Genomic DNA, 55,069 nt, shown 5'->3' with positions numbered 1-55,069 from the left:
GGCCTCCGCGGCGCTGGGCGGATGGGCGCAGACCCTGCCCTGGCCGGGGCCGGCGGGCGAGCCGGGCTGGCTGGAGCGCGGACCCCAGGGCCTGCTCGTGGGTCGCGGCGGCGCGCTGGACCGCCTGCTGCGTGCGCTGGCCATCGAGCTGCGTCCCTCCCGGCCCAGGGGTCCCCGCTGGCTGGGCAAGGCGGGGCGCCGGCATCCCGGGCCGGCCTCGCTGGCGGGAGTGCTGCGCGCGCCGGGCCTGGGTCTCGGCGGGAAGCTGCGGATGCTGGCGGAACCCTTCATCCCGGCAGGATCCAGGCCTGAGGAGACCCTCCACGCGTTCTTCGCCCGGCGGCTGGGGGAGGGCTTCGCCCGGGAGCTGCTGCCGGCCTTGGTGGCCGGGGTGCTGGCGGCTCCGCCGGAGCGCCTGGGCCTGGAGGCCGCGCCGCGCCTGAAGCGCCTGGAGGCGCATGGCGGCCTGGTCCTGGGCGGACTTCGAACGGGCCTCGAGCGCACGCGCCAGCCCGTGGGCGGTACCGGCGCGCTGGCGCAGGCACTGGCGGAGCGGCTTGGCGGGGTGTCCACGGGCCGGGCGGCCATGGCCTTGGAGCCTCTGCCCGACGGCCAGTGGCGGATCCACGGCAACGGCCCCCATGTGGAGGCCGGAGCGGTGGTCCTGGCCCTGCCGGCGCCCGCAGCCGCAGGACTCCTGCGACCCTTCGCCCCCGGAGTGGCCGCGGAGCTGGCGGCCATCCCCCACCTGGATCTCCGCGTCTGGCACAGCCGCCATCCCCTGGTGCGGGGCTGGGAGCGGGGCCTCGGCCTGCTGGTGCATCCGCCGGAGGGCCGGGGGTTGCTGGGCGCCGTGTCCTTCGCGGCGGACGACCCCCGGGGCGTGCCGGGCCTGCTCCAACTGTGCGCCTATGTGGGCGGCGCCTATCCCGTGGACCCGGCGCTGGCGGCCTGGCCGGGCGTCTTCCGGGAACTGCGCCGCTGGCTGCCGGAGCTGGACGAGGCGGTGCAGGTGCGGGAGGAAGCCTGCCCCGGCGCCTTCCCCCTGCTGGAGCCGGGCCACGGCGCCCGGGTGGCGCGGGTGCTCCAGGGGGTTCCGCCGGGCCTCCACTGGCTTGGCGCGGCCCGCTTCGGACCTGGGATCCCTCATCTGGCGGAGGGCGTGGAGGTCTGGGCCAGCGCGCTGCCCAGGGTTGGACTCACTTGAACTCGGTCAGGGGCTCGAGAGCCGGGCCGGCCTCCTTCGCGGGGTCGGTGCAGCCGGCGAGGGTGATGGCGATGGTCAGGAGCTGGACGAGGATGACCAGCGCCACGCAGGCGGACCAGCCGCCGAAGCGCCAGAGGTAGGCCGGCAGCTCGCCGCCGAGGGAGCCGCCGATGTAGTAGCAGGTGACGTAGATCCCCACCGCCAGGGCCTTGTCCTGGCGCGCCGCCACTCCGATGTAGCTGGTGGTGGCCGCCTGGGCCACGAACACGCCCGTGCAGCTGAGGGCCAGGCCCGCCACCACGGCCCAGAGGTTCGGGATCATGGTGAGCAGCATGCCGGCGATGCCCGTGCCCATGGCCAGCACCATGGCCGTCCGGTGGCCGTAGTGGTCGATGATGCGACCCGCGGAAGGCGTGATGACCGCGCCGACGAGGTAGGTGACGAACAGGAGCCCGATGGCCACGGGGCTCAGGTGGAAGGGCGCCCCCGCCAGGTGGAAGGTCACGTAGGAGAAGCAGGCGATGAGCGAGAACAGGACGCCGAAGCCCACGGCGAAGGTCGCCTGGAGGCGGGGGTTGCGGAGGTGCGCGAGCGCGCCCGCCCACGGTGATTCGCCCTGGACCCGGCCGGTGAACCTCCGCTCTTCGGGGAGCCAGGCCTGGAGGAGGAAGGCCGAGACCACGCCCATGATCCCGATGGCGAGGAAGGCCCAGGACCAGTGCCAGCGGGACACGATGAGCCCGGTGGTCATGCGCCCTGTGAAGCCGCCGATGACGGTGCCGGTGACGTAGGTGGCCATGGCCCGTCCCACCCCTCCTCCAGCCCACTCCTCCTGCACGTAGGCCACCGTCACCGCGAAGACGCCCGGCGTGAAGAGCCCCTGCAGGAAGCGCCAGAAGACCAGGGCGGGGAGGCCCGTCGCCGTGGCGTTCAGCAGGGTCACCAGCGCCAGCAGGCTGGCGGAGAAGACGATCACCCGCTTCCGGCCCAGCCGGTCGGCCACGGACCCCACCAGGGGCGCCGCGATCGCCACGCCCAGGGTGGAACTCGTGAGCGTCAGGCCCACGGCCGCCTTGCTGGCGTGGAAGAGCCGCTCCAGCATCGGCAGCAGGGGCTGGGTGGCGTAGAGACCCAGGAAGGCGCAGAAACCCGCGAAGGCCACGGCCAGGGTGCGGCGGCCCTCCGCCCCCCGGGAGTCTGAGCCGGAAACAGGGGTCGGGGATAGATCACCTTCGCGCATGGCTCCATGGTCGGAACCTTCATATCCGATGAAAAATATCTATTGGAGTGCTATCTGATATTCAGGAGATATCAATGGAACTCCGCCTGCTCCGCTACTTCACCCTCGTCGCCGAGGAGCTGCACTTCAGCCGGGCCGCCGCCCGCCTTCACATGGCCCAGCCCCCCCTGAGCCAGCAGATCAAGCAGCTGGAGCAGGAGATCGGCGTCCCGCTGTTCGTCCGAACCCGGCGCCACGTCGAGCTGACCGAGCCCGGCCGGCAGTTCCTGGGCTCGGCGCAGGAGATCCTCGCCCGGGTGGACCACGCCGTGCTCCAGGTCCAGCGCGCCGCCCGGGGCGAGGTGGGCGAGATCGCCATCGGCCTGGTGAGCTCCGCCTCCTACGAGGACACGCTTCCGCGCATCCTCCGGGCCTACCGCGAGCGCCATCCTGACGTGGCCATCACCCTCCACGAGCTGAGCAGCGGCGAGCAGGTGGCGGCGCTTCGGGAGGACCGAATCCGGGTGGGCCTGCTGCGCCCGCCCATCCACGAGCCGGGCCTCGCCACCACCACGGTCCTGCGGGAACCCCTGGTGGCGGTGCTCCCGGCCGACCACCGCCTGGCGGGCCGGCCGCGCATCCCCCTGGCCGCCCTGGCCGGCGATCCGTTCATCATGATCCCCCGCAGCCACGGCCTGGGGATCCTGGACCTGGTGATGGGCGCCTGCCTCGCCGCCGGCTTCACGCCCCACATCGCCCAGGAGGCCAAGGAGATCCAGACCGTGGTGGGCTTCGTGGCCGCCGGCTACGGCGTGTCCCTGATGCCCCGCGCCGTGCGCCGCCTCTCGCACGCGGGCGTGGCCTACGTGCCCCTGGCGCCGCCCCAGGTGCAGATCGAAGTCGCCGCGGCCTACCGGCAGGGCGACGCCTCCCCCCTCCTGGCCGCCTTCCTGGCGGTGCTGAAGGAAGCCACGTCAGGACGGGCCTTGCCGAGATCCGGCCCCTGATGATGGCCGGCGGGCGATAGGCCGATCAGATGCCCAGCTTCTGCACCTTCCGGTAGAGGGTGTTCCGGGCCATCCCCAGCTCCCGGGCCGCCTGGCTCATGTTCCCCTTCCAGGCGCGTAGGCAGGCCTGGATCTGCTCCCGCTCCTCCTCCAGCAGCTGGTCCCGGAGGCTGGCGGAGCCCGAGGCGCGGAACGGGCCCGGCGCCGCGGGGCCTGAGATGGAGGCCGGGGGTTCCGGGGGGCGGAGAATCTCGTCGGGGACGCCCTCCGGGAGGAGTACCGCGCCCCGGACGGCGTGGACCATGCGCTCGACCACGTTCTGGAACTCGCGGATGTTGCCGGGCCAGGCATAGCCCTGGAGGGCGCCGCTCACGCCGGGATCGATGCGGAGGTTGGCGGCCCCTTTGCGGGCGGCGAACTTGTGGAGGAAGGCCTCCAGCAGCTCCGGGATGTCCTCGGGATGCTCCCGCAGAGGCGGGAGCTTGATCATGGAGACGTTGAGCCGGTAGTAGAGGTCCTGGCGGAAGGTCCCCTTGCGGATCTCCTCCCGTAGGTCCTTGTGCGTGGCGCAGATGATCCGCACGTCCACCACGAAGGGCCGGTCGCCGCCCAGGCGGGTGATGGTCCGGTCCTGGAGCACGCGGAGCAGGGCGATCTGCTGCTCCAGGGGCATGTCCCCGATCTCGTCCAGGAAGAGGGTGCCTCCGCTGGCCAGCTCGAACTTCCCCGGGCGCCCGCCCCGGGCCGCGCCCGTGAAGGCCCCGTCCTGGTAGCCGAACAGCTCGCTGGCGATGAGCTCCCGGGGGATGGCGCCGCAGTTGATGGCCACGAAGGGCCCCGTCCGGCGCTCCGACTGGTTGTGGATGGCGTGGGCGAACATCTCCTTGCCCGTGCCGCTCTCCCCGGTCAGCAGCACGTTGCTCTCGTTGGCGGCAGCCAGCTGGCCCAGCTGGACGGCGCGCTGCAGGACCTCCCCCTGCCCCAGGATGTCCTCGAAGCGGAAGGTGGCCTGGGCTCCGCTGAAGCGGTTGATGAGCCCCTTGATCTTGTTGATGGGGTTCACGAACAGCACGGCCCCCTTGACCACGCCGCCCTCGTCCAGGATGGGCTTGCCGCTGGCGACGCACTGGAGGGCGCCCTTTCCGGAGGCGAGCTCCAGCTCCCGGTCCAGGAACTCGCGGCCCCAGGCCAGCAGCTCGCGGATGGGTCCCAGGTCCCGGACCAGGTCTGTGATGCGCTTGCCGGCGGCCTGCTGGCTGGAGACTCCCAGCAGCCGCTCCGCCACGGGGTTGATCTGATCAAGGACGCCGTCGACGTCCAGCACCAGCACCCCGTCGGTGACCGTGAGGATGATGCTGGAGAGCCGGTTGTTCAGCAGCCTCAGCTCCCGGTTCTTCTGGCCCACCTCCAGCTCGTGCTGGATGGCCTCCACCGCGGCCATCACCAGCCCGAGCGTGTGGATGTGCGTCTCGTCCACGGGCCCGGTCATGTCCAGCAGGCCGATGGTCTTCCCCCGGGGATCGAAGATGGGCGCCCCGGAGCAGGTCCACCGGTGGTGCTTCTGGCAGTAGTGCTCGGCGCCCGAGACCTGGAAGGGGCGGCCCAGCACCAGGGGCGTGCCGGCCCCGTTGGTGCCCACCTCGGCCTCGGCCCAGAGCGCCCCCTTGTTCAGGTTCAGGTCCTGGGAGGCGAGGATGCGGTCTGGGTTGCCCACGGCCTCCAGGAGGTAGCCCTGCTCGTCGAAGAGCAGCACCACGAAGCTGGAGCCCGCCACCAGGCTGTACAGGTTCTCCATGAAGGGCTTGGCGACCCGGATCAGGTCCTGCTTCCGCTCCGCCAGCGCCGCGAACTCAGCGGACCCCAGCACCCTCGTGGAGCGCTCCGCCAGCGGGTCCACGCCCGCGGCCTTGCAGCGGCGCCAGGAGGCCTCCAGCTCGGGCCCCAGCGTGCCGGGCTCGAGGACCCCCTCCCGGATGAAGCGATCCCAGACCGCCCAGCGCTCCGTGGCCTCTCCCTCCTTCTGTGCCATGGCCCCTCCAGAGGCCGGTCCCGGAACCGCGCCGAACTGTTCCAGTATCGTAGCAATTCGATACATAAAAGATCAATAAGTAACGTTTCAGCACAAAGGCAGGCGAGGGCCCCAGGGGAACCCGGCTCGTCTTTTTTCCCATCTTCGCCCAGGAGGGCCGAGCTTCGTGGATGTCCATGTCGTGAATGACTTCCGGCCTCGGGCTCCCGGCACACCTCCTGCCTTGGTCGGGAATCAACCCGAACCCTCAAGGGGAATCCACCATGGACAAGATCCTGCGCGTGAACATGACCGACTTGACCACCCGGGTCGAGGAGACGCCCGCCGAGTGGGCCGGCCTGGGGGGCCGGGCCCTCACGTCGACCATCGTGGCGAAGGAGGTCCCGCCCGCCTGCCACGCCCTCGGGCCCCACAACAAGCTGGTCTTCGCGCCCGGCCTGCTGTCGGGCACGGCGGCCTCCAACTCGGGCCGGCTCTCCGCCGGCGCCAAGAGCCCGCTGACGGGGGGCATCAAGGAGAGCAACGTGGGCGGCACGGCGGCCCAGATGTTCGCCCGGCTCGGCATCAAGGCCCTCATCGTCGAAGGCGTGCCCCCGGGCGAGGGCTGGTACGCGCTCAAGGTCGGCAAGGACGGTGTCACCATCGAGGAGGAGCGCGGGCTCCTGGGCCTGGGCAACTTCGCCGTCATCGACGCCCTCCAGGCGCTGCTGGGCAAGAAGACCGGCGTGATCGCCATCGGCCCCGCGGGCGAGATGAAGCTCACCTCGGCGAACATCTCGGTGAAGGATCCCTCGGGCAAGATCCGCAGCCACGGCCGCGGCGGCCTCGGCGCCGTCATGGGCTCCAAGCGCATCAAGTTCATCGCCATCGACGACGAGGGCGCTCCCGGCATCCAGATCGCGGATCCCGAGGCCTTCAAGGCTGCCTCCTGCGTCTTCACGAAGGCCCTCATGGACCATCCCGTGAGCGGCCAGGGCCTCCCCACCTACGGCACGAACGTGCTGGTCAACATCCTCCACGAGGCCGGCGGCCTGCCCACCCGCAACTTCACCCACGGGCAGTTCGACGGGCACGAGCAGATCTGCGGCGAGACCATGCACGACACCATCGTGGCCCGCGGGGGCAAGCCCCGGCACGGCTGCCACGCGGGCTGCGTCATCCAGTGCTCGCAGGTCTACCACGACAAGGAAGGCCAGTACCTGACCTCCGGCTTCGAGTACGAGACCATCTGGGGCCTGGGCGCCAACTGCCTCATCAAGGAGCTGGACGACATCGCCCTGGCGGACAGCGTCATGGACGACCTCGGCCTCGACTCCATCGAGACCGCCGTGGCCTTCGGCGTGGCCATGGAGGCGGGCATCCTCCCCTGGGGCGACGGCAAGGAAGTGGTCCGCATCCTGCGCGAGGAGGTCGGCAAGGGCACGGCCCTGGGCCGCGTGATCGGCTCCGGCGCGGGCGCCGTGGGCCGCACCTACGGCGTCACCCGGGTGCCCGTGGTGAAGAACCAGGCCATCCCGGCCTACGACCCCCGCTCGGTCAAGGGCATCGGCATCACCTACTGCACCAGCCCCATGGGCGCGGACCACACCGCGGGCTACACCATCGCCACCAACATCCTCAACGTGGGCGGCCAGGTGGACCCGCTGAAGAAGGAAGGGCAGGTCGAGCTCTCCCGGAACCTCCAGATCGCCACCGCCGCCGTGGATTCCACGGGCATGTGCATCTTCATCGCCTTCCCGGCCCTGGACATCCCCGAGTGCCTGCCGGCCCTGATCGGCATGATCAACGCCCGCTTCGGCGCGAAGCTGACTGGCGAGGACGTCACGGGCCTGGGCAAGTCCGTGTTGAAGCTCGAGCGCGCCTTCAACCTGGCGGCCGGCCTGACCAGCGCCGATGACCGCCTGCCGGAGTTCTTCTGCTCGGACCCCGTGTCGCCCCACCAGGCCGTGTGGGACTTCACGAACGAGGAGATCGACGCCTTCTGGGATTTCTGAGGTGGCGCCGATCACCGTCACCATCAAGCTCTTCGCCCACTTCCGCCATGGCCGGTTCAAGGAGGCCGACCACCAGTTCCCGCCGGGCACAGCCTGCCGCGACGTCATCCTCGGGCTGGGCTTCCGCCTGGGCGAGATGGGCATCGTCATGGTGAACGGCCAGCACGCGCCCCTGGACCATCCCTTGAGCGAGCGCGACACCCTGGCCCTCTTCCCCCTGGTGGGCGGGGGCTGAGGGCCTAGTCCTCCAGGAACCGCGCGAACTCGGAGACCGGGGCACGCTCGGTCTCCAGGCGGTTCTCCACGGCCTCCGGGTCGGCGTAGCCGAGCGCCATGCCGCAGACCAGCATCTGGTCGGGCCGGAAGGCCAGCTCCTCGGCGATGACGCGGTGGAACTGGGTGAAGGCCGCCTGGGGGCAGGTGTGCAGGCCCCGGGCCCGGGCGGCGACCATCACGCTCTGGAGGAACATGCCGTAGTCCAGCCAGCTGCCCACCTGCATGATCCGGTCGATGCTGAAGATCAGGCCCACGGGCGCGTCGAAGAACCGGTAGTTGCGGCCGTGCTGCTCGTGCATGCGGGCCTTGTCGGTCTTCTCGATGCCGAGGAGGCCATAGAGGTCCCAGCCCACCTTGCGCCGCCGGTCGAGGTAGGGCGAGGCCCACTCCTTCGGGTAGTACTCGTATTCGTGCTCGTGCTTCGCCCGCTCGGCGGGATCCCCGTAGATGGCGAGGATGCGTGCGGAAAGGCGCTGCTTGGCCGCGCCCGTCAGCACGTGGACCTGCCAAGGCTGGATGTTGGTGCCCGAAGGCGCCCGGGACGCCACGCGCAGGATGTCCTCCACCAGGGCCCGGGGCACGGGCGTGGGAAGGAAGGCGCGGATGGAGCGGCGGCTGGTGATGGCGGCATCGACCGCGGCGGTGTGGACCTCACTGGGTTCGTCGAACAGGTTCACGGGATTGATCCTTCTGGGAAGCGTCCGGCGGCGCGGGTGGGGCTCGTGCGGCTCGAACGCCGATCCCTCCACTACATCATCCTCGATCCGATTCCTGGCCAGGCATTCGCCTGTATATACAATCAACATCAATCGGTTCTGTCCGTCCCATCCTCCAGGAGCGTCGATTGGTCCCTCCCAAAGAGCTCGTCCTGTTCGCCGGTGCCGCGCTGCTCATGGTGCTCAGCCCTGGGCCCAACATGATCTACCTGATCTCACGCTCGATCTGCCAGGGCCGCAAGGCGGGGGTCATCTCCCTTCTTGGGGTCATCGCGGGCTTCCTGGTCCACATGTTCTCCGCCGCCGTGGGGCTGACGACGCTCTTCCTGGCCGTCCCGCTGGCCTACGAGGTGCTCAAGTGGGCTGGCGCGGCCTACCTCCTGTGGCTGTCCTGGCAGGCGGTCCGCCCCGGAGCCCGCTCCCCCTTCGAGGCCAAGTCCCTGCCGGCGGATCCACCTTCCCGGCTGTTCGCCATGGGATTCCTCACGAACCTGCTGAACCCCAAAATCGCCATGTTCTATCTCTCGGTGTTCCCCCAGTTCGTCTCTGCGGCGCATGGCTCCATCTTCACGCAGAGCATCACCCTGGGCCTTACACAGATCGCCGTCAGCTTCTCGGTCAACCTCGCCATCGCGCTCTCCGCCGCCCGGCTGGCAGCCTGGTTCGGCCGCAACCCGCTCTGGCTGTCGGCGCAGCGCTACTTCATGGGGTTCGTCCTCACCGGATTGGCCATCCGCCTGGCGGTGGAACGGCGACACGCCGCCTAGCCGCGCCTGCCCTGGCCGGCCTGTCCCTCTCGCCTTGGCCGCTCAGCGCAGCCCGTACATCGCCTTGAAGGCGGGCCACTCCGCCTTGAGGCGGATGAAGGCCACCACGTCGGGGCAGCGGAGGAAGGGGTTGGCCTCGCGCTCCCAGGCCAAGGTGGAGCTGGGCCGGGCGCCGTAGTCGTGGCCAGGCCAGATCGTCGTGTGGGCGGGCCACTCGCGCAGCAGGCGCTGGAGGCTGTCCCACTCGGTGCGGGCGTCCCGGTCGTCCGGTGTGCCGCCCACCTTCCCCACGAAGAGGAGGTCGCCGGTGAGCCCTGCCGCCAGGTCGCCGGGCAGGCCCTCGGTCAGGAAGGCCAGGTGGTCCGGGCAGTGGCCGGGCACGTGCCACACGCCCAGGCGCCAGGCGCCGAAGGGGACGCGCTCGCCGTCCTTCAGCACCCGGTCCAGGGGGCCGGGATGGCCGGGGCCTCCGAGCACGGGGGCCCCGGTGAGCGCCTGGGCCCCGCCGTTGCCGTTGCTGTGGTCCGCGTGCCCGTGGGTGTTGAGGATGGCCGTGATCCGCAGTCCCTGGGCCGTGGCCCGGGCCACCAGGGCGCCGGGGTCGTAGGACGGATCCACCAGGACGCCCTCACCGGCTTCCCGATCGCCCAGGAGATAGCCGAAGTTGCGGTCCCCGCCCACCTTGATCTGCTCGAAGATGAACCGCATGGGCGCCTCCGGCCCCATTGTCCCCCACGCCCTTCGCGGGCGGAACGCCCGGCCCCCCGCCGGCATCCAACTCTGCATCTGGAGGAGCCATCCATGTCGAGCGGGAAGATTTGGCTGGCCATGGCCGGGACGGTGGTGCTTGCCGCTGGGGCGGCGCTGGCTCTTCCCCGCCACGAGCCGGCATTCGGGCAGATGACTCAGATTGATCGCGAGGTGAAGGTGAACGCACCCGAGAAGCCCAGCCAGGACGTGCTCAGGAAGAAGCTCACGCCCATGCAGTACCACGTCACCCAGGAAGCCGGCACCGAGCCGCCCTTCCAGAACGCCTTCTGGAACGACCACCGGGAGGGGGTCTACGTGGACGTGGTGAGCGGCGAGCCGCTCTTCTCCTCCAAGGACAAGTTCGACTCGGCGTGCGGCTGGCCCAGCTTCTCGAAGCCCCTGGCCGCCGATGAGGTGGTGGAGAACCGCGACACCTCCCACGGCATGATCCGCACGGAAGTGCGGTCCAAGGGCGCCGACTCCCACCTGGGCCATGTGTTCGACGACGGTCCCCGCGACAAGGGCGGCCTTCGCTACTGCATCAACTCCGCCTCCCTGCGCTTCGTGCCCGTGGACGACCTGGAGCAGGAGGGCCTCGGCCGCTTCCTGCCCCTATTCGGGCGGACGGCCAAGGCCGCACCCACCCCGAAGACGGGTTCGGCCGAGGAGATCGCCACCCTGGCCGGCGGCTGCTTCTGGGGCATGGAGGACCTGCTGCGGAAGCAGCCCGGCGTCCTCGCCATCGAGGTGGGCTACACCGGCGGAAAGGTGCCCAACGCCACCTACGAGCACCACGAGGGCCACGCCGAAGCCGTCCAGATCCGCTTCGACCCTACGAAGACCACCTTCGAGGCGCTGCTGCGCTTCTTCTTCCGCATGCACGACCCCACCACGCTCAACCGCCAGGGCAACGACGTGGGCACCTCGTACCGCAGCGCGATCTTCTATCACAGCGAGGCCCAGCGGCAGACCGCCGAGCGGGTGAAGGCCGAGGTGGACGCCAGCGGCAAGTGGAAGCGCCCCGTCGTCACGGAGATCACGCCCGCCGGCCCGTGGTGGAAGGCCGAGGAATACCACCAGGACTACCTGATCAAGCACCCGGGCGGCTACACCTGCCACTACGTGCGTGACTAGGCGCATGGCATCCTTATCCAACCGGACCTTCCCGGTCCGGACGGATCCTGGAGAACCCATGCCCGGCACGCGACACCTGGAGAACCGGCCCGACCTCCACGCGGTGGTCGAGGCGCTGGCGGAGGCTTCCTCCGCCCTCACGGAGATGTCCCTGGGCTGTCGGGAGTTCCCGTCGCGCACCGCGCTGGCCGCGCTGGTGGAGGAGATGCGGGCCCTGCTCTTCCCCGGCTACTTCGGCGCCTCGGAACTGAACGCGGAAACCCTGCGCTACCACCTGGGCGCCCGCATGGACCGTGTGCTCCACGGCCTCGCCGACCAGATCCAACGGGGGATGACCGCCTCGGATCCCGCCTGTGGCGACTGCGCCGAACGGGCCCTGACCCTGGCCCGGGCCTTCCTGGCGCGGCTGCCGGAGGTCCGCCGCCTCCTGGCCACGGACATCCAGGCCGGCTTCGAGGGCGATCCGGCCGCCACCAGTCCCGACGAAGTGCTCTTCAGCTACCCGGGCCTGCTGGCCATCACCAACCAGCGCCTGGCCCACGAGCTGCTGAAGCTGAGCGTGCCCCTGCTGCCCCGCATGATCACCGAGCACGCCCACAGCCTCACCGGCATCGACATCCACCCTGGCGCGCAGATCGGCGAGCGGTTCTTCATCGACCACGGCACGGGCGTCGTCATCGGCGAGACCTGCGTCATCGGCCGCAACGTCCGCCTCTACCAGGGCGTGACCCTGGGCGCCAAGAGCTTCCCCCTGGATGCCGGCGGGCACCCCGTGAAGGGCATCCCCCGCCACCCCGTGGTGGAAGACGACGTGATCATCTACTCCAACGCCACGGTCCTGGGCCGCATCACCATCGGCCGGGGTTCTGCCATCGGCGGCAACGTCTGGCTCACCCGCAGCGTGCCCGCCGGCAGCGTCATCACCCAGGCCAACGAGAAGGACGGGATGCCCTGATGACCACCCTGCTGCGCTTCCTCTTCTCCGCCATCGGGCTCCTGGTGGCCAGCGCCGTCGTGCCCGGCCTGGGCCACGGCGCCTTCCTGGACCTGCTCATCGTGGCCGTCATCCTGGCCGCCCTGAACGCCACGGTGGGCAGCCTCCTGAAGGTCATCGCCTTCGTGCCCATGGCCTGCTCCCTCGGCTGCTTCAGCCTGGTCATCAACGGCCTGGTGTTCTGGCTGGCCGGCACGCTCTCCGCGCGGCTGGGCCTCCAGTTCACCGTCAGCGGCTTCTGGGCCGGCTTCTTCGGCGCCCTGGTGACCAGCGTCGTGGCCTCGATCCTCGGCACTCTCTTCATCCCCAAGGACCGCCAGCGCCCCCAGGGGCCGGCCCAGCGCATCAAGATCGTGAACTGAAAAGGCATTCACCGCAGAGATCGCGGAGAGCGCAGAGACAAGCGGGTGATGGCAGGTTAGGTACCGCGTTCGGGTGACCTGATGCCTGAGCCGATCCTGGAAATACGCCCGACTCCGCCCCACTCTGCGCCCTCTGCGTTCTCTGCGGTTAAATGTTTTTCGTCTTTTCCAATAGCCCTTGTACCGCCGATTTCGCGGCTTCCCGCAGGGCGTCGGGATCTGCGTAGGCGCTGGATTCCATGGGAACCCCCACGGTGATGCGGTAGTGGCCGCCCTTCACGCGCCAGGCGCCCTTGGGCAGGATCGCGGGACCACCGTGGATGGCGAAGGGCACCACGGGCACGCCGGCCTCGAAGGCCAGGGCGAAGGCGCCCTTCTTGAAGGGGAGCAGGCTTCCATCGCGGCTGCGGGTGCCCTCGGGGAAGGCCACGATGGCCTGGCCCGCGCGGATGCGCACGGCGGCTTCGGCCAAGCTCGCCATGGCGGCGGCGCGGTCGCGGCGGTCGATGAAGATGAAGTCCGCCAGCCAGATCACCCAGCCCAGGAAGGGCACCCGCGCCAGCTCCCGCTTGGCCACGAAGACGGGGCGGCAGGGCAGCGTGGAGATCATCAGGGGCGGATCGAAGAGCGAGGTGTGATTCCCGATGAACACGCCGGGCCGCCGGCCCGTGCGCAGGTCCTCCGGCAGGCTGTCCCAACCCTCCAACTCGCGCCGGATGCCGAAGGCTTCCGCGGTCCCGCGGATGTACCACGGCGCCACGATCCAGAAGGCGCGCGGGCCGCCGAGGAAGGGCGCCAGGAGGAAGCAGAGGCAGACGGCCAGCGCCAGCATCATGGCGCCGAAGGTCCAGACCAGGAGCGGACGGACGAAGGGCCTTCCCACCGGCGCCTACTGCGGCGGCAGGAGCACGGCGTCCTTGATGCGCACCGCGTACTGGGGCACGCCGCTCTGGCCCTTGCGCCATTCCGTCCGTACCTTCTCGATCTTGTCCACCACGTCCATGCCCGACACCACCCGGCCGAAGGCACAGTACCCGTAGCCGTCCTCGCTCATGTCCCGGTGGTCGAGGGCCTTGTTGTCCACGGTGTTGATGAAGAACTGGGCGGTGGCGCTGTGGGGGGAGCCCGTGCGGGCCATGGCGATGGTGCCGCGGGTGTTCTTCAGGCCTCCGCGGAAGGTCTCGGGCGCCTCATTGAGGATGGCCGGCCGGGTGGGCTTCTCGTCCATGGTCTCCAGCAGGCCGCCGCCCTGGATCATGAAGCCCTCGATGACGCGGTGGAAGATGGTGCCCTTGTAGAACCCGTCCTTCACGTACTGGAGGAAGTTCTCCACCGTCTTGGGCGCCAGCCCCGGTTCCAGCTCCACCACGATGGGCCCATAGCTGGTCATGAGCTGCACGCGGGGTTTCGCCACCGGCGCGGGCGTGGCCACCGGGGCGGGCGCGGGGGCCTGGGCGGGCGGGGCCGGCGCAGGCGCCTGCGCGGACAGGGAGGTGGCAAGGAGGAGGCACGGAAGCAGGCGGGACACGGGAACTCCTGGGGCGTTCCCTTCCATTCTGCCGCGAACCGCCAAGAAGTCCCCGGTATCGTGTCTTATGCCCTTCCTGGACCTGCCGCCCTGGATCCTCAGCCTCTTCCTGGCCCCCTTCGGCCTGATGATCGGCTCCTTCTGCAACGTGCTGATCCACCGGCTGCCCCAGGAGGCGCCCGAGGACCGCAACGTGGTGACGAAGGCCAGCCACTGCCCCTCCTGCAAGGCGAAGATCAGGCCCTGGCACAACGTGCCCCTCTTCGGCTGGCTGTGGCTGCGAGGGAAGTGCGCGGCCTGCGGCTGGCGCATCCCCGTCCGCTACCCGCTGGTGGAGCTGCTGGGGGGCCTGATCCTCGGCGGGGCCCACTGGCTCTTCCCCTTCGGGACGCTCATCTGGGTCAAGGCGGTGATCTGCGCCTACGCGCTGCTGGTGCTGTTCTTCACCGATTTCACGGAGATGATCCTGCCGGACGTCCTGCAGTTTCCCCTCATGGCCCTGGGCGTGCTCTTCGCCCTGCCGCAGCTGGCCTGGTCGGAGGCGCTCCTGAAGGCCTGGGGCCGCGGCGACACGCTCATCCAGGCTCTGGCTTTCCACAACGGCCTCCAGCCCGCCCCGGCCTATCGGGGCTTCGAGCCCACCGTCACCTGGCAGGCCAGCCTCCTGGGCCTGGCCATCGGCTACGGCGCCCCGGCCCTGCTGAACCTGCTCTACAAGGCCATCCGCAAGACCGACGGCCTGGGCATGGGCGACTTCAAGATGCTGGCCTGGCTGGGCGCCTTCTGGGGCTGGGGCCCCATGCTGGGCATCCTCTTCCTGGGCGCGGGCCTGGGGGCCGCCGTGGGCGTGCCGCTCATGCTCACGCGCCGCTCTGGCGGCCAGACCATGCTCCCCTTCGGCTGCTTCCTCGCCCTGGCTACACCCATCGTGGTGTTCTTCGGTCGGGCGTTGTGGCTGGGGTACCTGGGCGTGGTGGGCTAGGGTCGCGGTTCGCATCCACTTTGAAACCGACCCTAGGGCGTCTCCGCGGGCTCGAGGACGATCGTCGCCAGCGTCTCCTGCAGGTCCCGGATACGGCGGGCGCCCACCCGTCGGGCCCAGTCCGCCTCGACGCCGCGGACGAAGGCGCGGACCTCCTTCGTGAAGGCGCGCCCCCGCGCCGTGAGACGCACGCGCGAGGCCCGGCGGTCGTCGGGATCGCCCACGCGCTCCGCATAGCCGGCCCGGCACAGGTGATCCACGAGGGCCCCCATCGACTGCTTGGTGACGTGCGCCGTCTGGGCGAGATCCGTCAAGCGGGCCCCCTCGGGCCGGTTCCACAGCGCCTGGATGGCGGCGCAGTGGGCAGGCTGGATGTCCGCGTGCCCTGAAGCGGCGAGCCATCGGACCAGCTCCTGCCCCATGACCTGGTTGGCCAGCCGGAGCAGCGCTCCGAGAAGCGGGCGCTCAGCTGGGTCCGTGCGGCGGACGGAGGATCGGGGTCTTGACATGAAGTCAGTTTAGCTGACCATATCTAGTCAGGTCAACTGACCATCGGAGCCAGGAATGATCCATCACATCTCGATTCCCGCCCGCGACCCGGAACACGTGGCCAAGGTGCTCGCGGAGCTGATCGGCGGCCACACGGGCGGCTACGCAGGCCCCTTCGTCGGCCCCATCCCCGGCGCCTGGGTCGCGTACGCGGAGGACGCCCACGGCACCGGGATCGAGGTCTACCCCGAGCGGACCACCCTGGTGCCCGGCGAGGCCGGGAGCATGGGCGCCGTCGCGCTGCGCGAGGCCCCCGCTGCCGTCGCCTTCCATGCCCTGATCTCGGTCAAGGCCGGTCGGGCGGAGATCGAGCGGATCGGCGCGCGCGAGGGCTGGCGGACGCTGCACTTCTGGCGGGGGCCCAACCCCCAGACCCGGCTCTTCGAGCTCTACGAGTTCTGGGTGGAGAACCGCGTCATGCTCGAACTCGCCACGGAGGACATGGTCGACGCCTACCGGAAGCTCGCCCAGGGTCCGGCCCAGCGAGAGCTGCTCGCCCGCCTGGGCGGCGGCCGGCCCCGAAGCCGCCTCAGCGCCTGGCCTTGAGGGCGCCTCAACGCCCTTGGCTCAGCTCCATGAGCACGCCGCCGGTCTCCGCGGGGTGGATGAAGGCCACACGGCAACCATGGGCGCCGTCCCTCGGAGCCTGATCGATCATGCGGACGCCCTTGGCGAGCAGCTGAGCCACGGCCGCGTCGATGTCGTCCACCTCGAAGCAGACGTGGTGGATGCCGGGCCCGCGCTTGGCGAGGAACTTCCCGATGGGGCCCTCGGGATCCGTGCTCTCCAGAAACTCCAGGGTGCTCTCGCCCACGGGGAAGAAGGCCGTCGTCACTTTCTGCTCGGGCACGGCCTCCGTGTGGTCGGCCTTCATGTCGAAGAGCCGCGCCATGCGCACCATGGCCTCCTCCAGGCCCGGCGTCGCGATGCCCAGGTGGTTGATCCGAAGCAGCTTCATGCGGGACTCCCGGAACCAGTGTAGGACGAGACTGGAGCCTCGGGCCTAGGCGGAACGACCCTTCCCGGAGTTGGGGAAGACCTCCTTCGCGCAGTCCGGGCAGATGCCATGGGTGAACTCGGCATCGGTGTGCTCATTCAGGTAGGCCTCGAGCTGGTTCCAGTAGCCCTTGTCATCCCGGATCTTCTTGCAGTGGCTGCAGATGGGGAGCATGCCTCCCAGGGTCTTCACTTCGGCGAGGAGGGCCTCCAGACGCGCATGGGCGGCCTGCTGGCGGACCCATATGCGATGCAGCAGCCACGAGGCCGCCAGGGTCAGGCAGGTGAAGAGGACCACCTCCAGCACCTCCTGGGCCATGTCCTGCCGCCACTCCGCCAGGACATCCTGATCGGCCAGGCCCACCACCACATAGAAAGGCTGCCCCTCGACCCGGCGGATGGCGAAGGTGCGCCGAATGCGATCGAAGGGCGTGAGGGCGCGGTAGGTGCCGGCGCCCCGGCCGGATCGTACGAAGGCCTCGAGCTCCGGAGAGACAACGCTCTGTCCAATGGCGGTGCCGGCGCTGACGGGCTCAGGGTGGCGGGCGATCAGCTCCAGATCCAGACCCCGGAGGGCCACGGAGCCGCGGGGCCCCACATCCAGGGCCGAGAAGGTCCGGCTGAACTGGTCCAGTTCGATGACGGCGTGGGCCATGCCGGCGAAGCTGTGGTCCGGACGCTCGATGCGCCGGGCCAGGACGATCACCCAGGTGCCCGTGAGCCGCCCCACCAGAGGCTTGGAGATCACCAGCCCAGCACTGGGATTGTTCCGGAGGCGGAGGAAGTGCGCCCGGTCCGACAGATCCACGGGGGTGGCCATGCCGGCGCCGAGGCCACGCACGACCACGCCTTCGGCGTTGGTCACACGCAGGGCCTTCACCTCCGGCACCCGCGCCTGCTGGCGGCCGATGAAGGCATCCAGGGCCGCGCCGGCCCGGGCGGGGTCCGCGAGCGCGCGCTCGGCCTCGTCCCGCACCGCCTGCAGGGCGAGGTCGGCCTTGCCGAAGGTCCCTCCCACGGAGTCGTCCAGCACCCGGGCCAGGTTCTGGGCCGTGGCCGCGGCCTGGTCCCGGTGGGTCCTCAGGGCCTTTTGGAGGGAGACCCAGGCCATGAGGATGACGAAGAGGTTGAGGACCAGGACGCCCGCCCCCAGCAGGAGCAGGAAGCACTTGGGCGCGAAGATCTGGACAGAGGTGGATCGAGGGGGTGCCATGGAATCCGCTGGAAAGACGTCCTGCAGAGATCCTAGCGGCATCCTCCCGGACGACCTTCAGTGCTGGCAGGCCGGGGCCATGCCCAGGGTCACCGTGCCGTCCGCCACCTGCACCTTGCCCTTGCTGCCCAGGAAGGCGATGACGCCGTCGAAGTCGAACTGGTCGCCGTGGCAGTTGCAGTAGACCGCGGAGACGCCGTGGGCGGCCGCGGAGGCCGCGCGCAGCTCTTCCAGGAGACAGCTCCCGCCCCGTTCCACCAGCAGGGAAAGCAGGTCGTGGCCGTAGAGGGGTTCGGACATGTCGGGCTCCGGTTCAGGAGTCGTGACTCCTGAACCAAGTCTATCGGCCCCGGCGGTGACGGGGGTCACGGCCCCTCAAGTCCCCTGGAGCGCCAGGCCCACCTCCCGCAGCAGGGGCTCGGGGCTGAGGTTCCGCGGCAGGTGCCGGAGCCCTTCGAGGACCGCCTGCTGGGGCGGTCCCAGGTCCCGGTCCCGGGCGGCCAGGAGTTCCAGGGCCTCGCGCCAGGGCTCCAGCGCCGGAGCCTGGCCGGCGCGGAGCCGCGCCAGGTCCGCCAGGAGGCGCAGGAGCAGTTCCAGGGGCTGGCGCAGCTGCTCACCCTGGGCCAGGGTGGACTCCTTGTCGGGCAAAAGGGCCCCGCCGACCTCGCTGAAGGGCTGGCCTCCCAGGAGAGCCAGCCAGGCGTCGACCTGGGCCTCGGCCCGGCGGAAGGCGGCCTCGTCGAGGAGGCGCAGCCCACCTTCCCCCAGGGCGGTCCAGCGGGGGCGGTCGGCCTCGGTCCACCCCTGCTGGAGGGCCACGGCCCAGGCCTCCTCGGGCCCGAGCGGCGCGAAGGGGATGCGCTCGCAGCGGCTGCGGATGGTCTGGAGCAGGGCCTCGGGGCGGTGGGTCACCAGGATGAAGTGGGTGTCCGCGGGCGGCTCCTCGAGGGTCTTCAGCAGGAGGTTGGCGCTGTTCTCGTGGAGGCGGTGGGCCTCCTCCACCAGGACCCAGCGGTGGCAGCCCACGGGCGGCGCCAGGGAGGCCCACTCGATGACGCCCCGGCTGAAGCGCGGCTGGTTGTTCGAATCGAGGCCTTCGCGGATCTGGTCGATGCGGATGACACCCGCCTTGCCCTCGGGCGAGAGGCGCAGAAGGTTCGGAAGCTCGAAGGGCAGGTCCTCGCCCATCACCATGCGGCAGCCTTCGCACTGCCCGCAGGCGTTCCGGCGGAGGCAGATCTCGCGGCGGGCCAGCTCCAGGGCCACGCGGCGCTTGCCGATGCCCTCGGGCCCCGTGAACAGGAGCGAGCCCCGGATCCGCCCGGACCGGAGACGGTCCAGCAGGCGCTGGCGGATGGTGTGGTGGCCGACGATCTCGGGGGCGAACATGCGGTTCCTCAGTCGACCTTGAACCCGGCGCTGCGCAGGAGCGGCGCCACCCGGGACCAGATGGCCGCCTCCACCTGGTCCACGGGATCCCTCGCGGGAACCACCGCCACGCGGGTGGGGTGGGCCTGCGCGATGACCAGGAAGCGGTTCCGCACCTTGCGGTGGAACTCCAGGGCCGCCTCGTCAAAGCGCGTCTCCGCAAACTCGGTACCCAGAGACAGGTTGCGCACCTCCACGCGCTGGAGGGACACCTCGGGATCCATGTCGAGGAGCACCGTGAGGTTCGGCCGCAGCCCCCGCAGCACCACCTCGCTGAGGCGGTCCAGGTTGGCCTCGGACACGCCACTGGCGCCCTGGTAGGCTCGGCTGGAGTCCTCGAAGCGGTCCACCAGCACCACCTTGCCTTCGGCCAGGGCCGGCCGGACCACGGCCTCCAGGTGCTGGGCCCGGTCCGCGTAGAAGAGCAGAAGCTCGGCATCCGCGCACCAGGCTTCGCCGCTGGCATGGCGCTCCAGCAGGAGGCGCCGCAGCTCCCGGCCCAGGGCCGTGCCGCCGGGTTCCTTGGACACCACCAGGGGGAGGCCAAGGTGCCGCAGCCGCTCGGAGAGCCTCAGCAGCTGGGTGGATTTCCCCGAACCCTCCACGCCTTCGATGGTGATGAACACGCCCCGCACCGGACCTCCGCCCGATGAGGATACCCGGGGGCCGGCCCTTCGCGGTTTGGCCGCCTTCCGCCGCAGTGCTATCCTGCTCGAAACTCGAGGAGTTCCAGGTGGCCGAAGCGATCCATTGCCCCAGCTGCTCCACCCGATACCGCCTGCGTCCCGAGCGGTGGAGGCCGGCCTACCGCCGGGCCCGCTGCTTCAGCTGCGGCGAGGTGTTCCCCCTGGGCCTCGCGATGCCGGACCTGGTTCCCCCTCCGCCCGCCGAGTCGCCCGCGGCCACCGCCTCCTTCGACCTGGCCGACGTGGCCGCCGCCCTGGAGCCGGTTCCCGCCGCTCCGTCCTCCCTCACGCTGGGGGACCTGGAAAGCACCGACGAGGACATCCTGGAGAAGACCCTCTCGGGCCTTTCCGCCGAGCCCGTTCCCGCCGCCGTCCTGGCGGTTCCCGACGCGCCTTCCGCTCCTGAGGTGGAACCGCCGGCCCCCGCTGCCATCCCCACTCCAGCCCCCACTGCCCCCGCCGCCCAGGTGGCGGAAGCCGGGGAGGACACCCTCACGGGCACCTACAGCTCCGCCAAGGACGCCATCAGCAAGCTGTTCGCCGGCATGCCGGATCTCCCCTCAGTGTCCAAGGCGCCGAAGGACCCCGGCACCATGGACATGGAGGCCACCCTCTCGGCCCTGGAGGCCACCTTGGGCAAGTCCACCGGCCCTCTGGCGCCTTCCCTTCCGGATGGGGACGAACCCACTTCCGCGGGCAGCCTCTCTGACGTGCTCCAGGCCACCTCCACCACCACCCTGCGCCTGTCCCAGGAAGATCTCCAGACCGCCCTGGCCGCGGCCAAACCCGCCCCCCCAGCGGAGCCTGCCACCGAGGCCCTGCGGCCTTCAGACCTGGCGGTTCCACTGCCGGAGCCGCCCGCCCCCGCCGCGCCAGCGGCCGAGGAGGCCGGTGCCGAGCGGCTGCGGCTGAAGATCGGGGAGGAGATCTATCCGGGGCTCACCATGGCCCAGCTCACCGCCTGGATCGAAGAAGGGCGCGTGCTCGAACATCACCTGGTGGCCCGCCAGCACAGCGAGAACTGGCTGGAGGCCCACAAAGTGCCCGGCCTCCGCCTGGTCTTCGATCGCCTGCGCCGAGGGCGCGAGGGCGCCCCCGGCTTCGACGCCTCGTCCATCCCGGAGATCGCTCCCAAGAAGAGCCTCTTCGGCGGCCTCTTCGGGAAGAACTGATCATGCAGACCCTCGCCCTCGCCGCCCTCCTCTGCCTGGCGCAGACCCCGCCTGCCCCCGCTCCCACGCCGACTTCCACGCCGACTTCCACGCCGACTTCCACGCCGGCCGCCGCGCCCATCCCCGATGCCTCACTCTCCTACTTCTCGGAGTCACTCCCCTTCGCCTGGGACCGCGTGATCCCCCTGTCCGTGAACGTGGACGGCCTCAAGGTCAGCAGCATCTTCTTCAACCGGCGCGTCATGCAGCCCGGGTTCTTCAACATCCTCAAGGGGGCCGAGTTCGGCACGCGGGCTCAGGTGGAGGTGACCAACACCGCCAAGTATCCCCGCATCCCCGGCTTCGCAGTGGCCGTGCTGGACAAGGACGGCAAGCTGCTGGGCGTGGCCTCCGGCGGCACCAAGCTGGGGACCGTGAAGCCCGGCGAGACCGAGACCTTCGACCTGAACTTCACCCAGGTGAAGGAGCGCCTCCCCAAGGGCGACCGCTTCCTGCTGGCCATCGAGCTGAGGAACTGAGCCGAGCGTGCCACCCGACGTCCCGGGACCGACCACGCCCCTTCCCCGGCTGGACCTGGCCCGGGCCCTGGTCGCCCTCCACCACGGCTGGATCACCCCCGCGCGGTTCCGGGAGCTGACGAGCCGTGATCCCGCCGAGAGATCGGTCCTCGGGGACCTGCGCCTCGACCCCGCGCGCCTGGCCGAGCTCTACGGCTCCACCGTCCTCCTGGCGAAGCCCGAGACCCTCAGCCGCCTGGCGGAGGACGGGGCGGTCCCGCCGGAGGAAGCGGAGGCCCTGGGACCCGGGGACTGGATCGCGGGACGGTACCGCATCCTTGAGGTCCTGCGCGGAGGCTTCGGCCGCATCCTCGTCTGCGAGGCCCGGACGGGCGAGGCCTACGCCCGCGGAAACCGGCGGGTGGCGCTCAAGACGCCCCTCCGCCACCGCCTCGCGGATCTGGGAACCCTGGAAGCCTTCCACCGGGAGGCTGCCCAGTGGATCGCCCTGGGCGCCCACCCGAACCTGGTCCTGGCCTACGGCGTCGAGGAGCATCTCCGCCTCCCCTTCCTCGTCATGGAGTACGTGGAGGGCGCCTGCAGCCTGCACCAGGAGATCCAGGCCGGCCGGATGAACTGGCTGCGCGCCCTCTGGATCGCCTTGGACACCGCCCGGGGCCTGGCCTATGCGGAACAGCGGCTGGGCCTGGTCCACGGGGACCTCAAGCCCCTCAACCTCCTGCTCACGCCCTCCGGTTCCGTGAAGGTCGCGGACTTCGGCCTGTCCCTCTCCCGGGCCCTGGCGGAGGCGCAGGACGCGGAGACCCTGGCCGGAACCCCCGCCTACCTGGCGCCCGAGATGTGGTTCGAGGCCCCCCAGCGCACGGCCCGGACGGACATGTACGCCTTCGGCGCCACCCTCTACGAAACCGTCACGGGGCGGACGCCCTTCCCTCCCGACCAGCCCTGGCTCAATCGGGTGCAGGCCGCTCCCGATCCGCGGCGGATCCAGGGCGACCTGCCCTCCCCCTTCGCCGACCTGATCCTCGCCTGCCTGGACCGCGATCCCGACGCGCGGCCGGGGGGCTTCCAGGAGCTCCTGCCGGCCCTGGAGGCCCTCCACCTCCGCCTGCTGGGAACCGCTCCGCCCGCGTCTCCCGAGCCCGACGCCCCCGCCCAGGCGGATGCCCTGGCCAACTTGGCCGCCTCCTGGACGAACCTGGGCCGCCTGGCGGAGGCGGTGGAAGCCGCCCGCAAGGCCCTGAGGCTTGATCCGGATCACTGGAAGGCCCACTGCGCCCTGGGAGAGGCCCGCCTGCGCCAGGGCGATCCCGGCGGCGCCCTGGCCAGCTTCGAGGCCGCCCACCGCGCAGCCCCCGGGGAGGTGGCCCCTCTCCTCAACGCGGCCCTGGCGGCCCGCGACGGCGGGGAGGCTCAGGTAGCCGCCGCCTGGCTGGAGCGGGGCCTGCGGCTGTGCGAGGCCCGCAACCGGTACGTGGACCTGGACACCGCATCGCTCCTGCTGGTGGAGCACCTTCCCGGAGAGGAGGCCCTGGCCCTCCTGGACCGGATCCTCGAGGAGGACCCCGCGGCGGTGATGACCTGGAACAACCGCGCCGTCCTCCTGCGGCGCCTGGGACTTCCCGCCGAGGCGGCCGCCAGCGCGGACCGGGCCCTCGCCATCAACCCGCTCTATGCCAAGGCCTGGAGCAACCGCGCCACGGCCCTGGTGGAGCTGGGCCGGCTGGAGGAGGGCCTGGAAGCCGCCGGGCGGGCCCTGGAGCTGGATCCGCGACTGGCGGGCGCCTATGCGGCGAAGGCCGCGGCCCTGGCCCGCCTGGGGCGGCTGGAGGCGGCTTGCGCCTGCATCCGCAACGGGCTGCGCCTCCTGCCGGGGAATGCCCTCCTCCTGAGGGCGGAGGCCGCTTACGACCGCTGAGACACGAGGCGGGCCAGCGGGGCGATGAGGCGCCGGCGGACCCAGGCCCGGACCCCGGGCCGACCTTCGATCCACCGGGCCAGCGGGGGCGAGACCCGGTAGTAGGCCGCCACCGCGAGCCGGCCGACATAGGAGGTGGAGAGCCGACGGTCCCGGAATGAACGGAGCGCCGCCACCTCCCAGGCCTCCGGCGATCCGCAGGCGGCGGTGGCGATGAAGCAGCCGCCCTTCTTCAACGGGAAGGGGACGAGGGTGCCCTTCCCCCGCTGGTGCAGCAGCACCTTGCGGCAGGCCGGCGACCTCCGGACCAGGTCGAGTCCCTCCCGGCGCTGGGCCGCGATGGGGTCGCCCACGGGATTCCCGCTCCAGTCCAGGTCCCCGATCACCCACAGGTTCGCCAGAGGGACCTGCTTGTAGCCGTTCTCGAACCGCGGGACTACCTCCTCCCAGGTCCCGAAGGCCACCGGGGGGCTGAGGATGGGGAAGGCGCTGTAGTCGAGCTGGGCGCCGGCCTCGCCATTGCCGTCGCAGGCCAGGTAGAGGATCCCGCCGCGCCCCGCCAGGTCGGCCTCCAGCAGGGGGAGGAGCCCGAAGAAGGCCACCACGTGCTTCCGGGCCTCCTCGTCCAGCTCCAGGACCAGCTCGAGGTTCTTGTCCTCCCGGCGCGCCGCCCACTGGGCCGCGGCCTCCAGGATCGCCGCCTCCTCCGCGGGCAGGAGGGCCTCGATCCGGCGGCCCCGGGAATCCTGGTGCTCCGCCATCTGGAGGCGCTCGTGGATGGAGGCGAGGAAGCGTACGGCGGCTTCGGCAGCGGAGACGGCCATGGATGCCCTCGGAGGAAAGGTCAGTCGTCGAGGCGGACCAGCCGCACGGAGCCGCGGGGGCGCGGCAGGGCCTTCACCTTCCAGGGCTGGGCAAGGGCCTGCGTCGTGTAGCTGTCCGGCGAGGGCCTGCGCACCCGCCAGCGGATCAGGAGGTCATCTCCCTGGGCCACAGGATCAAGGAACTCGAGGGTGAAGCCGCCTGTGGGGCGTTCGCCGGCGTAGGCCACCACCGCACAGTGCGTGGTGAAGTCCAGGGCCGGGGCGCGCTGGTCCAGGCTCCTCCACAGGCGCTCCCAGCGATGCGCGTCCATCACCGCCTCGGCGCCCGGCTGGGGCTGGCCGTGGTACTGGCCGCGCCACTCCAGCACCGGCGCCCCGCTCCCGGGCGGGGAGGGAGGCACCTGCGACCACCCGGCGAGGGCGCCGAGCAGCATGAGGGACATCAGGATCTTCGGCATGGGACCTCCAGGGAAACCTAGGCGGAAGGCGGCGGGGGCTGGGGGGACACCCGGGATCGGAACCGCCCCGAGGCAGCCAGCGCGGCAAAGGCCGCAAGCGGGGCCAGGACGCCCACATCCACGCCCCAGGGCTCGGGGCCCAGGAGGCCGAGAATTCCGCCGACGAACGCGCCGAGCAGCGCAAGGCTGAACCACCCGAAGAGCCGCCAGAACCGGGGGCCGCCCATCCACCGGCCCAGGACCACTCCCGTCAGGCCGGCCAGACCTCCGGCGAGGCCGGCGGCCCAGTCCTCTCCACGGGCGCCCAGGTGGTGGTTCGCGGCCAGCCCAGAGGCGATCACCGCGCCGGCCAGCCCCGAGAGCCCGAATCGCGCCAGGTCTCCGATGCCCTTGGCCAGGGCGGATCGCCAGGTCCCCCGCCCCTCTCCAGATCCGTCCCCGATCCACTGGGCTCCCACCAGGAGGCCGATCCCGCCCAGGACCACCGCCGCCAGGACCAGGAGCGCGAGGAAGGCGCCCTTCCACTCGCCCAGGGCGAGGCGGGGCACGACCAAGGCCAGGGCCACCAGGAGGACAGCCACCAGGAGATACAGATCGTGCCGCACGAACCCCGCCCGGACACGGGCAAGACTGCGTTCATCCGGGTTTCGGGAGGCCATCCGGGTCCTGGGGGCGAGAGGGGGCGGACTCAGGATCGCAGCCGCCACCCCCCCGTCAAGGCACCAACGTATCCGATTCTTGAATCGCGTCCCGATCTACCGATACGGTCTCTGAATCGACCCCCGCGAGGAGCCATGCCCAAGGACTGGACCCGAATCGTGATGAAGGGGGAGGCCCAGGTCATCCCCCCGGTCTGCCCCAACTGCCTGGCCGAGGGCCGCGAACACCTCCGCTACGGCTACAAGGGCCTCGAAGGCTGGCTCACCCGCACCACGTTCTACCAGTCCTTCCACTACTGCCCCTCCTGCCTTCCCCAGGCCCGCTCCGCCGACGGGCTGCGCCGCTGGGGCTGGTCCAGCCTGCTGGTGGCCTTCCTGGGGGCGGTGGCCGGGGTCCTCGCGCTGGGCGAGGTCCTGAAGGACCCGGTGACCGGCGTCTGCACGCCGCTCCAGGCGGACTTCGTGGTCGCCGGCGGTGCCGCGCTGGGCATCCTCGCCGGGATCCTCTTCTACCTGGCGGCCCGCTTCGTCAAGCGGCGCAGGCATCCCCGCCGCCCGGACCAGGCCGTGTGGGGGATGGCCGCCTACTACGCCGGCAAGTCCCGCTGGGGCCTCGACGCCCATACCGCCGTCTACCTGGCCGCCCGTCCCGAATGGATCGCGGCCCTGGCGAAGGCCAACCCGGACCAGGTGGACGAGGCCTCCTACCAGGGGATCACGGGCGGCACGCGGCCCGAGGCGTCCAAACCAGGCCGCCCCTTCGGACCCGCCTGATGCGCGTGCGGATCCAGGACCTGCCGGCGGACCGGGCCGCCTCCCTCCAGAGCGTTCTGGGGGCCGGTGGCGTGGACGGGGCCTTTTCCCAGAAGCGCCCACGACGATGGCTGCTGGCCATGGGTCTCCTCAGCCTTGCCGCGGGGCTCGGGTCCGCCTGGGGGCTGGTGTCCGGCTTCTCGGAATGGCCCCGGCCCGCGGATGCCTGGGCGGCCAGGGTGGCGCTGCTGGGCCTCGCCTACGGCCCCCTCGCCCTGGTCGAGGTCCTCCGGGGGCGCACGGGCGGATGGCGTCCCTGCCTGCTGCTCACACCCTACGACCTGGTCCAGTGCACGGGCGGCCACCGCCCCCTGGACATCCACCGGCTCTCCCTCGCCCGGGCCTTCCAGCGGGTGGAGGAGTACCACGGCTCCACTTGGACCGGCCTGGGGTACCGCTTCGACTTCGACGGCGGAGAGCAGGTCCGGTTCTCCCTCCGCCGTCCGGAGGACATCGCCGCCGCGGATCGCGTGCTGGCCCTGGCCCGGTCGGCAGGCCAAGGAGAGATCACACCTGAACTGCCGCGGCTCGGGAGGCGGAGCCTCACCGAAGGCCTTCCACCGGCACCGGCGCCGGGGTTCGCCGGGAAGCTCCTCGATCCGGCCTCCGAGATCTGGCTGCGCGTCCTGGGGGTCCTCCTCATCGCCTTCATCCCCTACGCCATCTTCCGGTGATCCCATGGCCGATCCGGCTCCCTTCCCCTCCGACTTGGCCCAGGTGCCCGAAGGCGAGCGCATCCCCGAGGCCTTCGGGTGGGCCCCGGCCGCCTGGGCCCTGGCCTGCGCCACCTTCGCGCAGCTCACGGCCTTCCAGCCCGCCAAGCTGGACGGAGGCGGGGCCCTCGCCCTGGGCGGGGCCATCCTGGGAGCCGTCCTCCTGGGCGCCTACGAAGTCCGCCGCAGGGGCCATCCGAAAGCAATGGTGCGTCGGGGATCCGCCCTGGCTCTCTACGCCCAGGGTCGGCTCGACCGGCAGGTGGAGGCCGGCGCCTGCCTGCTGTATCTCCGCCACCCGACGCGCACCTGGGGGCCCATCCTCATGACCGGCATGGGCACCCTGGCCGCGGGATCCTTCCTCCTGCCTGGAGGGGCCGCCCTGGCTCCCGCAGACCGCGTGACCGCCGGCCTGGCCGCGCTCACCTTCGCGGCCCTCTTCGCCACGATCATCCGCACCCGCCTGTTCTGCGAAGAGGTGCTCCTCCCCTACGCCAGCGGTCGGGGCTACCAGCACGTGCTGATTCACAAGCGGGAGGTGCCGCGCATCTTCCGTCCCGCGGCCTGAGCGCCTCTTCCCGTAGCCCAGCCATGATCCCCACTCCGGACTGGAACCGCCTCCGCTACCGCCCCCTCCCGCCCTCCACCGTCCGCGGGGATGGCTGCGGGGGCGCCGCGGGGTGCCTGCTGGGCTGCGGCGGAACCCTGGCGGTGGTGGTCCTCGCGCTCCTGAGCGGAAAGGCCTGGGGTCTTTGGGCGGGACTAGGGGTCCTGCTGGTCCTGGTCTTCGCCGCCGACCGCCTGGTCAAGGGCCCGCGGATCGTCCCGGGTCTGCTGCTCGGAAGCCTGGCCGCCCTCGCCGTCTGGAAGATCATGGAACGGGACTACTTCAACCAGCCGGGAAGGATGGCCCTCAGCGCGACCGCCGCCTTCTTCCTGTTCGCCGCCGCAGGAGCCTGGGAGCAGTGGCATCGGCGGACCTAGGCCCGCCGGGGGCGGTCAGTTCGCTTCCTGCTCGTGGTAGTGGGCCAGCAGCTCCGCGGGCGTGACCGTGGCTGTTCCCACCTTGGCCACCACCAGGCCCGCCGCGGCATTGGCCAGCATGGCGGCCTCCCGCCAGTCGGCACCCGCGGCGACGGCGGCGCTGAAGGCCGCGATGACGGTGTCGCCCGCGCCGCTCACGTCGAAGACCTCCCGGGCCTCCGTGGGCACCATCCAGGGCGCCCGGTGGTCCCCGTCCGGCGCGAAGAGGGCCATGCCCCGCTCGCTGCGGGTCACCAGCAGACCCTTCAGGCCCAGCTCCGCCACCAGCGACCTCCCGGCCTCGGTCACTTCCGCATCCGACTTCGCGGCGCGGTGCGTAAGCTCCGAGGTCTCCTTGGTGTTGGGGGTCATGAGCGTCGCGCCCTGGTAGAGGGCCTTGTGGGCGGGCTTGGGATCCACGATCCAGGGCAGGCCCTTGGCGGCGCAGAGCTCCCGCACCGTCTCCATGACCGGTTCGTTCACGGTGCCCTTGGCATAGTCGGACACAATGAGGGCCGAGGCCTCACCCAGAGCCCGCGTCAGGCGGTCCCTGAGGCCCATCAGCACGGCGGCCTCGGGCGGGCCGGACTCCTCGCGGTCGATGCGGAGCATCTGCTGCTGCTGGCCGATGACGCGGGTCTTGATGATGGTGGGGCGGGAGGGATCCAGCACCAGGCCCGAGATGGAGATGTCCAGCCGGCCCAGGAGGCCCAGCAGCCGGTCGCCAGCGATGTCCTTCTGCAGCGTCCCGATGAGCAAGGGTTCCGCCCCGAGAGCCTTGAGGTTGGCCGCCACGTTGGCCGCCCCGCCCAGCACCGCCTGCTCACGCACCACCCGCACGATGGGCACGGGCGCTTCCGGCGAGATTCGGCTCACCTCGCCGAAGAGGTACTCGTCCAGCATCACGTCGCCCAGGACGGCCACCTTGCGGCCCTGGACGCGCTGGAGCAGGGACTCGGCCTGGGCGCGGTCGAGCCTCACAGGTCCACCTGCCTGGCCTGGTCCACCAGCATCACGGGGATGCCGTCCTCGATGGGATAGAGCAGCCCGCAGCTCTGGCAGTGCAGACCCTCCGCCTTCTCCACGAGGTCGCCGTGGCAGGCCGGACAGCAGAGGATCTCGAGGAGGCGCGGGTCGAGCGGCATGGGACCAGCTTATCGGAATCCCGGGCCCCCGGCGGCCCCTCCAGCGAGCCTCAGCGGAAGAACACCAGCGTCTCGACGAGGAACAGCGGCAGCAGCACGGCCGCAGACCAGCCGACATAGGCGAGGAAGGACGGCATCTCCAAGCCACTGCGTTCCGCGATGGCCTTCACCATGAAGTTGGGACCGTTGCCGATGTAGGTGTTGGCGCCCATGAACACGGCGCCGCAGGCCACCGCCTTCAGCAGGAGCGGAGACGCATGGGCCAGGGCGCCCAGGGAACCCCCGGCCGCATCCGCCTTGACCGCCGCCAGGGAGGCGAAGGTGAGGTAGGTGGGCGCGTTGTCCAGGAAGCTGCTCAGCACGCCGGTCATCCAGAAGAACTGCCAGGGGCTGTGCAGGGGCAGGTCCGCAGCCCGGGCCTGCAGCAGGTCCAGGGCCGGGAGCATGGCCCCGAAGATGCCCAGGAATACGGCGGCCACCTCCTCGAGGGGTTCGAAGCTGAAGTGGTTCCGCCGGAACGGCACGCCGCCGGCCGGGCTGGCCTTCAGCCAGAGCGCCAGCCCCGTGATGCCTCCGAAGGCCAGGATCTGCACCGCCTTGCCGAGGAGCGCCGCGTGCGCCTCGCCCCACCTGGCCTGCAGGGCGGGAAGCAGCCAATGGCCTGCGCCGATCACGACGGCCAGAATCCCGAGGAGCAGCCCCACATTCGCCTTGCCCTGGACGTGGAGCGGGCGCTCCGCCTGCCGGAGGTCCTCGACCAGCGCGTGCTTGACCTCCAGTTCCTCCCGGTGGAACACGATTTCGTCCAGGAAGTGGAAGATGGTCAGCAGGAGCCCCTGGAGCAGTGCCCACTGGGGCAACAGCCCCAGCGTCCAGGCGAAGGGCACGCCCTTGAGGAATCCCAGGTAGAGGGGCGGATCCCCCAGCGGCGTCAGCAGCCCGCCGGTATTCGATACGACGAAGATGAAGAAGACCACCACATGGACCTTGTGGCGCCGGCGCCGGTTTGCGTGGAGCAGCGGCCGGATCAGGACCATGCTGGCTCCCGTGGTGCCCATGACGTTGGCCAGCACGCCGCCGAGGGCGAGAAAGACCGTGTTCAGCCAGGGCAGCCCGGAGAAGGCCCCCGAGATATGGATCCCCCCGCTCACCACGTAGAGCGAGGAAAGCAGGGCGATGAAGGCCAGGTAGTCCAGCAGGGTGTCCAGCAGCCGCGCGGGATCCCCGGCCACGGTGTAGTGGAACCCGGCCCCCGCGACGCTGCACAGGAGGGCCAGGGCCCACTTGTTCGGCAGGCGGCCCCACCACCCCGCGACCTTGGGCACCAGGGGCAGGACGGCGATGGCCGCCAGGAGGAGGGAGAACGGTGCGAACCCCAGGGCCGAAGACCAGGGACCGAGCCTGCGGAAGGCTTCGAGGCCCAGGTCCCCGGCGGGCGGGGTCAGCGCTGCGAGGGGCACCGGGAGGGTCTCAGAAGCTCTTGGCGATGGTGAAGGTCCCGCGGGTTCCGCCGATGTTCCGGCCGAAGGCGTTGTTGTACCCCAGGTCCTTGGTGTCGGCCTTCGTGCCCGCCAAGGTGAAGGTGTAGCCCTTGAACTCCTTGGCGATGCCCAGCTTGTAGTCCGTGTAGTTGAGCAGGGATTCGACCGCCGGATCGCCGGTGGTGTAGGTGGTCCTGCCCCCGTGGGCGAGCACGGTCCATCCGCTTTCGCCGATCGGGATGGCCAGGCTCAAGTCCACATAGCTGGAGCCTTCGGCGTCGGCGACCCCGAAGTTGCCCGCGCTGACCACCCGCGAGTACTTCAGGCTGGCCCAGGTGTAGCTGAGGCCCAGGTAGGCCTCGGTGGTGTTGGGGTTGAAGGAGCCGACGTTCTGGTAGGTGCCGGGGTAGAGGTAGCGGTAGGCTCCGAGGTCCAGGGTCCAGTCCTTGGCGAAGGCCCACTTGTAGCCCCCGAAGAGGTCCGCTTCCACGCCGGAGGAGACCTTGCCGCCGGAACCTGCGTAGAGGTCCGTGATCCAGGTGATGTTGCTGAAGCTCGCGCTGAGGTAGAAGCCCGAGGGATGGACCAGGTCCAGCTCTCCCTGGATGGTGGGCTTCCCGTCGGTCTGGGTGAGGCCGCGGAAGATGTACTGGGACCCGAAGGTGGCCGAACCGCTCAGGGCGGCCCCGAGGATCGCGGGGGGAGGCGCAGGACTCTCGGCGCTCAGAGATAGGGGGAGGGCAAGCCCCAGGGCGAGGGGCCTGAATGAGACCGACATGATGGGCTCCAGAAAGGGGGGGGGCAGTGGGTGGGAGGAAGGCGTGGATAGGGCACGGCCCACCTCCCGGCGGCCCGGCGGGCCGCAGGGAGGGAAGAGCAGAGGCAGGGCCGCGGCGGCCCAGGCATTCAGTGGTGGCGCATGGGCTCGGGCGTGAGCGCCTCGATGTCGTATTCCCCGGTCCGGATCCGGATCACCTGCTCCAGGGGCTGGACGAAGATCTTGCCGTCCCCGACTTCACCGGTCCGCGCCGCCCCGAGGATGGCCTTGATGGTCACATCCACGAAGGGCTCGGAGACGGCGATGTCGAGCTGGACCTTCTCATGGAACTCATAGGCCATCTGGGCCCCGCGGTAGGTCTCCACGGCGATCTTTTCGCCGCCGTGGCCCGCCACGCGCAGGATCGTGAGGCCCGTGACTTCGGCCGCGAACAGGGCGGTCTTCACGTCTTCCAGCTTCTCAGGTCGGATGACGGCTGTGATGAGCCTCATGCTTCACCTCCCAGGCGAGCGGGAATGGAGTTGGGGGAAGTGGGCAGGACCACCGGCGCCGGCTTGGCGACCTTGGGGAAGACGATCACCGGTGTGTTCACCGTGGCGCCGTCGCCCGGGTAGGCCGGGGCTGAGATCTCGTGGAAGTCGAGACCGGCCATCTCCTGCTCCGGGGTGACCCGCATGCCGATGACCTTGTCGATCACCTTGAACAGGACATAGCTCGTGACGCCGACCCACACCAGGTTGGCTCCGATGCCGATGAGCTGGGCCACGAGCTGCCGCCCGTCGCCGTAGAACAGACCCGTGACGCCGGAGGCGGGACCATTCAGGCCCTGGCCGTAGGTGCCGTCCGCCAGCAGGCCAAGGGCGATGAGGCCCCAGGCGCCGTTCACGCCGTGGACCGCGATGGCGCCCACCGGATCGTCGATCTTGAGGGTGTTCTCCACGAAGAGGGCCGCGGCCACCACGAGGACGCCGGACACCGCTCCGATGAGCACCGCCGAGGGGGCGGTGACGAAGGCGCAGGGGGCGGTGACGGCCACCAGGCCCGCCAGCATGCCGTTCACGGCCATGGAGAGATCAGGGCGGTCGAACTTCGCCCAGGTGTAGAGGTAGGCCATCAGGGCGCCGGAGGCGGAGGCCAGCATGGTGTTGGTGGCCACCACGGCGATCCGGAGGTCCGTGCCCGCCAGGGTGGAGCCGGCGTTGAAGCCGAACCAGCCGAACGCCAGGATGAAGCACCCGAGCACCGCCATGGGCACGTTGTGGCCGGGCAGCGCCTGGGCCTTCCCCTTCACATACTTCCCGAGCCGGGGGCCGAGGACGAGGGCGCCCGTGAAGGCCATCACCCCGCCGGTGAGATGCACCACGCCCGACCCCGCGAAATCCACGTACCCGTGACCCAGGCCGAGGTTGCGACCCAGGGCCGACAGCCAGCCGCCGCCCCAGGCCCAGCAGGCGTAGATGGGATAGATGAAGCTGGATGCGACCAGGGCGTAGACGATGAAGGCGGACAGCTTCCACCGCTCCGCCATGGCCCCGGTGGGGATGGTCAGGGTGGTGTCCATGAAGACCATCTGGAACAGGAACACGGCGAAGGCCGACACGTCATAGGCCGGGCCCGTGAGGAAGAACCCCTTGGCGCCGAAGAGGCCCCACAGGTTCCCATGGATGGTGGGGCCCACGAGCCTGGCCATGCCTTCGGGCGCGCTCAGGGCCGCCCCCATCGGGGCCCCCGAGCCACCCATCTGCAGGGCATAGCCCACGGCCCAGAACCCCAGGATGCCGAGGGCGTAGACCATGAAGTTCATCATCATGGTGTGGGCGGCGTTCTTGGCGCGGGTGAATCCCGTCTCCGCCAGGGCGAAGCCGGCCTGCATGAACATCACCAGGAATCCCGCGACCAGGACCCATACGAAATTCAGGGCGACACGGGTCTGGCCCACGGCCGCGCCCAGCTCCTGGAGGGTGGGGGCACCGGCCGCTTGGGCGGGCACATTCTGGATGCCTCCGGTGGCGCCGCCATTTGGGTCGGCCGCGAAGAGCAGCGGGGAGATGGCCGCAAAAGCCAACGCCACCGCGAGACCCCGGAACAGGGTTCGGCGGTTCATGGGAGTTTCTCCTTCTTGTGGAACAAGGGGATCGGTGTGGCCTTCACCGAGGGAATCCGGTGGATCGGCTCAGGCCACGGCTCTCTTCCGATCCTCCCTGGAGTCCGGGAGCCGACCACCGGCTCCCCGTGCCCAGAAGAGAGAGCAGGGAACGTGCCTATTCACGGGCACGAGGGGGCATTTCATCCAAATAATGAAAATGCGGCTCTTGAATGCCAGATGAACAGCGAATTCTCTTAGAATCGAATTGACAAAAATGTAATGACAACTCGGTTTAATTACATTTTTGTACCATTTCGCCTCAAGATGACCGGAACCGTTCGGGCTCCAGCCCGTACTTCTGGACCTTGTAGTTCAGGATGCGCTCGGTGGTCTGGAGGAGCCGGGCGGCGCGGGAGCGGTTGCCCCGGGCGGACTTCAGGGCGTCCTGGAGCAGGTCGCGCTCGAAGGCCGCCACGGCCTCGCCCAGGCCCGTCCCCGGCACGGTGCCCGAGACCTCCGCCGTCTGGAGGGAGGGCGGCAGGTGGTGGGCGTGGATGACGCCGCCTTCGCAGACGAGGATGGCCCGCTCGAGGGCGTTCTCCAGCTCGCGCACGTTGCCGGGCCAGTGGTAGGCCGTGAGCATGTCGATGGCCGAGGTGGAGATGCGGCGGACGTCCTTGCCCTGGGCCGCCGCGATCTTCTCCACGAAGTGGTCCGCCAGGAGCAGGATGTCCGCCTGGCGCTCCCGCAGGGGCGGCAGGAAGATCTCGAAGACGCGGAGGCGGTAGTAGAGGTCCTCCCGGAAAGTGCCGGCCCGCACGGCGGCCTCCAGGTCCCGGTTGGTGGCGGCCAGGAGCCGCACGTCCACCTTCACGGGCCGCACGCCGCCCAGGCGCTCGAACTCGCGCTCCTGGAGGACCCGCAGCAGCTTCACCTGGGTGGCCGGGGTCAGCTCGCCCACCTCGTCCAGGAACAGCGTGCCGCCGTGAGCCAGCTCGAAGCGGCCCTTCTTCACCTGGCGGGCGTCCGTGAAGGCGCCGGGCTCGTAGCCGAACAGCTCGGACTCGATGAGGGGCTCGGGCAGGGCCCCGCAGTTCACCTTCACGAAGGGCTTCTCGGCCCGCGGCGAGTTGTAGTGGAGGGCGTGGGCCACCAGCTCCTTGCCCGTGCCGGACTCTCCGCGGATGAGCACGGTGGTGCTGCTGGGCGCCGCCTGGGCCACCGCCTCGTAGACCCGCTGCATGGCATGGCTGTGGCCGATGAGGTGGTGCAGCTCGTAGCGCTCGCGAAGCTCCAGGCGGAGCTGCTGGTTCTCCTCCACCAGCCGCTGCCGGTCCGCCGCCACCAGCCGGGCCACCTTCATGGCCAGGCCCACCATGGAGGCCGCGATCTGGAGGAGCTTCGTGTCCCGGTCGAAGTCGCGGCGGCTGTCGTAGGGCACGGTGAGGCAGAGGGTCCCGGCCGTCTTCCGGTCCAGGAAGACCGGGATGCAGAAGAAGGACATGTCCGACTTCTTCCGCTTCTGGGCCTTGAGGACGCCGGTGCGGTCCAGGAAGAGGGGCTCCAGGCTGGCCTGGGGCACCACGATGGCCTTGCCACTGGCCAGCACCCGCCCGTTGATGCCCTCCCCCACGCGGTAGCGGGCCCGGGCCACCTCCTGGCTGGAGAGGCCCCGGGCCGCCTCGACCCGGAGGGCGCCCCCCTCCTCGTCCGCCAGCAGGATGGCGCCATTCAGGGCGCCGAAGGCCTCCGCCAGGATCTCCAGCACCCGGGGCAGGGAGGCCCGGATGTCCGAGGCGGCCAGGGCCTGGCTCAGCTCCAGCAGGGGCGAGAGGTGAAGGGCGTCCTCCGAGGCGGCCATGGGGGCTCCGGCGAGTGGTCTACAAAATTGTACAGACTTTGATTCGATCTTACAATTTTGTAAATTCCCCAAGACTCCCCAGGTTTCAGAAGCGCTTCTCGACCACGCGCCAGTCGATGAGGGACTTCACCGCATCCACGTACTTGGCCCGGCCCGTAGCGCCGTAGTCCCTCACGTAGGCGTGCTCCCACACATCCACGACCAGGAGCGCCTGGGCCCCCACGGCCACGGCGTTCTCGTGGTCCTGGAACCAGGCGTTCATGAGCCGGCCCGTGGCCGGATCCTTCAGGAGGACACCCCAGCCGATGCCCGTCATGGTGCAGGTGGCCCTGAAGGCGGCCCACCAGGCATCGAAGGAGCCCCAGGTGGCGGCGATGGCCTGGTGGAGGGGATGTGATGCGCTGGGTGTGGCCGCGCTGGCGGACAGGGCCTCGAAGTAGAGCTCGTGGAGGCGCATGCCGCTGAACTCGAAGCCCAGCCGCCGGCGCAGCTCCTGCACCGCGGGACCGGCCTTGCCCTCCCGCTCCGCGGCCAGCGTGTCCCTGAGAAGCGCGTTCGTGCGGCTCACGTAGCCTTTGTAGAGCGCGAGATGCTCTGCCAGCAGCTCCTTGCCGAGGCCGGGCAGCCCCGTGCCGAAGTCGAAGGCGCGGGCCGCATAGTCCGCCAGGGGGTTTTCCGTGGGCTTCGCGTCCGTGGCGCCGGGGCCCAGTCCCTTGGCGTGCAGTCCGGCGCCCACGGCGCCGGCGGCGAGGGTTCCGAGAAGGGTGCGGCGATCCATGGCGACTCCCTGGAAAGAAGCCAAGCCTAGTCCATGTCTCGACAAACATAAAATCGAATGTCAAAAAACATTCATTGATTGGATATTCGACGCATCAGGGGCACGCATCCGGAACCTGTTCTTGCCTTGACGCCCCGGCGCCCCAGGTCCAGGATGGAGCACCTTCGGACCCCACCATGACGCCCCGCTTCCATCGCTATTATTGGTCCCCGCGCGCGGATCGCGCGTGGCACGGCGAGGGTCCAGCCTGATCCCTGGAACATCCCCATGACCACCCCGATCCGTTCCCCGGATCGGGGTTTTTCTTTATCCCGGAAGGCCCCCATGACCCACCAGGCGCTCGAGAACCTGAACATTGACTCCTTCGACCGGATGCCCTCCCCGGCGGAGATCCACGCGGCCCTGCCCGTCCCGGACGCCGTGGCCGAGACCGTGGCCGGCGGTCGTCGGAATCTCCAGCGCATCCTCGCGCGGGAGGATCCCCGCCTCGTGGTGGTGGTGGGGCCCTGCAGCATCCACGATCCCGTGGCGGGCCTCGACTACGCGCGGCGGCTCAAGGTCCTGGCGGACGAGGTCGCGGACACGCTCCTGCTGGTCATGCGGGTCTACTTCGAGAAGCCCCGCACCGCCACGGGCTGGAAGGGCTTCATCAACGATCCCCGCATGGACGACTCCTTCCACATCGAGGAGGGCATGCGGAAGGCCCGGGAATTCCTGCTCCGCATCGGGGAGCTCGGCCTCCCGGCGGCCACCGAGGCCCTGGATCCGAACACGCCCCAGTACATCGGCGATCTCATCAGCTGGACCGCCATCGGCGCCCGAACCTCCGAATCCCAGACCCACCGGGAGATGTCCAGCGGCCTCTCCACGCCCGTGGGCTTCAAGAACGCCACGGACGGCGACCTGGCGGCGGCGGTGAACGCCATCCTTTCGGCCTCGCGTCCCCACAGCTTCCTGGGCCTCAACGACCAGGGCTCGGCGGCCATCGTGCGCACCCGGGGGAATGCCCACGGCCACCTGGTGCTCCGCGGCGGCGGGGGGCGGCCCAACTACGACACCGTCAGCATCGCCCTGGCGGAGGAGGCCCTGCGCAAGGCGGGGCTGCCCGGGAACATCGTGGTGGACTGCTCCCACGCCAACAGCCACAAGAACCCCCGCCTCCAGCCCCTGGTCCTCCAGGACTGCGCCCACCAGATCCGGCGCGGCAACAGCTCCATCGTCGGAGTCATGGTGGAGAGCTTCCTGGAAGAAGGCAACCAGCCCATCCCCGCGGACCTATCCACCCTCCGCTATGGCTGCTCGGTCACCGACGCCTGCCTGGGCTGGGACGACACCGCCGCCATGCTCCGGGAGACGAGGAACCTGCTGAAGGAGGTCCTACCGTCTAGGGCCTGTAGATCTCGGTGACGAGATCGCCACCAGGGCCGAAGGCGACCATGATGTCTCCGTTTGGGAAACGTACGGAACCGTGGCCTGCCCGCGGCAAGGCCAGGCCATCCGTCGGCGTCCAGGCCTGCGTGGCGGGATCGTAGATTTCCGCGCTGCCGAGGATGGCGTCGGAAGAATTCCGACCTCCCACCACCAGAACCTTGCCGTTCGCGAGGAGGTCCGCCGAGTGGCCTCTGCGCGCCGATCCCATGGCGGAAGTGGGGAGCCAGCCGTTCGTCGCTGGGTCGAAGACTTCAGCACTGTCCAGGGTTCCGGAGGCCCCTGTCCCGCCTGTCACGAGCACCTTCCCATCCGGCAGCAGCGTGGCCAGGTGGCCCCGGCGGGCCGTTCCGAGAGCGCCCACGGCGGTCCAGGTCTCTCCAGCAGGGTCGTAGAGTTCAGCGCTGGCGATTGGTTCGGAGGAACTCCCGCCACCGGCCACCAACACCTTCCCGTTGGGAAGCAGGGTGGAGGTGTGGCCGACATGGGCGATCCCGAGACTGGTGGTGGGCCGCCAAGTCGCGGTGGCGGGGTCGTAGAGTTCGGCGCTATCCGATGCGATGCCTCCGACGAAGCCTCCCACGACCAGGACCTTTCCGTTCGGGAGCAGCGTGGCGGTATGACCGATCCGCGTCTCGTTCAGACTGCCAACCGGAGTCCAGGACCCTCCAGCGGGATCGTAGAGCTCAGCAGTGGTGAAACCTGGTTGCGACTGGGCGTCACCGCCTACCACCAGAACTTTCCCATCCGCGAGCAAGGTGGCCGTGTGACCCCTGCGGGTGGTGCCCATGCTCTCCGCAGGCGTCCAGTACCCAGTCGCAGGGGCGGCGATCTCCGCGTCGTTCAGGTTCCCTCGAGGAAAGTTCTCTCCTCCCGCGACCAGCGCCTGCCCGTTCGCGAGAAGGGTTACCGTGTGGAACTCGCGTGGGGCCATCGGCTGCCCGGCCAGGGGCCGCCAGGTCCCGTTTCCCGGGTCGTAGATTTCTGAACTGGCGATGCCATGGAAGTACAGGGAGCCGCGGCCGCCGGTCACCAGGACAGTCCCGTCCTGGAGCAGGGTGGCTTTATGGCCAAACCGTCCTGTCCCCAGGCTGCCGGCGGGTGTCCAGGCCGATGCCACGGGGTCGTAGATGGCCGTGCTGAAGAGGAAATTGTCATGGTATTCACCACCCGCCATCAGCACCCGCCCATCCGGAAGGAGGGTGGTCGTATGGTGGCGGCGTTCTTCCCCCATGGTGGCCGTGAGGGTCCAGGTCCCGGTCCCGGGATCGTAGATTTCGGCGCTGGACGTTCCCGAGACGAGGATCGAACCGCCCGTCACGAGGACCTTCCCATCCGCGAGCAGCGTGGCCGCGCACTCGTTCCGCGCCTGGTTCAGGCTTCCGGTGGAAGCCCAAGTGCCAGTCGCCGGGTCGTAGAGCTCCGTGACAGAGTTGTCTTCGGATCCGCCAGCCACCAGGACCTTCCCGTCCAGCAGCAGCGTGGCTGTGTGGAAGGTCCGTGCGATCCCCATGCTGCCGGTGGGCGTCCAGGCCTCAGTCGCAGGGTCGTAGATTTCCGCGGTGGCCGTGTCACCGCCTGCGGCGAGCACCTTCCCGTCCGGGAGTAGCGTAGCCGTAAAGGCGCGCCGCGAGGTTCCCGGTTTGCCCGTGGGATGCCAGGTTCCCGAAGCGGGGTTGTAGAGCTCGGCCGTGCCATTGCCTGCCACCAGCACCTGGCCGGTGCGGAGGAGGGTGGAGGTGTGCCAGTCCCGCGGATTCGCCATGCTGCCGACGAGGTTCCAATGGCCCGTCTCGGGATCATAGACCTCGGCACTGTTCCCACCGCCGCCTGTCACCAGCACGCGGCCACTGGGGAGGCGCGTGGACTGGCAGGGGAACCTCGTGACGGAAGCACCTCCGTTCTTGACCAGCCAGGTTCCCGTCTGGATGGCGACCTTCCGAATGGAGGTGGCGGCATCCCCGGCCTGGTTCTGGACATCCACCTTCAGGTGGAAGCTGCCCGCCGATGGGCCCGCCGAGAAGCTGATCACGTGGGTACCCTGTCCGGCGGTGATGCTGGCCCTGCCGTTGCCGGGAACGATGGACCAGAGGTAGGTCATCCCCTGCTGGTGGGGCACGCTGGCCTTCATCCAGGCATCGCCTGGGTGCGTTTTCAAGGGCAGGGCCAGCTCGGCGTTGGGGGCGGACACCACGGAGGCGGAGGCGCTCCCGGAGCCGCTGCCGCCATAGGCCGTGACGACCACCTGGGCGGTCAGGGTGGCGCCGGTCACGCCAGCGGTGAAGGTGATGGCGGGGCTTCCCTGGCCTGAGGTGAGCGTCCCCCCGGTCAAGGTCCAGGCATAGACGGCCTTCGGCCCCCAGTCCGGGGTGCTCGCCACGAGCCCCGCCTTTCCCGCGGTGACGAAGGGAGCCAGGTACACCACTGGGTTCTCGGGCGGAGCCTCGGCTTTCATGGTCATCGTCTGCCCCGGGCCCACCTTCTGGTCCGTGGGCTGGGTGAGGACGGTGATCCCGGCCGGAGCCTCATCTCCCCATAGGGCGCCACCCACCATCCCCAGTGCCAGGAGCACAGGCACACAAAGGAGGCGAATGAGCGTCGCCGCGCGTCGACTGATTCTTGACCAGACCATTGGATACCCCCTGTGAATGGAAGTGGTTGGCCGCCGCCATGAGGACCACTGGCCCTCACTCATGATCAGTGATCATTGTAAAAACAAGGCTATAGGCGATTACAATATCACCTTCTTACATGAATATGCCATTCGTCCCCAAGCGCAATGCTGATTTTTGCCGGGTGCATCTTCGCCGGCCGGACTCCCCAGCCAGCCCATGGATCACGCTTGGGCCCTCACCCCTGGGCGAGGTCGCGGGCGGGCCCCTCGAGCACGAAGGCCCTGGCGCTCTCGTCGAGGGCTGTCGCCTGCGACGACAGGACCTCTGACGTGGCGGACATCTCCTCGGCGGCCGTCGCGTGCCGCTGCACCACCTGGGAGAGCTCCTCGAGGGCGCGGTTGATCTCCCGCACCGTGTGGTCCTGGGCCATGGCGGCGTCGGCGAAGGCCTTCAGCTTCCGGGCGCTCCGCGTCACCTCGGGCGCCACCCGGGCGAGCAGCGCCTCGGCGCGCACGGCGATGCCCACGCTCCGGTCCGAGATGGCGCGGATCTCCTTGGCCCCCTCGCCGCTGCGCTCCGCGAGCTTCTGCACCTCGGCGGCCACCACCGCGAAGCCGCGTCCGTGGACGCCGGCGCGCGCCGCCTCGATGGCCGCGTTGAGGGCCAGGAGGTTGGTCTGATAGGCGAGGTCCTCCACCATGCCGATCCGCTCGGCGATGTCGCGCATGGCCGCCGAGGTCTCCGCGGCGGCGCTGGTCCCGACGCGCACCTCCTCCGCCACGCCGGCAGCCCGATCGCTCGCCTTCCTCGCATCTTCCGCGGCCCGGGCCGCCCCGGCGGCCAGCTCCTGCATGGAAGCCGTCAGCTCCTCCACCGAGGCCGCCTGCTCCGAGGAGCCGTGGCTCACATCCTGCGACGTGGCGTTCAGCTGGGTGCTCACCTGCTTGACGACCTCGACCGAGTGCTGGAGCGTGGCGATCAGGGAGGCCACGGCCTCCCGCATGGCCCGCAGGGCGCTGGCCATCGCGCCGGTCTCGTCCTGCGCGGCCTCGAAAGCCTTCAGGGGCTCGTCCTCCCGGAAATCGTAGGCGGCCAGGCGGCCGAGGCTGGCGGTGATCGCCAAGATGGGCCGGGCGATCCGGTGCCCGAAGGTCGCCCACACCGCCACGGTCACGACCAGGCACAGGACGACCACGGCGAGCAGCACCTGGGTGCGCTGCCGAATATCGGCCAGGGCGGCCGTCCGCTCGGCGGCCACGATCGCGTCGATGTCGTCCACGTAGTTGCCGGTGCCGATCACCCAGCCGAATGAGGGCACCAGGAGCGAGTAGGCCCGCTTGGGCAACGGCACGCTGCCACCCTGCTTGGGGAACCAGTAGTTGCTGTATCCGCCGCCGCTGGTGCCGGCCTGGATGATGTCCCGCATGTATGGGGTGCCCTTCGGATCCACGGCGTCGATCCGGTTCTTGCCCTCAAGGCCGGGCTGGGTGGCGTGGACCACGTTCAGGCCATCCACCGTGTCCGCCCAGAAGTACCCCTCCCCGTCGTACCGGAGGCCACGCAGGAGATCGGCACCGAGTTGCCTCGCCTCGTCGGCCTTGATCTCGCCCTTCTGCTGCCGCTCCGCGATCGCCTTGAGCATGGATGCCGCGGTCTCGACCTCGAGGCGCGCCCGCCGGTCGTAGTCGGTGCGCAGGGTCCGCTCGAGCTGCTCGATGCGCTGCTCGGACGTGCGCCGCCCCTCGATGACGAGGAAGGTCCCGAGCGCCAGGCCCGCGATCGAAGCCGTGGCGACCGTAAGGGAGATGATCTTCGCTGCAATGCGCATGCCTGGAGCCTCGTGAGCGGGGGCCCCATCATCTGATCACAGGGTTGGAGGCCGTGGTGACGAAACTTCCCCGGGGCGGGCCCGGGGCGCGGGCGCGCCCCGGTGGGTAACCCTGGCCGGGTGGTTCAGGCCTTGAGGGCCTTGGCCGCCAGCTCCAGCACGTCCGTGGTGGCCACGCCCTCGTGGTTGGTCTCGCCTGCCGCGTTGTTCAGCATGACGTTGCAGAAGGGGCATCCCACGGCGATGGTGGTGGCCTTGGTCTCCAGGGCCTGCTCGAAGCGCTCGTGGTTCACGCGCTTGCCCAGGTGCTCCTCCAGCCAGAACCGGCCGCCACCGGCGCCGCAGCACATGGTGGCCTCGCCGTGCTTCTCCATCTCGGTGAGCTTCACGCCGGGGATGGCGTCCAGGATGGCGCGGGGGGCCTCCACCTGGCCGTTGATGCGGCTGAGGTAGCAGGGGTCGTGGTAGGTGAGGTCCACGTCCACCTTCTGGTCGAGCTTGAGCTTGCCTTCCGACATCAGCTTGGCCACCAGCTCCGTGCCGTGCACCACCTCGAAGTCGCCGCCGAAGGCCGGGTACTCGTTCTTCAGGGTGTTGAGGCAGTGGGGGCAGTTGGTGACGACCTTCTTCACGCCATGGCCCTTGAGGGTCTCGATGTTGGCCTCGGTGGCGGACTGGTAGAGGTATTCGTTGCCAAGGCGCCGGGCGGATTCGCAGGTGCAGCTCTCCTCGGTGCCCAGGATGGCGAAGGAGACGTTCGCGGCCTTCAGCAGCTTCACCAGGGACTTGGATACCTTCTGTCCAGCCGCGTCGTAGCTGCCAGCGCAGCCCACCCAGAAGAGGTACTCGGCCTCGGGGTTCTCCGCGAAGGTGGGGACTTCGAGGCCCTCGGCCCACTTGGCACGATCCGCCTGGGGCAGGTTCCAGGGATTGCCCTGGCGCTCCATGCCCTTGAAGGCGGTCTGCGCCTCGGCGGGGAAGTCGCTCTCCTCCAGTGTGAGGTAGCGGCGCATGCCCACCAGCTTGTCCACGAAGCTGATCTGCAGCGGGCAGGCCCACTCGCAGTAGCCGCAGCTGGTGCAGGCCCAGATGGTGTCCTGGCTGATCCAGCCTTCGAGCTGCTCCTTGCTCCAGGGGGCGTGCTCGTCATCGCGCTTCCAGAAGGAACCTTCGGGCACGGGCCCGCCGATGAGCTTGCGGTCCTCGGGCACGGGCTTGTCCTGGGCCATCTGCTCCAGGGGCGTGGCCTTCAGGTAGTCGCGCAGGTCGTTGCCGAAGTTCTTGGGCCGGAGGGGCTTGCCCGTGAGCGTCGTGGGGCAGTTCTCCAGGCAGCGGCCGCACTCCACGCAGGTGTAGAAGTCCAGCATCTGCTTCCAGCTGAAGTCCTGGATCTTGTTGATGCCGAAGTGCTCGGCCTCCAGGTCCATGGGCTTGAGGTTCTTCTGGGGCTCCAGCTCGCGGAAGTAGATGTTGAAGAGGCTGGTGAAGACGTGGAAGTGCTTGGAGTAGGGCAGGAAGTTGGCGAAGAAGTAGAGGATGGCCAGGTGCAGCCACCACATCGTCTTGTAGAGGACGGTGAGGCCCGTTTCGCTCATTCCGCCCAGCCAGCCGGCCACGGCCACGCCCGCAGGAGACCAGGCCGCCCAGGTGGGATGGTGCAGGGCCACGAAGGCGCCGTCCGCCAAGAGGTCCGTGACCATGAGGCCGCCGATGAGGCTCAGCGTGGCCCAGGCATCCCAGGAGTTCTCCAGGCGCCAGGGCTTGGCGGCCAGGCGGCGGAAGGTGGCGAGGCCCAGGCCCAGGAGCACCAGCACCTCGAAGACGTCCTTGGTGGCCTGGTAGCCCAGTCCGAAGCCGCCCAGGGCCTCGGTCATGTGGAAGACTGGGAAGAGTCCCTCCAGCACCAGCCCGATGGTGCGCAGGGACAGGACGCAGAAGCCCCAGAAGATGAGGATGTGGTAGAAGCCCGCGTACTTGTCGCGGACCATCCGCTTCTGCATCAGCGCGAGGGTGAAGACGCCCTTCAGGCGCACCCAGGGCTGGTCGAACCGGTTGTCTGGCAGGCCCGCCTTCAGGGTGGCGATGCGCAGGCGGATGGTCCACGCGAAGAACCCGCCCGCAGCCAGGGTCATGATCCAGAACAGCGCGATTTCCAGGGCCTTCATGGCAATCCCTCCAGCATTCAAGGTTCAGCTCGTCCTTCGGCAAGGAGCCGGAGGCCGATCATTGTCTCACCCGGTTATCAGGTATGCGGTCGAAGGCCCAGTGTAGCCTTGCCCATGACAAACTGAAGGCCCGACCTGGAGTCAGTTTCCGGAGCCCCCTTTGAGTCCCGCCGTACCCCTGATCTTCGAAGCCGCCGTGACCCGCCCCCTGTCGGTGGTGTTCCGCACGGGCGAGGCCTGGGAGGGCCACGACTACACCGTGGAGGTGGTGGCCACCCGCCCGGGCCTGGACAGCTTCGACGTGGTGGTGGACTTCCGGGATCTGGAAGCGGCCCTGGACCGCAGCCTGGCGCCCCTCCAGGGGAAGCTCCTATCGGAGCTGGGCCTGGACGGTCCCCTGGCCCTGGCCCGGCGGCTGCTGATCGAGCTGGCCCCCTTCGTCTCCGCCCCCGCCCGTCTCAAGGAACTCGCGCTGACGGACGGACGGGGAAGGCGGCTGACCGTCCGCCCGTGAAACCCTGGATCCCCCTGGCCGCCCTGGCCCTGGCCCTGTCGCCCCTGACGGTGCTGCATCCGATCCGGGTGTCAGGGCACAGCATGGAGCCCGCGCTCCGCGACGGCGACCTGCGCTGGGCCGTGCGGGCATGGGCCAGCCACAGACCCAGGAGGGGGGAGGTCTGGGTCGTCGCGGGCCCCCACGGGCCCTCGGTGAAGCGCGTGCTGGGACTTCCCGGCGAGACCCTGAGCTGGGACGGCCCGGATCTCTGGATCGACGGCCGGCGCCTGGAGGAACCCTGGGTCCTGCATCCCGAGCGGAACGGCGCGGGGCGCCAGACCTGCGGGGCCGGGTACCTGGTCCTGGGCGACAACCGGCCGGATAGCCAGGATGGACGAACCTGGGGCCCGCTCCCGGGCGGGTCCCTCCAGGGGAGGCTCCTCGGTTCCGGCCTCGCGGGGAGGCCGGACTCCCGATAGGCTTCCGTCCAATCCCAGGAGCCCGCATGGATCACCTCGAGGCCCGGCCGGTGTCCCAATCCGAGCGGCTGGGTCACCTGGACGCCCTCCGCGGGGCGGCCCTGTTCGGCGTCCTCCTCATGAACGTGCCATGGTTCTTCGCGCCCGAGGCGCGGGTCCAGTCTCTCCGGGAATCCTGGCCCAGCCTGGCTGACGGGGCGACGGCCTTCCTGACCACCGTCTTCCTTTCCGGAAAGGCCATGACCCTCTTCTCGATGCTCTTTGCCGTGGGCCTGAGCATCCAGAAGGAGCGGATCGAAGCGAGGGGGGAGGCTTTCGGTCCCTTCATCCGGCGCCGGCTCGCGGTCCTGCTCGGGTTCGGCATCCTGCACATCCTCCTGCTCTGGATGGGGGACATCCTCCACGCCTATGCACTGTGCGGCTTCCTCCTGCTGCCCTTCCTGGGAAGGCGGGCCCGCACCGTCTGGATCTGGGCAGCCTCTCTCTGGGGACTGGGGCTGGGGATCGCGCTCGTGGTCTCAATCTTCCATCTGCGCCGGGGCGCCCCGCCGATGCCTTCCGCCGCCGAGCTGGCCGCCGCCCGCGCCTGGACCAGCCAGTGCCTGGCCGCCTATGGGCAAGGCTCCTGGTGGCAGATCCTCGTCTTCCGCCTCCGGGACTGGCTCCATGACGCCAGCGGCCTGCTCCTGGGGGGGCTTGGATACTCCATCCTGAACTTCCTCGTCGGTCTCGGAATCTGGAAGTCGGGCCTCCTGAAGGATCCGGCCGCCCACCTCCCCCTGCTCCGCCGCGTCGCCAAGGGGGGCTTGGCCCTGGGTCTCCTCCTGGGCCTCGTGTGGGCCGGCCGGGACACGCCTCCGGCCAGGGCCTGGGCCCTCTCCCACTGGCCCCTCTCCCGCTGGTTGCTGCCGCTCCGCGCCCTCACCACCCTGCAACCCATGATCCTCGCCCTCGGGTACGGGGCCGGCCTGCTGCTGCTCTGGCAGGACGAGACCTGGCGCCGCCGGCTTCGGGTCCTGACCTGGCCGGGGCGCATGGCCTTCACGAACTACCTGGCCCAGAGCCTCGTCATGACGGGCATCTTCTATCACTGGGGCCTGGGCCTCTACGACCGCATGGGCCTTGCTTCCGCCACCCTGCTCGGAGTCGTGGTCTACGGGCTGCAGGTCCTGGCCAGCCGGTGGTGGCTCGCACGATTCCAGTTCGGCCCCTTGGAATGGATCTGGCGCTCCTTGAGCTATGGACGGCTCCAGCCCTTCCGCCTGCGCGGGCCGGCCGCCGGGTGATCAGCCGGGAGGCCCGGGGATGCTGGTGGGAGGGCCATGATCCAAGGCGTACAACTGTCGCGACAGGGTGGCCCGGAAACCAGCCCGCCGCCTCCCCGGAGGGTGCACTAGGATGAAGGCATGCCGGGTCGCCCTGACATTCCCGTCGCCTTCCGGGGCCTGTACGACAGCCCCCTCGTCGGCGTCCGTGAATACCGCTGCCATGCCTGCGGCGGCGGCCCCGGGCCCGAAGAGGCCTCCGACGCCAACACGCTCGTTCTCATGCGGCATGGCGCCTTCTGCCGGCATTTCAGCCGGAGCCACGCCACCGCGGACGTCAACCAGGCGGTCTTCTTCTCGAAGGGATCCACGTATCGCGTGAGCCACCCTGGCGACGGCGGAGACAGGGGCACGGTATTCGCCGTCGCGCCGCGCGTCCTCCAGGACATCATCCGGGAGCTGGATCCCACGGTGGATGATCGGCCGGAGCAGCCCTTCCCCTTCGTGTCCGGCCCCTGTGATTCGACGGTCTTCTGGAGGCACCGGGAACTGGTGCGGCGCCTGGAAGCAGGGGCCGGAGCCCTGGAGCCCTTCTGGGTGGATGTCACGGCCCTCCAGATCGTGGCCGACGCCCTGGAGGCCGCCTTCGCCCAGCAAGGCCATCCCCGCCGTCCCCGCCGGGAGGGCACGGAAGCCGATCATGAGGCCCTCGTCGAAGCGGCCAAGAGCCACCTCGCGGCCCGCCTGGGGGAACGCCTCAGCCTCGACGAGGTGGCCCAGGCCGTCCACGCCTCGCCCTTCCACTTCGCCCGCGTGTTCCAGCAGCGCACCGGGATTTCCATCCATCGCTACCTCACCCTGCTGCGCCTCAGGGCCTCCTTGGATCGCCTGGCGGGCGGCGAGGCGGATCTGACCGCCCTGGCCCTGGAGCTCGGCTTCTCCAGCCACAGCCACTTCGCGGACGCCTTCCGGAAGGAATTCGGCCGGACGCCTTCGAATGTGCGAAGGAACGCCAGCGTTCGAACGCTGCGTCAAATGAGCAAGAATCTGGAAGTTTGAGAATCCGCCCTTTCCTACCTTTGTTCTCACAGGGTTCGAGCCCGGCGGCCATGGTGGCCTCACGTCGAACCCCCACGAGGAGAAAGTCCATGAGCATCGAAAAGTGCCCCGTGTGCGACTGGGACATGAAGGACGGCGGGATCAAGGTGCGGGTGGCGGGCAAGGAGCTGACCGTCTGCTGCGATGAATGCGCCGCCAAGGTCAAGGCGAACCCCAACGCCTACGCCGCCGAGGCCAAGTAGGCGCTCCTGAAGGCCAGGGCCCGGATCCACGCGGACCGGGCCCTCCTTGTTCATGGGAAAGCGCATGCCGCCCGCCTCAGGGGCCTTCTTCCAGGACCGCGCCGAGCGCTTCGTACACCTGGTCGATCCAGATGATCCGCAGGCGCTCCCGGGCCAAGGGCGGGATATCCTCCAGATCCTTCCGATTCCGGGAAGGCAGCATGACCCGGGTGATCCCTGAGCGCAGGGCCGCAAGCACCTTCTCCTTGATGCCGCCCACCGGCAGGACGAGCCCCCGCAGGGAGATCTCTCCAGTCATGGCCGTGTCGCTCCGGACGGAGCGTCCGGTGAACAGGGAGACCAGCGCCACGAACATGGCGATGCCAGCGCTGGGCCCGTCTTTCGGCGTGGCCCCGGCCGGCACGTGGATGTGGACATCCAGCCGCTCGAAGTCCTCGCCCGCCAGGCCCAGCTCGCCCAGGTGCCCCTTCAGGAGGGACAGGGCGGCCTGGGCGCTCTCCTTCATCACGTCGCCCAGCTGGCCGGTCAGGAGGAGCTTGCCGCTGCCCGGCATCCGGGCCGCTTCGACGAACAGGATGTCGCCGCCCACGGGGGTCCAGGCGAGCCCCGTGGCCACGCCCGGCCTTCCCGAGCGCATGGCGCTCTCCGACTCGAACCGGGGCGGGCCGAGGATCTCGCCCAGATCCTCCGGCTTCACGCGGACGGTCTCCAGCCTGCCTTCGGCCACGCCCATGGCCACGTGGCGGAGCACGGATCCGATCTCCCGCTCCAGGTTGCGCACGCCGGCCTCCCGCGTGTAGTCCCGGACGATGCCGGTGAGGGTCCCCTCCTCGAAGGCGCACTGCGGCGCCGTCAGCCCGTTGGTGGCCAGTTGCCGCCCCACCAGGTACCGGCGTGCGATCTCGAGCTTCTCCTCCTCCGTGTAGCCGGGGAGCTGGATCACCTCCATGCGGTCGCGGAGCGGGCCGGGAATGGTCTCCAGCACATTGGCCGTGCCGATGAACATCACGTGCGACAGATCGAAGGGGAGGCCGAGGTAGTTGTCGCGGAAAGTGCTGTTCTGCTCCGGATCCAGGGCTTCCAGCAGGGCCGAGGCGGGATCGCCGTGGAACCCCCCGGCGCCCAGCTTGTCCATCTCGTCCAGCATGAACACCGGGTTGCGTGTGCCGGCGTTGTGGATGCCCTGGATGATGCTGCCGGGCAGGGCGCCGATGTACGTGCGCCGATGGCCCCGGATCTCCGCCTCGTCGTGGACGCCGCCCAGACTCGCATGCACGAACTTTCGCCCAGTGGCGTGGGCGATGCTCTGCCCGAGCGAGGTCTTCCCCACCCCGGGAGGTCCGACGAAGCACAGGATGGGGCTCTTCCCCCCGGGGTTGAGCTTGCGGACCGCCAGGTACTCGAGCATGCGCTTCTTGACCTTCTCCAGGCCGTAGTGGTCCGCGTCCAGGATCGTCCGCGCCTCGGAGATGTCGATGCCGGCCTCGCTTTCGCGGGACCAGGGCAGCTCGGTCAGCCAGTCAAGGTAGGTGCGGATCATGGAATATTCGGCGGCCGAATCCGGCATGCGCTGCAGGCGCCTCAGCTCCTTGCGGGCCTGCTTCTCGACGTCTTCCGGCATCTTCGCGTCGGCGATGGCCTTCGCGACCGCCTCCAGCTCCGCCGCCGTCTCGTCCGTGTCCCCGAGCTCCTTCTGGATCTGCTTCAGCTGCTCGCGCAGAAGGAATTCCCGCTGCTGGGCGTTCATGGCTTCCCGCGTCTGCTCGGTGATCTTGCGGGACATGTGGATCACTTCCAGGGCGTGAGCCATGCGGGCCAGCACCTTGTCCAGCCGCTCCCGCACATCGAAGGTCTCGAGGATGTCCTGCTTGTCCTGGGCCTTGATGTCCATCAGCCCCGTCACCAGATCGGCGGCCGGTCCTGGCGCATTGAGCTGCCGGATGGCGTTGATCAGCTCCAGGGGAGGCATGGGGAGGGCTTCGGCGTATTCCTGCACCTGCTGGCGCAGGGTGACGAGCCGGGCTTCCAGGGCGCTGGACAGAGTGTCGTCCTCCCGGACCCGGATGATGCGGGCGGCCAGAAAGGGCCACCCGTCGAGGAATTCAAGCACCCGGAAGCGCTGCTCCCCGTGGCAGATGAGGTGGTGGGAGCCATCCGGCGTCGTGATGAACCGGAGGATGTGGGCCAGGGTCCCGACCTGATAGAGGTCTTCCGGTCCCGGCTCCTCCTTGGCGGGATCCCGCTGCAACAGGAGCCCCAGCCCGCGTTCCGTCTTGATGGCCTCCTGCGCCGCGATGACGGATGGCTGCCCCTGGCCGATGGTCACCACCGTCACCATGCCAGGGAAGAGGTCGAGTTTCGGCACGGCGATGATGGCCGCGGCATCCTTGGGAAGGTCGGGTACCGACAGCGGCTCCGGCTCGGCCTCCCTGACGGGTTCGCGGCCGGCCCGCGATCCATGGATCCTGGTCATGACCCGCCAGCCTTCCGGATCGTGAGGAGCAGGCAGCCGTCGCTCCATTCATTCCGGACGACTTCGAGCCCCGGGGGCAGGCCCTCGATCCGGCGCTCGAAGTGGCCGTGGGGGATCTCCACGCGGTGGATGGCGCCGACGCGGTCCTTCCAGGGAACGGGTAGTTCCCCGCTGATCACCAGATCGGTCCCTTCCCAGAGCACCTTCAGGCGGTCGACGGACCGGCCCGGCAGAGCCACCACGATGCGCAGGCCTCCCTCGGACTCGAAGATGTCCACCGGCGGTTCCCAGGCCGGACGGCGCGACGCGGACCGGCCCACGTGGAAGAACTGCTTCTGCAGGCGCTCGGCCTCGTTCAGCACCTCGAGGGCGCGGGTCCACATCCAGGTTCGGGGGTCGCCGGGTTTCATGGTGGGAGCACCGGGGTAAACCTTCATGGCCTCCCTCCGCCCAGCCCCACTTCAAGCATGGTGATTCGTCCCCCCTCCGCAAGGTTGGGCTACGCTGGAAGGCTGGAGTTTCGATGGACCGACTGGTGATCCAAGGTGGACAGGCCCTGCGGGGGCGCATCCGGGTGTCGGGGGCGAAGAACGCCGCCCTGCCCTGCCTGGCAGCGGCCCTGTTGACGCCGGATGCCGTCGTGCTGTCCAACCTGCCCGCGGTGGCGGACATCCGCACCATGGTGAAGGTGCTCCAGTCCCTGGGCACGGAGGCGGCGCTGGAGCCCGAAGGCGAGGGCTTCGAGCTGACGGCGAAGCTGGCCTGCGGGGGCAGCGAGGATCCCAAGGCCCCCTACGAGCTGGTGAAGACCATGCGGGCCTCCATTCTCGTACTGGGGCCCCTCCTCGCCCGCTTCGGGAAGGCCACCGTGAGCCTGCCCGGCGGCTGCGCCATCGGCGCGCGGCCCGTGAACCTGCACCTGGAGGCCCTGGAGCGCATGGGCGCCGTGATCGAGATCAGCCACGGCTACATCCACGCCTCGGTGAAGGGCCGGCTCAAGGCCATCGACCACGCCTTCGCGAAGGTGAGCGTGGGCGCGACCGAGAACCTCCTCATGGCCGCGGCCCTGGCGGCGGGCACGACGGTCCTGCGCAATGCCGCGCAGGAGCCGGAGATCGGCGACCTGGCCCAGCTGCTGGTCAAGATGGGCGCGAAGATCGAGGGCATCGGCACGGGCACCCTCACCATCACCGGCGTCGAGGGGCTCCATGGCTGCGAACACGCTGTCATCCCGGATCGCATCGAGGCGGGCACCTACCTGTGCGCCGTGGCCGCCGCCTGCGGCGACGTGGTGCTGGACCGCTGCGAGCCCGAGCACCTGCGGGCCCTGCTGGACCTGCTGGAGCGCTCGGGCTGCGTCATCACCGAGCGCGAGGGCCAGGACGGCCGCCAGCTCCGCATCCAGCGCGAGTGTGGCCAGAAGCTGCGCTCCAAGGACGTCACCACGCTGCCCTTCCCCGGCTTCCCCACGGACCTGCAGGCCCAGGTGATGGCCGTCATGACCCAGGCCTGCGGCATCAGCGTCATCAACGAGGGCATCTTCGAGAACCGCTTCCAGCACGCCATGGAGCTGGAGCGCCTGGGCGCCAACCTGCGCACGGACGGCCACACGGCCATCGTGGCCGGCCCCGCGGAGCTGACGGGCTGCACGGTCATGGCCACGGACCTCCGGGCCAGCGCCGCCCTGGTCATCGCCGGCCTCGTGGCCACGGGCGAGACCATCGTGGACCGCATCTACCACCTGGACCGCGGCTACGCCGGCCTGGAGAAGAAGCTCCAGGGCGTGGGCGCCCGCATCGAGCGCGTGGGCGGCGGCCGAGTCTAGGCCTGGTCCGGACCGACGCCCCAGATCTCCGATCCTCATGCGCCGCGCCGACCGCCTGTTCCAGATCGTCCAGCTGCTCCGGCGCGACCGCATCAGCACCGCCGCGAAGCTGGCCCGGGAGCTCGGCGTCAGCGAACGGACGCTCTACCGCGACATCGCCGACCTCATGGCCTCCGGTGTGCCCATCGAGAGCGAGGCCGGGGTGGGCTACAGCCTGCCGCGCCACTTCGACCTACCGCCCTTCATGTTCAACGCCGAAGAGGCCGAGGCCCTGCTCCTGGGGGCGCGCGTCGCGGCGGCCTGGGGCGATCCCTCGCTCCGGGCGGCGGCGGAGAGCCTGCTCCGGAAGGTGGAGGCCGTCCTGCCCCCGGGCCGGCGGACGGCCCTTTCGGATCTCCCCTTCCTGGTCCCCGACTTCCACGTGCCGCCCGAGACCGCCCGCTTCCTCGGGGATCTCCGCCAGGGCCTCCGCGAGCAGCGCCGGGTCCGGATCACCTACGCCCGGGCGGACGGGACAGGCTCGGTGCGGGTGGTTCAGCCCCTGGGGGTGATCTTCTGGGGGTACCGCTGGCACCTGGCGGCCTGGTGCGAGCTCCGCGAGGCGCTGCGGACCTTCCGCGTGGACCGCATCCAGGCCAGCGAGCTCCTCGGGCCCTTCGAGGCGGTGGCCGGCCAGGGCCTGGAGGACTACCTGGGAAAAATCAGGACGGAAAAGACCAGGCTCTGAACACTCCTGCCACCAGGCTGTCAGGAGCCAGCGTCATGATGGTCCTCCATCACCCAAGGAGCCCCCATGGCCCTCGCCAAAGCCCTCCTCCCCGAGTTCGAACACGAAACGGCCACCCTGCGCCGGGTGATCGAGCGCATCCCCGCGGACCGGATGGACTACCGTCCACACCCCAAGTCCTTCACCCTCCATGACCTGGCGAACCACCTGGTCACGATCCCGGGGTGGGCCATCACCACCCTGAAGGAGACGGAGCTGGACTTCGGCCTGCCGGAGACCCGGGCGAAGCAGCCCAAGCCGAGCGCGACCACCGAGGGGCTGCTGCGCACCCTGGACGCGGCCGTGGAGGGCGCGCTGAACGCCCTGAACCAGGCCTCCGACGAGGATTTCCAGGTCGTCTGGACCCTCAAGAACGAAGGCCAGGTCCTCTTCGCCATGCCGCGCATCGCGGTCTACCGCGGCTTCGTCATGAACCACCTCATCCACCACCGGGCCCAGGTCGCCGTCTACCTCCGCATGCTGGATGTGCCGGTTCCTTCCATCTACGGGCCCAGCGCCGACGAGAACTGAGCCGGAGCCGGGCCAGGCTGCTCCCGCCTCATCCCTGTGACGACCTCCACCCAGGGCCTCGGCTACACTTGGAATCGAGATCGGGGGATCCATGTTCGGCGAGATGAAGGTGTTTTCCGGGAGCAGCCACCCGGAGCTGGCGAGGGGCATCGCCACACACATGGGGATGCCCCTGGGCAAGCTCAAGATCACCCGGTTCTCCAACGAGAACATCAAGGTGAAGATCGAGGAGAACGTCCGCGAATCGGACGTCTTCGTGATCCAGACCTCCTGCCCGCCCGTCAGCGACAACCTGCTGGAGCTGCTGATCCTCATCGACGCGCTGAAGTTCGCGTCCGCGGCCCGCATCACCGCCGTGCTCCCCTACTTCCCCTACGCCCGCAGCGACAAGAAGGACGAGGCGCGCATCTCCATCACGGCCCGGCTGGTGGCCGACCTGCTGGAGACCGCCGGCGCCGACCGCGTGCTCACCATGACCCTGCACGCGCCGCAGATCCTGGGCTTCTTCCGCAAGCCCGCGGATCAGCTGCTGGCGACGCCCACCCTCACGAACTACTTCAAGACCAAGGATCTCACCAACACCACGGTGGTGGCCACGGACGCAGGGGCCGCCAAGTTCGCCGGCCATTTCGCCAAGCGCCTCTCCGTGCCCATGGCCATCATCGACAAGCGCCGCTTCGACGATTCCGAAAAGGCCCAGAGCGTGGCCCTCATCGGCGACGTGAAGGGCCGCGACGCCATCATCTACGATGACGAGATCGCCACGGGCGGCTCCATCAAGGAGGCGGCCCGCATCCTGCGCGAGTTCGGGGCCAGGACGGTCCGCGTGGGCGTCACCCATGGCGTCCTCTCAGGGAACGCGGTGGAGACCCTCAACTCCGCCAACCTGGACGAGCTGGTCATCACCGACAGCATCCCGGTTCCCCCGGATCGCGCCAAGGCCCTGCCCAACCTGCGGGTGCTCTCCACGGCCGCCCTCTTCGGCGACGCCATCCTCCGCATCCATGGAGGCCGCAGCATCAGCGAAATGATGGACTGATGGCCGTCCGCCTTGGGCCCATCGACGGACCTCCGGGTCTCGACCTGCTGGGGCCCGAGGGACCGGAGATCTCGTCCCTCCTGACGCGCCCCTTCCTGGCCCTGCACCGGGCTTCGGGCCTCTACACCGCGCGGACCTGCCTGCACCTGCTCTTCGATCTGGGATGGGAGGCCCGGCTCCGGCAGGGGGCAACCCTCGAATCCTTGTGTGAAGGCCTGCCCGCCCAGGCCCGCAAGCCCCTGGCCTGGATGCTGCCCTTCCTCGCCAGCGAGGGGATGCTCGCCCAAGAGGGCGACCGCTTCGTCCTGTCCAGCAAACCCGATCTGGACCTGGCCGGCATCCGGGAGGCCGTGGAAGCCGAGGCGCCGGGACATGCGGCCAACTTCGACCTCCTCGACGGGGTGCGCTCCCACATCCGTCCCTTCTTCACGGACGGGAAGGACGGGGATTCCCTGCTCTTCGGGCTGTCCCTCTTCCCTCTCTGGCTCGCCTACTTCCGCAACGAGAACCTCGTCTACTTCCCCAACAACTTGTTGACGCTCCTGGCTCTCCGAAAGGGGCTGCCGGAAGGCGCGCGGATCCTGGAGCTGGGCGGCGGCGTGGGCTCCTTCGCCCAGCTTGTGGCCGCACGGGGCGCCGCCGAAGGCTGGCTTTCCCGGATGGCGGAGTACCGCTTCACCGACGTGGCGCCCACCTTCATCCACCGGGCCCGGCGGCGCCTTCCGGAGGCGGCACCCGGACTCCCCCTCTGCTTCCAGACCCTCGACCTGAACCAGCCCCTGGGGGGCCAGGGC

The 55,069-nt window shown here is 69.8% G+C and carries 56 protein-coding genes (2 of these 56 cut by a window edge); 28 read left to right on the top strand and 28 right to left on the bottom strand.

Going from position 1 to position 55,069, the window contains the following annotated elements:
- Window positions 1-1,207, top strand: partial view of an FAD-dependent oxidoreductase gene (locus ML539_RS01050; RefSeq protein WP_243319808.1) — the 3' portion only. It extends 110 nt beyond the left edge of the window; 1,207 of the gene's 1,317 nt are visible here — the last part of the coding sequence; its start codon lies off the left edge, out of view; it ends in the stop codon at window positions 1,205-1,207.
- Here ML539_RS01050 and ML539_RS01045 read toward each other — a convergent pair.
- Complete coding sequence (locus ML539_RS01045; protein ID WP_243319806.1) at window positions 1,200-2,447, bottom strand: MFS transporter; 1,248 nt, start codon at window positions 2,445-2,447, stop codon at window positions 1,200-1,202. The two genes, ML539_RS01050 and ML539_RS01045, sit on opposite strands and share 8 nt — an antisense overlap.
- 74 nt (window positions 2,448-2,521) lie before the next feature.
- Between ML539_RS01045 and ML539_RS01040 the strand changes: the two genes are divergently transcribed.
- The gene (locus tag ML539_RS01040) at window positions 2,522-3,433 is read left to right on the top strand and encodes a LysR substrate-binding domain-containing protein (protein ID WP_243319804.1); all 912 of its coding nucleotides are present in this window, start codon (window positions 2,522-2,524) and stop codon (window positions 3,431-3,433) included.
- 25 nt (window positions 3,434-3,458) lie between these two features.
- Here ML539_RS01040 and ML539_RS01035 read toward each other — a convergent pair whose 3' ends face one another.
- Entirely contained in the window at window positions 3,459-5,462 is a 2,004-nt protein-coding gene (locus ML539_RS01035; protein WP_243319802.1) for a sigma-54-dependent Fis family transcriptional regulator, read from the bottom strand.
- 263 nt (window positions 5,463-5,725) lie between these two features.
- Between ML539_RS01035 and ML539_RS01030 the strand changes: the two genes are divergently transcribed.
- A complete protein-coding gene (locus ML539_RS01030) occupies window positions 5,726-7,456 on the top strand; it encodes an aldehyde ferredoxin oxidoreductase C-terminal domain-containing protein (RefSeq protein ID WP_243319800.1) in 1,731 nt (576 codons plus the stop codon).
- Window position 7,457: 1 nt separating this feature from the next.
- On the top strand, window positions 7,458-7,691 hold the full coding sequence (locus ML539_RS01025; protein ID WP_243319798.1) for a MoaD/ThiS family protein: 234 nt from the start codon (window positions 7,458-7,460) through the stop codon (window positions 7,689-7,691).
- A gap of 4 nt (window positions 7,692-7,695) precedes the next feature.
- Here ML539_RS01025 and ML539_RS01020 read toward each other — a convergent pair whose 3' ends face one another.
- Entirely contained in the window at window positions 7,696-8,409 is a 714-nt protein-coding gene (locus ML539_RS01020; protein WP_243319797.1) for a nitroreductase, read from the bottom strand.
- A 167-nt stretch (window positions 8,410-8,576) separates the two neighbouring features.
- On the opposite strand from ML539_RS01020, the gene ML539_RS01015 reads away from it, so the two are divergent.
- Window positions 8,577-9,215 carry a LysE family translocator gene (locus ML539_RS01015; RefSeq protein WP_243319795.1) on the top strand — a complete coding sequence of 213 codons (639 nt, stop codon included), beginning with the start codon at window positions 8,577-8,579 and terminating at the stop codon, window positions 9,213-9,215.
- Between the two features lie 42 nt (window positions 9,216-9,257).
- On the opposite strand, the gene ML539_RS01010 is transcribed toward ML539_RS01015, so the two are convergent.
- Window positions 9,258-9,923 (bottom strand): hydroxyacylglutathione hydrolase family protein, encoded by a 666-nt coding sequence (locus ML539_RS01010; RefSeq protein WP_243319792.1) that lies wholly within the window; start codon window positions 9,921-9,923, stop codon window positions 9,258-9,260.
- A gap of 192 nt (window positions 9,924-10,115) precedes the next feature.
- Between ML539_RS01010 and ML539_RS01005 the strand changes: the two genes are divergently transcribed.
- Genes ML539_RS01005 through ML539_RS00995 form a run of 3 tightly spaced genes read left to right on the top strand, consistent with a single transcriptional unit; the run spans window position 10,116 to window position 12,455 of the window.
- Window positions 10,116-11,099: a bifunctional methionine sulfoxide reductase B/A protein gene (locus ML539_RS01005; RefSeq protein ID WP_279341459.1), complete on the top strand. Its 984-nt coding sequence runs from the start codon at window positions 10,116-10,118 to the stop codon at window positions 11,097-11,099.
- Window positions 11,100-11,157: 58 nt separating this feature from the next.
- A complete protein-coding gene (locus ML539_RS01000) occupies window positions 11,158-12,054 on the top strand; it encodes a serine acetyltransferase (RefSeq protein WP_243319789.1) in 897 nt (298 codons plus the stop codon).
- The gene (locus ML539_RS00995) at window positions 12,054-12,455 is read left to right on the top strand and encodes a phage holin family protein (protein ID WP_243319787.1); all 402 of its coding nucleotides are present in this window, start codon (window positions 12,054-12,056) and stop codon (window positions 12,453-12,455) included. Before ML539_RS01000 ends, ML539_RS00995 begins: the two co-directional genes overlap by 1 nt.
- A 148-nt stretch (window positions 12,456-12,603) precedes the next feature.
- On the opposite strand, the gene ML539_RS00990 is transcribed toward ML539_RS00995, so the two are convergent.
- Both ML539_RS00990 and ML539_RS00985 read right to left on the bottom strand, forming a co-directional pair.
- Complete coding sequence (locus tag ML539_RS00990; protein WP_243319785.1) at window positions 12,604-13,338, bottom strand: lysophospholipid acyltransferase family protein; 735 nt, start codon at window positions 13,336-13,338, stop codon at window positions 12,604-12,606.
- 6 nt (window positions 13,339-13,344) lie between these two features.
- Window positions 13,345-13,845 carry a peptidylprolyl isomerase gene (locus ML539_RS00985; protein WP_243321356.1) on the bottom strand — a complete coding sequence of 167 codons (501 nt, stop codon included), beginning with the start codon at window positions 13,843-13,845 and terminating at the stop codon, window positions 13,345-13,347.
- A gap of 205 nt (window positions 13,846-14,050) precedes the next feature.
- Between ML539_RS00985 and ML539_RS00980 the strand changes: the two genes are divergently transcribed.
- On the top strand, window positions 14,051-14,965 hold the full coding sequence (locus tag ML539_RS00980; protein ID WP_243319783.1) for an A24 family peptidase: 915 nt from the start codon (window positions 14,051-14,053) through the stop codon (window positions 14,963-14,965).
- Window positions 14,966-14,997: 32 nt separating this feature from the next.
- On the opposite strand, the gene ML539_RS00975 is transcribed toward ML539_RS00980, so the two are convergent.
- Window positions 14,998-15,474: a MarR family transcriptional regulator gene (locus ML539_RS00975; protein ID WP_243319781.1), complete on the bottom strand. Its 477-nt coding sequence runs from the start codon at window positions 15,472-15,474 to the stop codon at window positions 14,998-15,000.
- Between the two features lie 55 nt (window positions 15,475-15,529).
- On the opposite strand from ML539_RS00975, the gene ML539_RS00970 reads away from it, so the two are divergent.
- Entirely contained in the window at window positions 15,530-16,060 is a 531-nt protein-coding gene (locus ML539_RS00970; protein WP_243319780.1) for a hypothetical protein, read from the top strand.
- Window positions 16,061-16,067: 7 nt separating this feature from the next.
- Here the strand turns inward: ML539_RS00970 and mce are convergent, their stop codons facing one another.
- From mce to tmk, 5 genes are all read right to left on the bottom strand, one after another.
- The gene (mce, locus tag ML539_RS00965; protein WP_243319778.1) at window positions 16,068-16,472 is read right to left on the bottom strand and encodes a methylmalonyl-CoA epimerase; all 405 of its coding nucleotides are present in this window, start codon (window positions 16,470-16,472) and stop codon (window positions 16,068-16,070) included.
- A gap of 45 nt (window positions 16,473-16,517) precedes the next feature.
- Window positions 16,518-17,723 carry a hypothetical protein gene (locus ML539_RS00960; protein ID WP_243319775.1) on the bottom strand — a complete coding sequence of 402 codons (1,206 nt, stop codon included), beginning with the start codon at window positions 17,721-17,723 and terminating at the stop codon, window positions 16,518-16,520.
- Window positions 17,724-17,780: 57 nt separating this feature from the next.
- A complete protein-coding gene (locus ML539_RS00955) occupies window positions 17,781-18,023 on the bottom strand; it encodes a DUF2492 family protein (RefSeq protein ID WP_243319773.1) in 243 nt (80 codons plus the stop codon).
- 75 nt (window positions 18,024-18,098) lie between these two features.
- Entirely contained in the window at window positions 18,099-19,112 is a 1,014-nt protein-coding gene (locus tag ML539_RS00950) for a hypothetical protein (protein WP_243319771.1), read from the bottom strand.
- An 8-nt stretch (window positions 19,113-19,120) separates the two neighbouring features.
- Window positions 19,121-19,786, bottom strand: coding sequence for a dTMP kinase (gene tmk, locus ML539_RS00945; protein ID WP_243319769.1), 666 nt, complete (start codon window positions 19,784-19,786; stop codon window positions 19,121-19,123).
- A 98-nt stretch (window positions 19,787-19,884) separates the two neighbouring features.
- Here tmk and ML539_RS00940 point away from each other — a divergent pair, with 98 nt between their 5' ends.
- The 3 genes from ML539_RS00940 to ML539_RS15345 are packed head-to-tail and all read left to right on the top strand — an operon-like array spanning window position 19,885 to window position 23,445.
- Window positions 19,885-21,009, top strand: a complete 1,125-nt coding sequence (locus ML539_RS00940; protein ID WP_243319767.1) for a zinc-ribbon domain-containing protein — start codon at window positions 19,885-19,887, stop codon at window positions 21,007-21,009.
- Between the two features lie 2 nt (window positions 21,010-21,011).
- The gene (locus tag ML539_RS00935; RefSeq protein ID WP_243319766.1) at window positions 21,012-21,527 is read left to right on the top strand and encodes a hypothetical protein; all 516 of its coding nucleotides are present in this window, start codon (window positions 21,012-21,014) and stop codon (window positions 21,525-21,527) included.
- A gap of 7 nt (window positions 21,528-21,534) precedes the next feature.
- Entirely contained in the window at window positions 21,535-23,445 is a 1,911-nt protein-coding gene (locus tag ML539_RS15345; RefSeq protein WP_347710726.1) for a serine/threonine-protein kinase, read from the top strand.
- On the opposite strand, the gene ML539_RS00915 is transcribed toward ML539_RS15345, so the two are convergent.
- From ML539_RS00915 to ML539_RS00905, 3 genes are read right to left on the bottom strand one after another with little or no spacing between them, the layout of a single operon-like run.
- Complete coding sequence (locus tag ML539_RS00915) at window positions 23,433-24,269, bottom strand: CFI-box-CTERM domain-containing protein (RefSeq protein WP_243319763.1); 837 nt, start codon at window positions 24,267-24,269, stop codon at window positions 23,433-23,435. The two genes, ML539_RS15345 and ML539_RS00915, sit on opposite strands and share 13 nt — an antisense overlap.
- Before the next feature lie 20 nt (window positions 24,270-24,289).
- Complete coding sequence (locus ML539_RS00910) at window positions 24,290-24,727, bottom strand: protease complex subunit PrcB family protein (protein ID WP_243319762.1); 438 nt, start codon at window positions 24,725-24,727, stop codon at window positions 24,290-24,292.
- Window positions 24,728-24,744: 17 nt separating this feature from the next.
- Window positions 24,745-25,332 (bottom strand): hypothetical protein, encoded by a 588-nt coding sequence (locus ML539_RS00905; protein WP_243319760.1) that lies wholly within the window; start codon window positions 25,330-25,332, stop codon window positions 24,745-24,747.
- A gap of 189 nt (window positions 25,333-25,521) precedes the next feature.
- On the opposite strand from ML539_RS00905, the gene ML539_RS00900 reads away from it, so the two are divergent.
- Genes ML539_RS00900 through ML539_RS00885 form a run of 4 tightly spaced genes read left to right on the top strand, consistent with a single transcriptional unit; the run spans window position 25,522 to window position 27,896 of the window.
- The gene (locus tag ML539_RS00900) at window positions 25,522-26,160 is read left to right on the top strand and encodes a hypothetical protein (protein ID WP_243319758.1); all 639 of its coding nucleotides are present in this window, start codon (window positions 25,522-25,524) and stop codon (window positions 26,158-26,160) included.
- Window positions 26,160-26,873 (top strand): hypothetical protein, encoded by a 714-nt coding sequence (locus ML539_RS00895; RefSeq protein WP_243319756.1) that lies wholly within the window; start codon window positions 26,160-26,162, stop codon window positions 26,871-26,873. Before ML539_RS00900 ends, ML539_RS00895 begins: the two co-directional genes overlap by 1 nt.
- A gap of 4 nt (window positions 26,874-26,877) precedes the next feature.
- Complete coding sequence (locus tag ML539_RS00890) at window positions 26,878-27,480, top strand: hypothetical protein (RefSeq protein ID WP_243319754.1); 603 nt, start codon at window positions 26,878-26,880, stop codon at window positions 27,478-27,480.
- A 23-nt stretch (window positions 27,481-27,503) separates the two neighbouring features.
- Window positions 27,504-27,896: a hypothetical protein gene (locus ML539_RS00885; protein WP_243319752.1), complete on the top strand. Its 393-nt coding sequence runs from the start codon at window positions 27,504-27,506 to the stop codon at window positions 27,894-27,896.
- Between the two features lie 15 nt (window positions 27,897-27,911).
- Here ML539_RS00885 and rfaE1 read toward each other — a convergent pair whose 3' ends face one another.
- The 8 genes from rfaE1 to ML539_RS15340 all read right to left on the bottom strand — a co-directional run bounded on the left by rfaE1 (window position 27,912) and on the right by ML539_RS15340 (window position 36,064).
- Entirely contained in the window at window positions 27,912-28,916 is a 1,005-nt protein-coding gene (gene rfaE1 / locus ML539_RS00880; protein ID WP_243319750.1) for a D-glycero-beta-D-manno-heptose-7-phosphate kinase, read from the bottom strand.
- Window positions 28,913-29,080 (bottom strand): Trm112 family protein, encoded by a 168-nt coding sequence (locus tag ML539_RS00875; protein ID WP_243319748.1) that lies wholly within the window; start codon window positions 29,078-29,080, stop codon window positions 28,913-28,915. The genes rfaE1 and ML539_RS00875 overlap by 4 nt, the downstream gene beginning before the upstream one ends.
- Before the next feature lie 50 nt (window positions 29,081-29,130).
- The gene (locus tag ML539_RS00870; protein WP_243319746.1) at window positions 29,131-30,540 is read right to left on the bottom strand and encodes a sodium:proton antiporter; all 1,410 of its coding nucleotides are present in this window, start codon (window positions 30,538-30,540) and stop codon (window positions 29,131-29,133) included.
- A gap of 10 nt (window positions 30,541-30,550) precedes the next feature.
- On the bottom strand, window positions 30,551-31,339 hold the full coding sequence (locus ML539_RS00865; protein ID WP_243319744.1) for a TorF family putative porin: 789 nt from the start codon (window positions 31,337-31,339) through the stop codon (window positions 30,551-30,553).
- Window positions 31,340-31,467: 128 nt separating this feature from the next.
- Window positions 31,468-31,830, bottom strand: a complete 363-nt coding sequence (locus tag ML539_RS00860; protein ID WP_243319741.1) for a P-II family nitrogen regulator — start codon at window positions 31,828-31,830, stop codon at window positions 31,468-31,470.
- Window positions 31,827-33,443 (bottom strand): ammonium transporter, encoded by a 1,617-nt coding sequence (locus tag ML539_RS00855; RefSeq protein ID WP_243319739.1) that lies wholly within the window; start codon window positions 33,441-33,443, stop codon window positions 31,827-31,829. Before ML539_RS00855 ends, ML539_RS00860 begins: the two co-directional genes overlap by 4 nt.
- A 301-nt stretch (window positions 33,444-33,744) precedes the next feature.
- Window positions 33,745-35,286 carry a sigma 54-interacting transcriptional regulator gene (locus ML539_RS00850; protein WP_243319737.1) on the bottom strand — a complete coding sequence of 514 codons (1,542 nt, stop codon included), beginning with the start codon at window positions 35,284-35,286 and terminating at the stop codon, window positions 33,745-33,747.
- 85 nt (window positions 35,287-35,371) lie between these two features.
- Window positions 35,372-36,064: a Fe-Mn family superoxide dismutase gene (locus tag ML539_RS15340; protein ID WP_279341413.1), complete on the bottom strand. Its 693-nt coding sequence runs from the start codon at window positions 36,062-36,064 to the stop codon at window positions 35,372-35,374.
- Window positions 36,065-36,388: 324 nt separating this feature from the next.
- On the opposite strand from ML539_RS15340, the gene ML539_RS00840 reads away from it, so the two are divergent.
- Window positions 36,389-37,471, top strand: coding sequence for a 3-deoxy-7-phosphoheptulonate synthase (locus tag ML539_RS00840; protein WP_243319735.1), 1,083 nt, complete (start codon window positions 36,389-36,391; stop codon window positions 37,469-37,471).
- On the opposite strand, the gene ML539_RS15620 is transcribed toward ML539_RS00840, so the two are convergent.
- From ML539_RS15620 to ML539_RS00825, 3 genes are all read right to left on the bottom strand, one after another.
- Window positions 37,449-40,070: a kelch repeat-containing protein gene (locus ML539_RS15620; protein ID WP_243319733.1), complete on the bottom strand. Its 2,622-nt coding sequence runs from the start codon at window positions 40,068-40,070 to the stop codon at window positions 37,449-37,451. The two genes, ML539_RS00840 and ML539_RS15620, sit on opposite strands and share 23 nt — an antisense overlap.
- A 272-nt stretch (window positions 40,071-40,342) precedes the next feature.
- The gene (locus ML539_RS00830; protein ID WP_243319730.1) at window positions 40,343-41,935 is read right to left on the bottom strand and encodes a methyl-accepting chemotaxis protein; all 1,593 of its coding nucleotides are present in this window, start codon (window positions 41,933-41,935) and stop codon (window positions 40,343-40,345) included.
- Between the two features lie 125 nt (window positions 41,936-42,060).
- Window positions 42,061-44,100, bottom strand: coding sequence for a (Fe-S)-binding protein (locus ML539_RS00825; protein ID WP_243319728.1), 2,040 nt, complete (start codon window positions 44,098-44,100; stop codon window positions 42,061-42,063).
- A gap of 160 nt (window positions 44,101-44,260) precedes the next feature.
- Here ML539_RS00825 and ML539_RS00820 point away from each other — a divergent pair, with 160 nt between their 5' ends.
- The 5 genes from ML539_RS00820 to ML539_RS00800 all read left to right on the top strand — a co-directional run bounded on the left by ML539_RS00820 (window position 44,261) and on the right by ML539_RS00800 (window position 47,641).
- A complete protein-coding gene (locus tag ML539_RS00820; protein WP_243319726.1) occupies window positions 44,261-44,614 on the top strand; it encodes a hypothetical protein in 354 nt (117 codons plus the stop codon).
- Window positions 44,611-45,075 carry a signal peptidase I gene (lepB, locus tag ML539_RS00815; protein WP_243319723.1) on the top strand — a complete coding sequence of 155 codons (465 nt, stop codon included), beginning with the start codon at window positions 44,611-44,613 and terminating at the stop codon, window positions 45,073-45,075. Before ML539_RS00820 ends, lepB begins: the two co-directional genes overlap by 4 nt.
- 26 nt (window positions 45,076-45,101) lie before the next feature.
- On the top strand, window positions 45,102-46,361 hold the full coding sequence (locus tag ML539_RS00810; protein ID WP_243319721.1) for a DUF418 domain-containing protein: 1,260 nt from the start codon (window positions 45,102-45,104) through the stop codon (window positions 46,359-46,361).
- Between the two features lie 120 nt (window positions 46,362-46,481).
- Entirely contained in the window at window positions 46,482-47,399 is a 918-nt protein-coding gene (locus ML539_RS00805) for an AraC family transcriptional regulator (protein ID WP_243319719.1), read from the top strand.
- An 89-nt stretch (window positions 47,400-47,488) separates the two neighbouring features.
- Complete coding sequence (locus tag ML539_RS00800) at window positions 47,489-47,641, top strand: hypothetical protein (protein WP_243319718.1); 153 nt, start codon at window positions 47,489-47,491, stop codon at window positions 47,639-47,641.
- Window positions 47,642-47,717: 76 nt separating this feature from the next.
- On the opposite strand, the gene lon is transcribed toward ML539_RS00800, so the two are convergent.
- Window positions 47,718-50,114 carry an endopeptidase La gene (gene lon / locus ML539_RS00795; RefSeq protein ID WP_243319716.1) on the bottom strand — a complete coding sequence of 799 codons (2,397 nt, stop codon included), beginning with the start codon at window positions 50,112-50,114 and terminating at the stop codon, window positions 47,718-47,720.
- Window positions 50,111-50,551, bottom strand: coding sequence for an Hsp20/alpha crystallin family protein (locus tag ML539_RS00790; protein ID WP_243319714.1), 441 nt, complete (start codon window positions 50,549-50,551; stop codon window positions 50,111-50,113). The genes lon and ML539_RS00790 overlap by 4 nt, the downstream gene beginning before the upstream one ends.
- 86 nt (window positions 50,552-50,637) lie before the next feature.
- On the opposite strand from ML539_RS00790, the gene murA reads away from it, so the two are divergent.
- The 5 genes from murA to ML539_RS00765 all read left to right on the top strand — a co-directional run.
- The gene (gene murA, locus ML539_RS00785; protein ID WP_243319712.1) at window positions 50,638-51,939 is read left to right on the top strand and encodes a UDP-N-acetylglucosamine 1-carboxyvinyltransferase; all 1,302 of its coding nucleotides are present in this window, start codon (window positions 50,638-50,640) and stop codon (window positions 51,937-51,939) included.
- A 37-nt stretch (window positions 51,940-51,976) separates the two neighbouring features.
- On the top strand, window positions 51,977-52,666 hold the full coding sequence (locus ML539_RS00780) for a YafY family protein (protein WP_243319709.1): 690 nt from the start codon (window positions 51,977-51,979) through the stop codon (window positions 52,664-52,666).
- 66 nt (window positions 52,667-52,732) lie between these two features.
- A complete protein-coding gene (locus ML539_RS00775) occupies window positions 52,733-53,236 on the top strand; it encodes a DinB family protein (RefSeq protein ID WP_243319706.1) in 504 nt (167 codons plus the stop codon).
- Window positions 53,237-53,327: 91 nt separating this feature from the next.
- Complete coding sequence (locus tag ML539_RS00770; RefSeq protein WP_243319704.1) at window positions 53,328-54,275, top strand: ribose-phosphate pyrophosphokinase; 948 nt, start codon at window positions 53,328-53,330, stop codon at window positions 54,273-54,275.
- On the top strand, window positions 54,275-55,069 hold the 5' portion of the coding sequence (locus ML539_RS00765; protein WP_243319702.1) for a class I SAM-dependent methyltransferase. Its footprint extends 369 nt past the window's final position; only the first 795 of its 1,164 coding nucleotides appear in the window; the start codon lies at window positions 54,275-54,277; the stop codon falls past the right edge of the window. The genes ML539_RS00770 and ML539_RS00765 overlap by 1 nt, the downstream gene beginning before the upstream one ends.

This window comes from Geothrix sp. SG200 (genome assembly GCF_022808935.1).
Classification (GTDB): Bacteria; Acidobacteriota; Holophagae; order Holophagales; family Holophagaceae; genus Geothrix; species Geothrix alkalitolerans.
Note: the sequence above shows the minus strand (reverse complement) of the source record. Positions and strands in the feature narration are given on the sequence as shown.

Bases quoted from the DNA above. Each gene is read 5' to 3' on its own strand.
- ML539_RS00840 (WP_243319735.1), top strand. From the start codon at position 36,389: ATGACCCACCAGGCGCTCGAGAACCTGAACATTGACTCCTTCGACCGG.
- mce (WP_243319778.1), bottom strand. From the start codon at position 16,472: ATGAAGCTGCTTCGGATCAACCACCTGGGCATCGCGACGCCGGGCCTG.
- ML539_RS00980 (WP_243319783.1), top strand. From the start codon at position 14,051: ATGCCCTTCCTGGACCTGCCGCCCTGGATCCTCAGCCTCTTCCTGGCC.
- ML539_RS00995 (WP_243319787.1), top strand. From the start codon at position 12,054: ATGACCACCCTGCTGCGCTTCCTCTTCTCCGCCATCGGGCTCCTGGTG.
- ML539_RS00935 (WP_243319766.1), top strand. From the start codon at position 21,012: ATGCAGACCCTCGCCCTCGCCGCCCTCCTCTGCCTGGCGCAGACCCCG.
- ML539_RS01000 (WP_243319789.1), top strand. From the start codon at position 11,158: ATGCCCGGCACGCGACACCTGGAGAACCGGCCCGACCTCCACGCGGTG.
- ML539_RS00775 (WP_243319706.1), top strand. From the start codon at position 52,733: ATGGCCCTCGCCAAAGCCCTCCTCCCCGAGTTCGAACACGAAACGGCC.
- ML539_RS00875 (WP_243319748.1), bottom strand. From the start codon at position 29,080: ATGCCGCTCGACCCGCGCCTCCTCGAGATCCTCTGCTGTCCGGCCTGC.
- ML539_RS00950 (WP_243319771.1), bottom strand. From the start codon at position 19,112: ATGTTCGCCCCCGAGATCGTCGGCCACCACACCATCCGCCAGCGCCTG.
- ML539_RS00780 (WP_243319709.1), top strand. From the start codon at position 51,977: ATGCGCCGCGCCGACCGCCTGTTCCAGATCGTCCAGCTGCTCCGGCGC.
- ML539_RS00830 (WP_243319730.1), bottom strand. From the start codon at position 41,935: ATGCGCATTGCAGCGAAGATCATCTCCCTTACGGTCGCCACGGCTTCG.
- ML539_RS00855 (WP_243319739.1), bottom strand. From the start codon at position 33,443: ATGAACCGCCGAACCCTGTTCCGGGGTCTCGCGGTGGCGTTGGCTTTT.
- ML539_RS15340 (WP_279341413.1), bottom strand. From the start codon at position 36,064: ATGGATCGCCGCACCCTTCTCGGAACCCTCGCCGCCGGCGCCGTGGGC.
- ML539_RS00975 (WP_243319781.1), bottom strand. From the start codon at position 15,474: ATGTCAAGACCCCGATCCTCCGTCCGCCGCACGGACCCAGCTGAGCGC.
- ML539_RS00985 (WP_243321356.1), bottom strand. From the start codon at position 13,845: ATGACCAGCTATGGGCCCATCGTGGTGGAGCTGGAACCGGGGCTGGCG.
- ML539_RS00955 (WP_243319773.1), bottom strand. From the start codon at position 18,023: ATGTCCGAACCCCTCTACGGCCACGACCTGCTTTCCCTGCTGGTGGAA.
- ML539_RS00860 (WP_243319741.1), bottom strand. From the start codon at position 31,830: ATGAGGCTCATCACAGCCGTCATCCGACCTGAGAAGCTGGAAGACGTG.
- ML539_RS01030 (WP_243319800.1), top strand. From the start codon at position 5,726: ATGGACAAGATCCTGCGCGTGAACATGACCGACTTGACCACCCGGGTC.
- ML539_RS00865 (WP_243319744.1), bottom strand. From the start codon at position 31,339: ATGTCGGTCTCATTCAGGCCCCTCGCCCTGGGGCTTGCCCTCCCCCTA.
- murA (WP_243319712.1), top strand. From the start codon at position 50,638: ATGGACCGACTGGTGATCCAAGGTGGACAGGCCCTGCGGGGGCGCATC.
- ML539_RS00850 (WP_243319737.1), bottom strand. From the start codon at position 35,286: ATGGCCGCCTCGGAGGACGCCCTTCACCTCTCGCCCCTGCTGGAGCTG.
- lon (WP_243319716.1), bottom strand. From the start codon at position 50,114: ATGACCAGGATCCATGGATCGCGGGCCGGCCGCGAACCCGTCAGGGAG.
- ML539_RS00825 (WP_243319728.1), bottom strand. From the start codon at position 44,100: ATGAAGGCCCTGGAAATCGCGCTGTTCTGGATCATGACCCTGGCTGCG.
- ML539_RS00770 (WP_243319704.1), top strand. From the start codon at position 53,328: ATGTTCGGCGAGATGAAGGTGTTTTCCGGGAGCAGCCACCCGGAGCTG.
- ML539_RS00810 (WP_243319721.1), top strand. From the start codon at position 45,102: ATGGATCACCTCGAGGCCCGGCCGGTGTCCCAATCCGAGCGGCTGGGT.
- ML539_RS00805 (WP_243319719.1), top strand. From the start codon at position 46,482: ATGCCGGGTCGCCCTGACATTCCCGTCGCCTTCCGGGGCCTGTACGAC.
- ML539_RS00970 (WP_243319780.1), top strand. From the start codon at position 15,530: ATGATCCATCACATCTCGATTCCCGCCCGCGACCCGGAACACGTGGCC.
- ML539_RS00910 (WP_243319762.1), bottom strand. From the start codon at position 24,727: ATGCCGAAGATCCTGATGTCCCTCATGCTGCTCGGCGCCCTCGCCGGG.
- ML539_RS00790 (WP_243319714.1), bottom strand. From the start codon at position 50,551: ATGAAGGTTTACCCCGGTGCTCCCACCATGAAACCCGGCGACCCCCGA.
- ML539_RS01035 (WP_243319802.1), bottom strand. From the start codon at position 5,462: ATGGCACAGAAGGAGGGAGAGGCCACGGAGCGCTGGGCGGTCTGGGAT.
- ML539_RS01045 (WP_243319806.1), bottom strand. From the start codon at position 2,447: ATGCGCGAAGGTGATCTATCCCCGACCCCTGTTTCCGGCTCAGACTCC.
- ML539_RS00885 (WP_243319752.1), top strand. From the start codon at position 27,504: ATGATCCCCACTCCGGACTGGAACCGCCTCCGCTACCGCCCCCTCCCG.
- ML539_RS00915 (WP_243319763.1), bottom strand. From the start codon at position 24,269: ATGGCCGTCTCCGCTGCCGAAGCCGCCGTACGCTTCCTCGCCTCCATC.
- ML539_RS00895 (WP_243319756.1), top strand. From the start codon at position 26,160: ATGCGCGTGCGGATCCAGGACCTGCCGGCGGACCGGGCCGCCTCCCTC.
- ML539_RS01005 (WP_279341459.1), top strand. From the start codon at position 10,116: ATGACTCAGATTGATCGCGAGGTGAAGGTGAACGCACCCGAGAAGCCC.
- ML539_RS01010 (WP_243319792.1), bottom strand. From the start codon at position 9,923: ATGCGGTTCATCTTCGAGCAGATCAAGGTGGGCGGGGACCGCAACTTC.
- ML539_RS01040 (WP_243319804.1), top strand. From the start codon at position 2,522: ATGGAACTCCGCCTGCTCCGCTACTTCACCCTCGTCGCCGAGGAGCTG.
- ML539_RS00800 (WP_243319718.1), top strand. From the start codon at position 47,489: ATGAGCATCGAAAAGTGCCCCGTGTGCGACTGGGACATGAAGGACGGC.
- ML539_RS00900 (WP_243319758.1), top strand. From the start codon at position 25,522: ATGCCCAAGGACTGGACCCGAATCGTGATGAAGGGGGAGGCCCAGGTC.
- ML539_RS00890 (WP_243319754.1), top strand. From the start codon at position 26,878: ATGGCCGATCCGGCTCCCTTCCCCTCCGACTTGGCCCAGGTGCCCGAA.
- ML539_RS00960 (WP_243319775.1), bottom strand. From the start codon at position 17,723: ATGGCACCCCCTCGATCCACCTCTGTCCAGATCTTCGCGCCCAAGTGC.